The following is a 54532-nucleotide window of genomic DNA, read 5'->3' on the forward strand; positions in this document are numbered from 1 at the left end:
GGCGAACTCGCGGATCGCCTCCCGGCCGACGCTGTAGGTCTCGGTCGGCGGATAGGTCCGCCCGACCAGATCGGGGTTCAGGGGCATGGCAGCTCCTCGCTGGACGGCGCCGCGGTGGGGCGGCAGGAACCCGCCCAGTCTACGGCGGGGCCGCACGGCGCCGTGGTCCGCCGTCCGGCGGGGTGCGGGGCGGTGGACTCCCCGCCCGGAGCTCACCGGGCCCGTGCCGCCGGTCCGGTGCGGGGTCGCGGAACGACAAAAGCCCGCGACCGGCAAGGGTCACGGGCTTTTCGCCGTAGCGGTGGACGGGCTCGATCCGTCGACCTCACGATTATGAGTCGTGCGCTCTAACCAGCTGAGCTACACCGCCAGGTCGATGGGAAACCGTGGTGCGCGGCACGGTGGCCGTGCACCACGGGATCTCATCACGAGAGCCCCGACCGGGAATCGATCCCGGGACCTCCATCTTACCAAGATGGCGCTCTACCACTGAGCTATCGGGGCAACGACGAAGACTCTACCAGCAGGTTTCGGCAAAACAAAAATCGTCGGGGGCACCCGGCCCCGCCCTCCCGACGGCGCCGTCCGCCCAGGTCGGACGCGGTGTCCGGGGCCGCCGGCGCCGTGGCGGCCGGCCCCGCTCAGTCGTCGTCCCCGTCGACGTCGCCCCCGTCGTCGTCCAGGTCGCCGGCCGTGTCGTCGTCCAGGTCGTCGTCCGTGCCATCGTCCGTGCCGTCACCCGGCAGGGCGGGATGGACGGGCGGAGCGGGCTGGACTGGCAGGGGCACCTGGGCCGGAGGACCGGGGACGGGCGCGGCGGGCGGGACCGGCGCCTGCTCGGTGGGCGGGACCGGCACGGCGGGCGCCGGGGGCTCCCCGGCCCCGGCCTCCGGCGCGTCCTCCCGGGCGGCGGAGGCGCCGGGAGTGCCGGTGGGAGCCGGCGGCGCCGGCGAGGAGGCCTCGGCGGTCCGTGCCGGGCCGGGCGTCGGAGCGGGACCGGGCGTGCCGCTCACGGAGACGCCGCCGCGCACGACCTCCACGCGGTCCGTGCCGCTCGCCACCCCCCACAGCAGGACGGACAGGGCCGCGACGGCCAGGAGCGAGACTGCCGACCAGAGGATCCTCATGGTCCTCAGTGTCCCGGAACGGCTTGAGGCGGGCATGAGAACATGAGAGGCCTCTCAGGAAAGCAGCGCGTCGAGCAGCTCCTGCGCCAGGGCCCGCCACCGCGGGCGGAACGCGTAGACGCAGGCGAGCCGCAGCCGGGTCGCGTCGGCGTGGACGGCGAGGCGCCCCGGCTCGGCGCCCAGCCGGCCGGCCACCACGGCCACGGCCTCCTGTCCCGCCGCCCGCAGCGGGGCGTCGAGCAGTCCCTGGGCCGCCCGCAGCTCCAGGTGGACGGAGAGGTTGGCGAGGTCGAGCTCCGGCTCGCCGAGAGCCGCCGTGTCGAAGTCCAGCAGCCCGAGCCGGGCGCCGTCGAACAGCAGCTGCTTGTCGTGCAGGTCCCGGTGCAGCACGGCCCGGCCGCGCCGGCCCGCGGGCGCGGCGGTGAGCTCCTCGCCGAGCCGGTGGGCCAGCGCGGCGACCGCTCCCCGTGGTGCCTCGAGCAGACCCGGGAACGCATCGAGGTGGCCCGCCCACCGGGCCAGGGTGCGGGCCTCGTCCTCGGCGGTGTGCCGGGGCAGGGACCCCGCCCCGGGCCCGGCGGCGGCCAGGTCCGGCCAGCGCTGCGCCCACTGCGCCCACGCGGCACGGTACGCGTCCGCCGCACCGGCGGCGCCCAGCTCGTGCAGGCTCCGCCCGGGCAGCACGGAGAAGTCGACCCGGTGCCCGGTCCGGTCCAGGACCTCGGGCACGGCGAGGCCCGCCGCGGTGCCCAGCCCGTGCAGCCGCCCGGACAGCTCGGCCACCTGCCCGGCCCGTCCCCGGGCGAGGACCTTCACGAAGCGGTCCGGGGCCGCGACCACGGCCCGTCGGCCGTGCCGGTGCACGACCACCCGCCCGCCCGCCGCGGCCGCGGCCGCGAGCCCCGGCAGGCGCGGGTCCTCGGCGTGGGGCAGGACCCGGACGGCCGCCGGGGCCCCCGCCCCGGGTCCGGCCGCCCCGGCCCGGACGCGCCCGTGCTCGTCCTCGAGCTCCAGCACGAGCCCGCCGCGGTCCGTGGGCCAGGCGCGGCGCACCCACAGGGGGCGCCCGTCGGCGTCCGGGACGGTCTCCGGCACGCGCACCGGAGCGGCGCCGGGGCGCGTGCGGACGGTGCGCCCCGGCACGGCCGGCGGTGTCCTCCGGGCCCGCGCCACCAGCCGCTCCGCCAGCAGGAGCCGCCGACCGGTGCGCTCCCGCCAGTCCGGCGCGGTGGAGCGGAAGGGCTCCATCGACCGCGCCAGGACGTGGAACGCGGCCCAGGCCAGGATCTCGGGCCACGGCGGGAGCGCCGCCACGGACCCGTAGCCGTCCGTCAGGGCGCCGGTCAGCGGGAGCTCCCCCGGGCCGGCCGGGGCCTCCACGGCCCCGGCCTCGAGCAGCTCGACGGCGAGGAAGCCGCCGAGGTCGTCCGCCGCCGCACCGGTGCGCACCCGGTCGAGGTCGGCGAGCCGCAGCCCCGGCGCCCCGCGGAGCGCGCCGCCGTGCACGAGCACCTGGTCCGCGGAGAAGTCCCCGTGGAGCAGGCGCACCGGGGCCCCGGGGCCCGCTGCGACCGCCGCGGCGACGGCCTGCCCCACGCGGGCGCCGCGCGCGGCCGCCCGCGGGTCGAGGGCCGAGAGGTCGGCGGCCAGGCGGCGCAGCTTCCGGCCGGCGTCCAGGGGGGCGCCGACCCGGGCGGCGCCGAGCAGCGACGGGCCCCGCACGTGCAGCGCGGCCAGGGCGGCGCCCGCGGCGGCGGCGGCCCCGAGCACCGGCCCGCCGGGTGCGGGCGGGCCGGCGGCGGCGTGGGCGGCGAGGTCCCCGTCCCCGAACCAGGGGTAGTGCAGCACGTGCGGTGAGACCGGGAGCCCGGGGACGGCCACCGGGGCGAGGACCGGCAGCCCGGCGGCGGCGAGCCGGGCCAGCAGGGCCGGGTCCGCTCCGGACGGGCCGGCCGTGATCTTCGTGACCAGGCGGGGGCCGGGTCCCGCGGGGGTCGTGAGCACCGTGCGGCGGCGGGGGTTGTAGCGCAGCAGCCGCGCGGAGTCCCCCGGCTGCCCGAGCCGCTCGGCCCGCCCCGGCCCGAGCGCGGCGAGCGGTCGCCGCAGGTCCGGGTCCGCGTGGACCCGCCCCACGGCCAGCCGGTGCCCGGGCAGCTCCGGCAGGTCCGCGACCAGCACGGGCGCGCCGCGCCCGGGCCGTCCGGGCCCGGTGCGCGCCAGGATCTTCTCCAGCCTGTCCCGCCCGGGCGCGGAGGGCGCGAAGGTCGCCGCCCAGTGCACCGCGCCGGTCGCGCCGACGTCCGCGCGGGCCACGGCCGAGACCCCCGGTTTGTACCGCAGCCGGCTCGTCCGCAGCCGTCCGCCCAGCGCGGGGCCGAAGAGCTCGGTGAGCCGGCCGGCGTCGAGAAGCACGGCCAGGGCGGGCAGGCTTTCCCAGGAGTCGGGCAGGTGCGAGCTCACGAGCGGACCTCCCGGCGGTCCTGCGCCCGCTGCTGCTCGACCCACGCGGCGAACACACCGTCCGGGCGGGCGTGCAGCTCCTCGGGCGTGCCGTCGAGCAGGATGCGGCCGTCCTGGACCCACAGCACCCGGTCGGCCGCGAGCGCCAGGGCGGCGTCGTGGGTCACGGCCAGGGAGGTGCGGCCGCGCACGAGGCGCCCGACGGCGTCCAGCACGTCCCGGGCCGCCCGGGGGTCCAGCCCGGTGGTGGCCTCGTCGAGCACCACGACCGGGGCGTCCCGCAGCAGGGCCCGCGCGATGGCCAGCCGCTGGCGCTGCCCGCCCGAGAGCGTCGCCCCGCGCTCCCCCACCGGGGTGTCGTAGCCCTGCGGGAACGCCGTGATGAACCCGTGGGCCTGGGCGGCCGAGGCCGCGGCCTCGACCTCCGCGTCGGTGGCCTGCGGGCGGCCGAGCCGGATGTTCTCCCGGACGGTGCCGTGGAACAGGACGGGCTCCTGCAGCAGCAGGGCGGTGCTGCCGCGCACGGTCCCGAGGCTGAGCCGGCGCAGGTCGTGGCCGTCGAGGGTGACCGCGCCGGCGACCGGGTCCATCATCCGCACGAGCAGGGAGACCAGGGTGGACTTCCCGGAGCCGGACGGGCCCACCACGGCCACGTGCTGACCCGCCGGGATCACGAGGTCGACGTCGCGCAGCACGGCACGGCCGTGGCCCCGCGGGCCGCCGTAGGCCGCGTCCACGCGGCGGAGGGCGATCTCGCCGCGCACCCGCGGCAGGACCAGGGCGTCCGGGGCCTCCCGCACGTCCACGGCCTCGTCCAGGAGGTCGGCCACCCGCTCCCCCGACGCCGCGGCGCGGGCGATCCGCCCGGTGTACTTGGCCAGGTCCCGCAGGGGCTTCATGCAGGTCTTCAGGTACGTCGTGAACAGGACCAGGTCGCCCAGGCTCATCGCGCCCTCGAGCACCCGCAGGCCGCCGCCGAAGAGCACCGCGGCGGTGGCCACGCCCACGATCACGTCGGTGACCCGCTCGAGCGAGGCGGCCAGCCGGCGGGACTGCACGCCCTGGACGAGGGCCTGCCGGTTGGAGCGGCCGAAGGAGTCCGCCATGTGCTCCTCCAGCCCGTAGGCCTGGACCGTGCGGATCGCGCCGAGGGACTCGTGGGCGGTGTTCGCCAGGGCGCCCTCCCCCTGCCGGGTCCGGCGCGAGGCCTCCGTGATCCTGGCGGAGGAGCCGCGCCCCACCAGCAGGAACGCCAGGATCGCCGCCACCACCACGAGGGCCAGCAGCCAGTCGAGGAAGAGCATCACCGTGCACATGACCACGAGGGTGATGACGTTGGCCAGCAGCGGCAGGCCCGCGGTGACGGCGACCTCCTGGAGCTTGCCGATGTCGGAGACGAGGCGCTGGACCGTGTCCCCCGCCCGGGAGACCGAGTGGTAGCGGTCCGAGAGCGCCTGGACGTGCGCGAAGACCCGTGCGCGCAGGGCGGTGGAGACCCGGGAGCCGACGAGCGCGAACGCGACCGTGGCGAGGTAGTTGGCGAGGGCGCGGAAGCCGACCACCGCGACCGTGGCCAGCCCGGCGGCCAGGAGCAGCTGCCAGGAGGCCTCCGGGATCCACGGGTCGACGCCGCCGGCGCCGAGGGACAGGGAGATCGCGTCGACGACGATCTTGAGCGGCCAGGGCTCGAGCACGCGCAGCGCCACCTCGGCCAGCAGCACCACGATCCCGCCGGCGGCGAGCAGCCGGTGCTCCCGCAGGTGGGGGCCGAGCAGCCCGAGGGTGCGCCGGAGGGACCGGCGGGCCGGCCGCCCGCCCCCGCTCACCGCGGCGCTCCGGCGGTGGCCGGGCGCGTGGCGGCGCTCCCGCCCGGCGGCGCTCCGCCGGAGCCCGGGCCGACGGGACGCGGGCCGGTCGCGGGCGGGCCGGCCAGGCGCGTGCCGGTGAGGATGTCGTCGAGCACCGCGGTCCAGGAGCGCCGGGCCACCGCGTCCCGCCGGCCGGCCCGCCCCATCGCCCGCCGCCGGTCGGGATCGGCCACGAGCGCGTCGACGGCCGCGGCCAGCGCGGCGGGGTCCGAGGGCGCCACGAGCAGACCGGTGACCCCGTCCCGGACGGCGGACGGCACCTGCCCCACGCGGGACGCGACGACCGGGAGGGCGGCGGCGGCGTACTCGTGGATCTTCAGCGGTGAGAAGTACTGGTCCTCGGCGTCCGCCGTGGCGGGGTAGGGCGCCACGGCCACGGCGCAGCCGGCCAGCAGCGCGGGCACCGCGGCCGGGGGCACGGCGCCGGTGAACTCGGCCTCGACGCCCAGCGCGGCGGCCAGCTCCTGGAGGGACGCCCGCTGCGGCCCGTTGCCCACCACGCGCAGGCGCCAGTCGGTGGCCGCGCCCGCCCGGGCGCGGAGCAGGTGCTCCACGCCGTGCCACGGCTTGAGCGTGCCGACGAAGACGACGACCGGCGGCTCGGGGTCCGGTCCGCGGGCGGCCGAGTCGCGGCTGGGGAGGATGCGCGCCACGTTCACGCCGTTGGGGGCGACCAGGACCCGCCCGGCCGTGCCGCCGGCGGCGGCCGCGGTGCGCTCCACCCAGCGGGCCACCGGCGCGGAGACGCAGGCCGTGCGCTCGGCCGCGGCGACCTGCGCGGCGAGCGCGGCCCGGGCGGCGTCCTCGTCCACGAGGTCGCGGTGGGTCCGCTGCTCGTCGACGAGGGGCGCGTTGACCTCCAGGACGCCCGGGACGCCGAGCGCGCCGGTGATCTCGGCCAGGGCGGTGGAGAACAGGGAGTACCGCTCGTGGACCGCGTCCGCGCCGTCGGCGACGACCCGCGCGGCGATCCGGCGGGCGGCGTCGGCCTGGGCGCGCTCCCGGGCCGCGACCCGCTGCGCCCGCCCGGGGCCGGTCCCGGCGGGGGCCGGCGGCACCGGGACGTGGACGACCGGGACGTCGGCGAGGTCGGCGGGCACCTGCTCCCCGAGGCGGGTGGCGTAGAGACGGACCTCGGCGCCGCGGGCGCGCCAGGCGCGCAGGATCTCCTGCACGTGGACGGAGGCGCCCTTCGTGCCGAACACGGGGACGCCGGGGTCGGCGCAGACGTAGGCGAGGCGCATCAGCGGTCGGCTCCTTCGGTGGCCGGGACGGGTCCGTGGGTGCGTCCCGGGCCGGGGGCCCGGACGGCGCCCGGGCGGGACGGGTCCGGCGGCAGCAGCGCCCGCAGGGCGGCGGCCTGACCGGCGGCGTCGTGGTGCCGGGCGACGACCGCGCGGGCGGCGCGGGCCGCGCCCACCCGGTCGAAGCCGGGGTCGGCGACCGCGGCGAGCGCCCCGAGGAGCGCGTCGTCGTCGTCGGCGGGCACGAGGATCCCGGTGCGCGGGGCCTCGTTGCGGACCACCTCGGGGATGCCGGTGACGTCGCTGGCGATCACGGGCACGCCCATGGCCATCGCCTCGAGCAGCACCGTGGGCAGCCCGTCGGCGTTGCCGTCGGCGCCGATCGTGCACGGGGCCGCGAAGACGTCCGCGGTGCGCAGCAGCCGCCCGACCTCGGCCTGGGTGCGGGGCCCGACCAGCTCGACGACGTCATCGGCCCCGAGCTCCGCGACCAGGGCGCGCAGCGGGGCCTCCAGCTCGCCCCCGCCGGCCACGGTGACGGCCGGGCGCCCGCCCAGATCCCGGTACCGGGCGGCCGCCCGCACGAGGCGGTCGAAGCCCTTCTTCTCCACGAGCCGTCCCACGGCGACGACCCGCAGGGTCCCGCCCACCGGCCCCGGGTCCCGGTAGGGGAAGCGGTCGAGCTCCAGGCCGTTGCGCACGAGCCGCAGCCGGTGGGCGTGCGCGGGGAACGCGGCGGCCAGGTGCCGCCGGTTGTACTCGGAGATCGTCACCACGTGCTCCGCCCGCTCGAGGGTGCGGCGCAGCCGGGCCGGGTCCACGGACTCGTGGAAGATGTCCTTCGCGTGGGTCGTCACCGAGAACGGCACCCCCGTGAGCCGGGAGGCGATCTCGGCCACGTGCGCGGCGAGGGTCGCGAAGTGCGCGTGCAGGTGGGTGATGCCCTGCTCCACGACCCGGACGGCCAGCGCCACCCCCTGGTGGACCTCCGAGGCCTCCGTGCCGGCCAGCTCGGGGAGCAGCGCGGCGAAGCGGGGCCCGAAGCCGGGGACCGTCCGCGCCGCGCGGGCCAGCACGGCCCAGCCGTCGGCGGCCCGCTCGGGGCGGTCCACGTGGTGCACCGGCGCCTGCACGCGGGCCAGCTCGGGGTGGAACCGGGGGTCGGTGCTGTGCCGGAGGGCGAAGATCGTCAGGTCCTCGCCCTGGGCCTCCCGGGCCAGGACCTCGGTGACGACGAAGGTCTCCGAGAAGCGGGGGTAGACCTTCAGCACGTAGCCGATCCGGTGGCCGCTCACCGGAGCCCCCCGGCACGGGCGGGGACGGCGGCGGCCGGCACCGGCGGCGGGGCCGCGGGCAGGAGCCGGGCGGCGAGCACGGGCACCGTGCGCAGCCCGTCGAGCTGCAAGTGCCGGCGCAGCCGCACGGTGCCGACCACCCGGTGCAGCCAGCCGCTGAGCGCGGCGCCGGTGAGGTCGTCGGCGCCGAGCACGTCCACGGCGCCGTGCGCCTGGAGGGCGCGGGCCCGGATCAGCTGCTCCTGCCGGGGCCGGTCGCGCGGCACCAGCAGCGCGGGGGTGTTCGTGGTGAGGATCTCGGCCACGGAGTTGTAGCCGCCCATGGACACGACCGCGCTCGCCTCCACCACCTCCGCGAGCGCGTCCGGGACGGAGGGCAGGACGAGGGTCCCCGGGCGGGCGGCGGCCCGCACCTGCTCGGCCTGCTCCGCGGGCATCTGCGGGCCCGTGATCACCACGTGCCGGTAGCCGTGCGGCACCGGGGCGCATGCGGCGGCGAGGGTCAGGCGGTGGCCGTCGCAGCCTCCGCCGGCCATGGTCAGGACGTAGGGGCGGTCCACGCCGCTCGTCCGCGGCCCGGCCGCCCGGCCGGCCGCGAGGTAGCCGGTGTGGCGGACCAGGTCGGCGAGCGCGGCGGGGATCTCGCCGGAGGCGACCGGGTCGTGCACCGCGCGGTCGCCGTAGACCCAGATCTGGTCGTAGACGTCCCGCACGGCGTCCAGGTCACCGAGCGCGGCCCACTCGCGGGCGGCGGCGGCGGGCTCGTCGAGGACCTCGCGCAGGCCGAGGACCACGACCGTCTCCGGGCTCTGCGCCCGCAGCCGCCGCAGCGGTGCGAGCAGCTCCCGGTCCACGCCCCAGGCGTGGCGGTCGACGACGACGAGGTGCGGGCGGAAGCCCGTGAGGGCGGCGTCCACCATGCCCGAGCGCAGGGCGGTCAGGTGGGCCATGTCCACGGAGAGGTTGCGGGGGGTGTAGCCGCGGTCGCCCTTGCGGATGCCGGGCAGCACCACCCAGTCGAAGCCGTCGGGGCGCCCGTAGGAGGTGGCGGCGTCGATGCCGGTCAGCAGCATGCCCGTCACGGGGCGCCCGGTCAGCGCCGGCAGGTGCTGGGCGAGGGACCGGGCGAGCGCCAGGTTCCGGCGGGTGTGGCCCAGGCCCTGGGAGTCGTGCGAGTACAGCACCACCCGCAGCTCGTCGTCGCTCATCGTGTCCTCCTCGGGGGTGGCGCCGGCGGTTCCGGCGCCGGTGCGGCTGCCGCCCACTGTGCGGGAGGGACATGATGAGAACATGAGCCGTCGATGAAAAGGTTCTCATCTGCGCCGTACCGGGCCCGCTCCCCTCACAGCTTGGCGAGCCGGTACCCCGCGCCGCGGACGGTGACGATGCGCTCCGCGCCGAGCTTGTTGCGCAGGTAGCGGACGTAGACGTCCACCACGTTGGACGAGCCGTCGAAGTCGTAGCCCCAGACCTTGTTGAGCAGCTGGTCTCGGGTGAGCACCTGGCCGGGGCTCTCGAGGAAGGCCCGGGCCATCGCGAACTCCCGGGCCGAGAGCTCGATCTGCCGGCCCTCGAGCACCGCGCACCGGGTCCCGGTGTCGAGGGCGAGCCCGCCGTAGCGCAGCTCGTCGGCGCCCTGGTCCCCGGCCGCCCGGTCCCGGAGCCGGGCCCGCACGCGGGCCAGCAGCTCCTGGAAGCGGAACGGCTTGGCGAGGTAGTCGTCGGCGCCCTGCTCCAGCCCGGCGACGGTGTCCTCGACGGAGTCGCGGGCGGTGCACATGACCACCGGGATCGAGAAGCCGAGGGAGCGCAGCGTCGAGAGCACCTGGAAGCCGTCCATGCCGGGCAGGCCCACGTCGAGGACGAGCAGGTCGAACTCCCCGGTGCTGGCGTAGTCGAGGGCGCTCGCGCCGTCCTCGACCACCGTGGTCGTGTAGCCCGCGGCGCGAAGGCCCTTCTGGATGAAGCGCGCGATGCGCTCCTCGTCCTCGGCGATGAGGATGCTGGCCATGGGGTTCCTCTACTTCCCGGGGGATGCGGTGGTGGCGTGGGGGCCCGGCGCCGCCGGCGCGGGCCCGGCGGGGTCGTGCCCGGTGGGGTCCTGCCCGGTGGGGTCGTGCCAGGCGGGGTCCTGCCCGGCGGTGCCGGAGGCGGCCGCGAGGACGGGCGGGGGGCCGGGCAGGCGGAGGGTGAACGTGGATCCGTTCCCGGGGCTCGAGCGCAGTCCCACGGACCCGCCGTGGCCGTGGGCGATGGCGGCCACGATGGCGAGCCCGAGCCCGGAGCCCTCCACGGTGCGCCCGGTCTCGGCCCGGGCGAAGCGCTCGAAGATCCGCTGCTGGTCCTCCGGCGCCACGCCCACGCCCGTGTCCCGGACCCACACCTCGAGCCGGCGCACGGGCACGTCCGTGCCGGGCGCCGCCGGTTCGGTGGCCCACGCGGCGCCCAGCGCCACGAGGTCCCCGGGGGCGGAGAACTTCACCGCGTTGGCCGCGAGCTGCAGGACGGCCTGGGTGAGCCGCTGCGCATCGGCCAGGACCCGCCCCTCCGCCCGGGCCTCGAGCTCCCAGCGCCGGTCCCCCAGCGCCCGCAGTCGGTCCATGGTGTCGTCGAGCCACGGGGACACCTCGACGGTGCCGGGGCGGACGAAGTCGGGGCGCTGGGACTTCGCGAGCAGCAGCAGGTCCTCCACGAGCCGGTTCATCCGCTCGATCTCGTCGAGGAGCATCGCCCGGACCTCCTCGACGTCCTCCGGGTCCCGCTCGTCCATCAGCTCGAGGTTGCCGTGCAGGATCGTCAGGGGGGTGCGCAGCTCGTGGGCGGCGTCGTCGAGGAACTGGCGCTGCTGGACGAAGGCCGTCTCGATCCGGCTCAGCATCGCGTTGAAGTTCGAGGCGAGCTGGCCCACGTCGGAGTCGTCCTGGGCCACGGGCACGCGCCGGCCGAGGTCGTCCGGGCTGATCTGCTCGGTGGCCCGGCGCAGGCGGGTGATCGGGGCGGTGACCCGGCCGACGAGCACGTAGGCGGCGAGCCCGGCCACGACCATCGTGAGGGTGCTGATGCCCAGATAGCGCCACAGCGAGTCCAGGACGATCCCGCGCTGGGCGCTCATGTCGAAGCCGACCACCAGGTAGCCCTGCCGGGGGTCCTCGTCCAGGACCACGGAGATGACACCGAGGCGCAGCGCCCGCCCGTCCTGGTCGTGCTCGAAGACCACGGTCTGCCCCGGCCGCGCCCGGTCCCGGACCGCGGCCAGCGTGGCGGGGTCGTCGAGCTGGAACCGGGACCGGTCGGCGTGCTGGAACGCGGGCTCGCCCCCGACCAGGGCGAGGATGCTCTCGTGCTCGCCGGGGACCGTGGTGGTCATGAAGGTGTAGAAGAGCTGGGACAGGTCGGTGAACGGCTCGTCGGCGGGGGTGTCCAGGTCCTCGGAGGGCGAGGCGTCGGGGCCCAGCGGGCCCCGCTGGGCCAGCCGCTGCAGCTCCCCCGCCTCCTGGACGATGTCCTGGCGCGCGGACTCGTCGAGGTCGACCAGGCGCAGGTAGTGGGTCAGCCCGCCCACCGTGAGCAGCGCGACCGCCAGGAACACCAGGGTGGTGGCGAGCACCCTGCTGCGGACGGACTTCAGCTCCGCCCGCAGCCTCTCCCACCGCGGGCCCGCCGACATGAGCCCAGACTATCGGCGGCACATGAGAGGGGGATGAGCCGTGCGGCCCATCCCCCTCGAAAGCCCCGCTCCGGGCTCAGTAGTTCTTGTGGCGCGGCTTGCGGTGCGGCCGGTCGCCGTCGCGCTCCCCGGCCGCGTACCCGGGCTTGCGGCCCTGGTAGCCGCCGCGGGACTCCCCGCCCCGGGGCCCTCCGCGGCGGGGGCGGTCCGGGGAGGAGGAGGTGCTGCGCGGCCGGGCCCGGCCGCCGGCGCCCGGACCGCGGTCGGCCTCGAGCTGGATGAGCTCGCCGTTGATGCGGGTGCGGGAAAGCCGGTCCAGGGTGGAGGCGGGCAGGTTCTCGGGCAGGCCCACGAGGGTGTGCGTGGAGCGGATGTCGATCGCCCCGATCTGCTCGCCGCTCAGGCCGCCCTCGTTGGTGAGGGCGCCCACCACGGAGCCCGGGGACACGCGGTGGCGGTGGCCCACGGCCATCCGGTACGTGGCCATGCCCTTCTCGGCGCGCGGCTCGCGCCGCGGCCGGTCGTCCCCGTCCCGGCCCGGGCGCTCGCGGTCCCGGCTGCGCTGCGGCGGCTCGGGCAGCTCCTCCACGAAGAAGGGCCGCCCGTCCTGGGCCATCACGGCGATCGCGGCGGCGATCTCCACGGCGTCGACGTCGTGCTCGGCCTGGTACTGCTCGACGAGCTCGCGGAACTGGGCGAGGTCCTCGGACTCCCGGGTGTCCGTGATCTGCTGGGCGAACTTGTCCTTGCGGGTCCGGTTGACGTCCTCGGTGGAGGGCATGCGCATGAGCTCCACCGGCTGGCGGGTGGCCTTCTCGATGGCCCGCAGCAGGTACTTCTCGCGCGGGGTCATGAACAGGATCGCCTCGCCGGAGCGCCCGGCGCGGCCGGTGCGCCCGATCCGGTGCACGTAGGACTCGGTGTCGTGGGGGATGTCGTAGTTGACCACGAGGGAGATGCGCTCGACGTCGAGGCCGCGGGCGGCGACGTCCGTGGCCACGAGGATGTCGACCTTGCCCTCGCGCAGGGCCTCCACGGTGCGCTCGCGCATGTTCTGCGGGATGTCGCCGTTGATGGCGGCCGCGGCGTAGCCGCGGGCCTTGAGCCGGTCGGCGACCTCCTCGGTGGCGGCCTTGGTGCGCACGAAGACGATGACGCCGTCGTAGTCCCCGACCTCGAGGATGCGGGTCATGGCCTCCATCTTGTGCGAGCCCATGACCTGCAGGTAGCGCTGCCGGGTGTTGGTGCCCGTGGTGGTCTTGCCCTTGACCGCGATCTCCTGCGGGTCGCGCAGGTACTGCTTGGCGATCTTGCGGATGGCCGGGGGCATGGTGGCGGAGAACAGCGCGACCTGCTTCTCCACCGGCGTCTGGGCGAGGATCTCCTCGACGTCCTCGGCGAAGCCCATCCGCAGCATCTCGTCGGCCTCGTCGAGGACCACGTACTGCAGGTGGGACAGGTCCAGGGAGCCCTTCTTGAGGTGGTCGATCACGCGCCCGGGCGTGCCGACGACCACCTGGGCGCCGCGGCGCAGCCCGGCCAGCTGCGGGCCGTAGGGGGAGCCGCCGTAGACCGGCAGGACGGTGAAGTCCTCGAGGTGGCCGGCGTAGGAGGAGAAGGCCTCGCCGACCTGCAGGGCGAGCTCGCGGGTCGGGGCGAGCACCAGCACCTGGGTGTCGCGGGAGACGCCGTTGACGTCGGAGAGCTCGGCGAGCCGGGAGAGGGCGGGCACCGCGAAGGCCGCGGTCTTGCCGGTGCCGGTCTGGGCGAGGCCCACGACGTCCTTGCCCGCCAGCAGCGCCGGGATGGTCGCGGCCTGGATGGGGGTGGGGTTCTCGTAGCCGACCTCGTCGAGGGTCGCGAGCACCCGGGGGTCGACGCCCAGCTCGGCGAAGGTGGTGGTGTGCTCCTCGGCGGAGCCGGGCGCGGTGGAGGTGTCGGTGGTCATGGAGCGGTGCCTCGTTCTGTGCGGGTGGCGGCCCGGGAGCGTTCCCAGGGGCGTCGGCCACGGTCGTGGTGTCCGGACGTCCCTGCCAACCACTTGGAGCCCCGCGCGGGGCGGGAGCGTCGGACACGGCGCGGACGGGCCGCGGCCGAACACGATGCGCGGCACGGCATCGCGTTGCACGAGAAAGTGAGGGAGTGACCGGATTCGGTCCCACCACTCTATCGCACGGGGCGGCTTGTTCAGCCCCGGCGCCGCACGAGCACGAGGTGGTCCTGGTCACGCACCACCGTGTACTCGGCCCCGTAGCGCTGCCCGGCGTAGGAGGCGACGTCCCCGGGCGGGTTCCCGCCCCACGTGGCGCCCAGCCGGTCGACCACCACGTACTCCGGGGCGGGGTCCCCCGCGGAGCCCAGCCAGTGCACCTCGGCGCCGGGGACGAGGTGGTGGATCAGCGTCAGGTCCGTGGCCACGCTCGCCCCCCGGGGGACGGCGGCGAGGACCGCCTCCTTGGCGGGCGCGCGGGGGTCCGGCCGGTACGCGGCCGGGTCGGCGAGGTCGGCCAGCGGCCGGCCCGGGAGCAGCAGCAGCGCCACCGCCAGGGCCAGGGCCGGGGCCGCGCGGGCGAGCCGGTGCAGCCGCCCGTGCCGCAGGCGCAGCACGGCGTCGAGCAGGGCGAGCAGGACGACGGGCATCAGCACCGCGCTGTAGTGCCACCCCGTGCCCCAGTAGCCGTGGTTCGGGGAGAGCATCCGCCAGGCCAGCGTGGGCAGGGCCACCAGCGCCAGGGAGGAGCGCAGCACGAGCACCACCCCGGTGGCCAGCAGCGTCAGCCAGGTCAGCGCCTTCTGCCACGGCAGCACGAGGGAGACCAGCGCCCCCAGGGGGTCGGCCGCCGCGGCCGCGAGGTCGAGCCGGTCGGCGTAGGCGAAGCGGCCGTCCGGGCTGAGCGCGGGCAGCACCACGGCGACGGCCAGGACGGACCAGCAGAGCCCCCACCCGGCGAGGCCGAGACCGAGCAGTACCGGGCCGCGGCCCCCGTCCCCCTCCCGGTGGGCCCGCCGGGCGAGCACGAGGCCGAGCACCGCCACGGTCACGCCGAGGTCCTCCTTGACGAGGACGAGGGGCGCGGCCCACAGCGCGGCCGGCGTCCAGCGCCGCTCCACCAGGCATCCCAGGGCGAGCACCAGCAGCGGGAGGGCGAAGGCGACCTCGTGGAACTGCACCGCCACGGCGGCCTGCAGCCCGAAGCTGAGCCCGTAGGCCAGCCCGAGCGCCGCACCCGGCGCCGGGCCGAGACCCCGGACGGCGAAGCCGGTCAGCGCCGCCGCGGAGACGGCCACGAGCACGTCCTGGAGCACCACCAGCGTCAGCGCGGAGGGGAAGACGGCGTAGAGCGGGCCCAGCAGGACGAGGATCGGGTGGAAGTGGTCGCCCAGCAGGTTGGCGCCGTGCCCCTTCAGGTGCACGACCGGCCCGTGCCCGCCCGCGTAGGACTTGGCCAGCTGGGTGAAGATCCCCAGGTCCCAGGACGGGACCTCCCAGCGGTGCCACTGCAGCAGGGACCACCACACGTACAGGACCAGCACGAGCGCCCCCACGCCCAGGGGCACCAGCCGCGCCCGCCCGGTGAGGGGACCGGGCGGCGGGGCCGGGGCGGCGGGGCGCCGGAGGGCGGTGGCGGGCATGGCCTCCTCGGTGGCTGGGCGGGCCTCCCGGACCGGCGCGGCGCCGTCGGACAGGACTGCCATCATGGTCTCATGACCGCCCCCGCTCCCCCGTCCGCCGGCCCCCGGCCGGCCCGGCCCGCGGACGCCGAGCGGGTGTGGGACCCTGCGGGTGCCCTGCACCTGGGGCAGACCCTCGGGGTGCTCTCCCGCGGGTCCGGGGACCCGCTGGTCCGGGTGACGGCGCCCGACTGCGTGTGGGTGGTCGCCCGCACGGCGGCGGGACCGGTGACGGCCCGGTTCTCCCGGACCGGGGCGGGCCGGCCGCTGCAGCGGCCGGTGCTGGTGCGCGCCTGGGGCCCCGGGGCGCAGGCGTTCCTCGCGGAGGCCCCCCGGTGGGCCGGGGCGGAGGACTCGTGGGCGGAGTTCGAGGCCTCGGACGCCTTCCGCGCGCTGCCGCACCGGCTGGCCGCGGCGCGGCACCACCACCCGGGCCTGCGGCTGCCCTCGACCGGGCGGCTGCTGGACCGGGCGGTGCTGTCGGTGCTGGAGCAGCGCGTCACCGTGCGCGAGGCCGTGGCCGCGCACCGCCGGCTCGTCCGCCGTCACGGTGAGCCCGCACCGGGGCCGGCCCCGGAGGGGATGCGGATCCCCCCGACGGCCGAGGCGTGGCGCGCGGTGCCCTCGTGGGAGTGGCACCGGGCCGGGGTCGACGGCGCACGGGCGGCCACGGTCCGGCGCGTGGCCGAGCGGGCCTCCGCCCTGGAGCGCCTGGGCGGGGGTCCGCTGGACGCCGGTCTGCACCGGGCCCTGCGCTCGATCCCGGGCCTGGGCCCGTGGACGGCCGCGGAGATCCTCCAGTGCACGCACGGGGACCCGGACTCGGTCAGCGTCTTCGACTTCCACCTCGCGGACACCGTGTGCTGGTTCTTCGACCGCCGGCCCGGCGACGACCGGCGGATGCTCGAGCTGCTCGAGCCGTGGCGGGGCGATCGGCAACGGGTCGTGCGCCTGCTGCGGGCCTCGGGCTTCCGCAAGCCCTCCTTCGCCCCGCGGCTGCACCCGGAGGACCACCGGCACCGGTGACGTGCGGTGAGGACTTCCTGTCCTTCCTGGCGGGACGGCGCCGCCGCGCGTTCAATGGAGCCATGACGACCGACCACGTGATCGAGGAACCCCACGGTGCGGGCTACACCGAGCGGATGAACAAGCTGCGCGCCGGGGTCCTGGGCGCCAACGACGGCATCGTCTCGGTGGCCGCGGTGGTGGTGGGCGTGGCCGGCGCCACGACGAGCACCAGCGCGATCGCCCTGGCCGGGGGCGCCGCCCTGGTCGGCGGGGCCCTGTCCATGGCCCAGGGCGAGTACGTGTCCGTGTCCAGCCAGGCGGACTCCCACCGGGCCCTCGTCGAGAAGGAGAAGCAGGAGCTGATCGACATGCCCGAGGCCGAGCTGCGCGAGCTCGCCGAGATCTACCGGGCCAAGGGCCTGTCCGCCGGCACCGCCGGGCAGGTGGCGCGCGAGCTCACCGCGCACGACGCCCTGGCCGCGCACCTGGACGCGGAGCTCAACATCGACCAGGAGGACGTCGTCAGCCCGTGGGGCGCGGCGGTCGCCTCGGCGCTGTCCTTCCTCGTCGGGGCGCTGCTGCCCATGCTGGCGATCCTGCTGCCGCCGCCGGCCTGGCGGATCCCGGTCGCCTTCGTCGCCGTGCTCGCCGCCCTGGCCGTCACCGGTTGGCTGGGCGCCCGGCTCGGCGGCACCCCCCACCGCGGCCGCGCGGTGGTGCGCGTGCTGGCCGGCGGCGGGCTGGCCCTGGTGGCCACCTTCGCGCTCGGCTCGTTGTTCGGCGTCACCGGGGCCGCCTGACCGGGGCCCGTGTCCCGACGACGCCGGGCCCCGCCTCCGAGGAGGCGGGGCCCGGCGTCGTGCGGGCGGACCGGCGCTCAGGCCCCGGGCGCGTCCTGGGCGTGCTTGGCGACCTCCGCGCGGACCTCGTCCATGTCGAGGCCCTTGACGGCGTCGATCACCTGGTCGAGGGCGGAGGACGGCAGCGCGCCGGGCTGGGAGAACACGAGGATGCCCTCGCGGAAGGCCATGAGCGTGGGGATCGAGGAGATCTGCGCCGAGGCGGCGAGCATCTGCTGGTCCTCGGTGTCGACCTTCCCGAAGACGATGTCCTCGTGCTTCTCGGAGGCGGCCTCGTAGGTGGGCGCGAACTGCTTGCACGGCCCGCACCACTCGGCCCACCAGTCGAGCAGGACGATGTCGTTCTCGGCGATGGTCTGGCCCAGGGTGTCCTGGGTGATGTCAACGGTAGCCATGGGACCCAGCGTAGGGGCCGGGCCGGCCGGGGGCGCCGGATTTCACTCGTGGCTCAAGAGGGGCCGGCGCTGCTCCTACACTGAGGGGCACGACCACTGCGAGGCACGACCACTGCGAGGCACGACCACCGAGGGGCACGACCGAGGCGGGCGGAGGCGCACCATGGCATTCGAGATCGGCATCTTCTCCCTCGGGGAGGTGGCCCAGGACCCCGTCACCGGCGCCCGGCCCGGCACCCGGCAGCGGCTGGGGGACATGATCGAGCAGGCCGAGGCCGCCGAGCGCGCCGGCCTGGCGGTGATGGGCGTCGGGGAGAACCACGGCACGGACGTGGTGGCCGCCTCACCGGTGGTGCTGCTGTCCGCGATCGCCGGGCGCACCACCCGGTTGCGCCTCACCACCGCCGTGTCCGTGCTCACCGCCGGGAACCCCGTGCAGCTCTACGAGCAGATCGCGATGCTGGACAACATCTCGGGCGGGCGCGCCGAGCTGGTGGTGGGCCGCGGCGCGTCCGCGCGGGTGCTGCGCGCCCTGGGGCTGGAGGACCGGGACCAGGACGCGCTGTTCGAGCAGAAGCTGCGGCAGCTGCTGGAGCTGCTGGAGACCAGCCCCTCGACCTTCGACGGCCGGCTCGTCGGCCGCGAGGCGGAGCTCGACCTCCAGCCGCGGCCCCTGCAGGCGCGGCTGCCGGTGTGGCTGGGCTCCTCCGGCACCCTGCGCTCGGTGGTCCGCGCCGGGGAGCTGGGCCTGCCTCTCGCGCTGCTGCGCACGCACGGACCCCTCGCCGAGGCCCGTCCGGCCGTGGCGGCCTACCGCCGGGCCCTCGACGGGTCCGGGCGGGACCCGGACACCCCGGTGAGCCTCAACGTGCCCGGCTTCGTCGCCCGCACCCCCGAGCGGGCGCGGGAGCTCAGCTATCCCTACTTCGCGGCGGGGGCCCGCAGCCACGGCCCTGTCCTGGCCCGCGATCCCCGGTGGACCCGCGAGGAGTACGACCGGCAGTGCGCCCCCGCGGGCTCCCTCGTGGTGGGGGACGTGGACGAGGTCGTCGCGAAGATCCTGGCCCAGCGGGAGGCGCTGGGCCACGGGCGGCTGCTGCTGCGGATGGACGCCGGCGGGGTCCCCCACCACCTGGCGCTCGAGGCGATCACGCTGCTCGGCACCGAGGTGGTGCCCCGGGTGCGGGCCGCGCTGGGCTGAGCGCCCCGGCGGCCCTCAGGCCTGACCGGGGGGCACCGGCGAGGCCGTGAGCACGACGTTCTTGCCCCACAGGTCCTCGGTGTAGCAGCTGACGACGACCAGCCGGTCCGGCACGATCCGCCAGATGTCGCTGTCCTTGAGGGTGTTCTTGTCGTGGGTCACCACGGAGTCCACCTGGTACTCGAGGGTCCCGGTCTCGGTCTCCAGCTCGATCCGGCTGCCGACGAGCCCCGGGTCGCTCAGCCGGTTGAACGGGGCGTCACGCCCCTCCCAGCTGTGGCCCGTGATGTACGTGGTGTTCTCCGAGCCCTCCCCCGGCCGGCCGTACGGGGTGAGCCAGTAGCCGTCCAGGGTGTCCGGGGGGACGAGCATCTCGGTGGCCAGCTCCTGCTCGCTGGGGGCCAGGGGCAGCACCGCCACGTCGAGCTGGGCGTCGTCGACCCGCATCCGGACGGGCGCAGCGGCCTGCGGGCGGGAGGCGTCGGGCTCTCGCGCGGCCTCGGCGGCCGGGGCGCTCGGAGCCGTCGGGGCGGGTGCGGCGGTCGCGGACGCGGCGGGCGCCGGCGGGACGGGCTGCGGCGGGGTCGCGCCCAGCGGGTCCGTCAGCAGCACCGTGGACAGGAGCGCCGCGGCGCCGAGGCCGCCGGCCGCGGCCGCCCAGCGCGCCCCGGACCGGCGGCGCGGTGCCTGTTGCTGGGTGGGGTCCATGCGGAAGGCCTCCGTGCTCGGGCGGGCAGACGACTGCGCCCTGGCGCCGCGCGGGGGCGGCGCCAGGGCGTTTCAGCCTAGCGGGATCAGGCGCGGGCGCGGCGCACGCGGAAGGCCACGGCACCGGCCACGGCCGCGACGGAGGCCAGCAGCGCGGCGAGCACGCCGGCACCGGGTCCGTTCTCCTCGGCCGTCTGCATGTTGATGCCCTGGTTCACGCCGGAGGCGGAGTCGCCCTCGGCGCCGGTCCAGTCGCCGGCACCGGTCCAGTCGTCGGTGCCGGTGAGCAGACCGCCGCAGTTGCCCTCGAACAGGGCGAGGAGCGCGGCGCCGTCCTCCATGTAGACCTCGCCCTGGGCGCGGGCGTCCGTGGCGGCGGTCTGGAAGTTCGCGGCGGCGGCGGCGGAGGCCGCGGCGGCCGCGTCGACCGCCGGGTCCTCGGTGGCGTCCGCGTAGCCCTGCTGCAGCCCGAGGATCGTGTTCCAGGCGTCGCGCGCCGGGCCCATGGTGTCGGAGTGCACGATGGCGTTCTCGAGGTCGGCCTGCGCGGTCTCGAGCTGGGCGAGGGTGCCCGCGTCGGCCACGAGGGAGTTGAAGTGCACGCTCGTGTCGTGGAGGTGGTCGGCGGCGGTGACCAGGTTGCTCACGGTGGCGCTCGCCGCGGGGGCGGCGCAGGTGTCGGCGTGGGCCGCCGGAGCACCCAGGAACAGCCCACCCGCCAGCACCGCGGCCGACGAACCGGCGGCCACCCACTTCTTCACAGCAGTCATATCGGTACGTCTCCTCAGATCGTTCAGAACCCCGGGCCTGCCCCTGGGGTACCAGCGCGCGGCACAGTTCTCCTGGCGTCCCGGGTTCACGCACCGGCGGGATCGCGGCAGGGTTCGTCGTGCTGCCGGTTCATCCGGTGTGGGGGGTCCCGGCGCCCAGCTCGGGGAGTGCTGGAGCGCGGCCGGATGATGCTGTCGGTTCAAGCTACAAGGGTTTGCATCTTTTTAGCAATTGTTAATGGCTGGTCGGCGCGGCGGCCCCGCCGTGCCGTCCCCTCTTGCGGGGGCGTCGACCGCGCCACGGCGCGGCCCGTGCGCCCGCGGCACGGCACCGGCGGCGCCGCGGCCGCCGGCCCTCCCCCGGCCGGGCCCGGTCCCGGAGGCGCCCCTCCCGTCCCGGCGGCGAGGGACCGGGGCGGGCGCCCGCGCGGCGGTGCTTCCGGCGGCGGCCGGGTCACCGGGGCCCGGACATGGAAGAACACCCCGGACCGTGGGTCCGGGGTGTTCTCGGTGCCGCCAGGCGGCACTCGTGTGGCAGATGAGGGATTCGAACCCCCGTAGGCAATGCCAGCTGATTTACAGTTAGCCACGGTCGGTATTGGCATGTGCCGCCAAGTACCGCCCTATGGTGTTGCACCTGGTCAGAGCCGGGGGCATGTGCCGCGCTGTTATGTCAGGCACCTGCGCGTAGTGGGGCGCATGTGAGCAGAATGTGAACACCGGAGGACATGAGAGAGCCGGTCTACCGCGACACGGAGCAGCGTCCACCTACGCCCGTACACGAGGAGGGACGATGGGACTCTCTCATCGGAAGGAGTTGCTCATGTCCCCCAATTTCAGTCTCGACAGTTTCCAAGAACCCCGGAGCCCGAACCAGTACCGGGTCAAGACCACCGGGAAGGTGATGGACGCGGTGGCCATGAACAGCCGAGTGGCCAATCCCATCGAGTACCGCAAGGTGGGTGGCAAGTTGAACGTGCACGTAGTCACCCTGGCAGATCAGGAGACCGGAGAGCTCAAGACCTACCTTGCGAGCGCTGTGGAGCCCCTGGAGGTCGACTAGGCCGGCCTGCTACAAAAGGGTTCCTGATGCCAAGAAGCGTCGAGCTCCTTGTCGTAGCTGCGGCGGGGTGGCGACGCCGACCGGGAGCATAGATAGCCGGATCTGCGCCCATGCCTCCTACCCTCCCTCTCCTCACTTCTGTCCGCGGTGACTAGGCAGAGGAACGGACCGAGTGTCGCTGACGCGCCTTTGCGCGCTGCTCCTTGAGGTCGGCAATGGATGCACTAGGAGCGTCGAAGTCTGCGGAGAACATTTGCAGGTACACACCGAACAGCCGACGTGCCACTGCTAGAAAACCAATCGCTAGGTGCCCAAGGATCGCTACGAGAACGCCGGTCCCTACAAGCTGAATCCACTCGTACTGGGAGACGATGGGCAACGTGAGTCCGAGAACCAGTGCCCCCACCACCACGAGCGCCACCAGCATGGAGTACAGGCACGCCACAGCGGCTTCACCGATGTAGCGAGACAGGGTCGACCGGTACTCCCGATCTTCGTAGACCTTGAGGCGAAGGTTGGTCAGAGCAATAAACGCTGCAAGCAGGCCTGAGACAAACAGCCCGGTGGCAGCTAGCAGTGGCGCGACGGCGGTTCGTGGCATGGAGATTTCAAGGGCAATTGTGAGGCCACCAAGTGCAAGGGGCACGACATAGAGAGCGCCAAGGACCCCGAAGACACCAGCCTTGGTCTCGCCCCTCAACATGGCGGTGTAGTGGGTCTTAACGATCGGCCAGACACTGAACTGCTTGGTGCTGTCCCGCATGGTCACCCATCCCCTCTGTAGTTAGTCTTCCAGGCCTCTGGCCCACCAATCCCGCGCCAGATCGATGTCCAGCTCACGCAGTGTGTCCTCTGCCGCCTCCCGGGTTTCGTCTAGGAACTCATTCAGGCTGAGCCTGTCCTCAGTATCCAGCATGTACACGAACCGCGGTAGGGACTCCCCGATCGAGATCTTTCGGCCAGCTCCGTCTTCGACCACCGTCGCTGACACGGTGTCGAAGTCATCATCATTAAAGTCGGCCCGTCCGACAGCCTCTAGAAGACCTACCGATCGGTTACGGCGCGCACTCTCCAGGATCCGCCGGGAGATCCTCTCCTGGGTCCTAGTACCTCGTGCAATGGAGAGCACCAGCTGAAGCTTAGAGGCGGCCTCGTCTCCAGGCAGCCGGTGCCGCCTCTCGGCCGGATTATTGGACGTGAAGATCAGCTCCGACACCTGAGCCTCACCTCTCTCGAAGAGCTTGGCCCACGCAACAGAGTCTGCGACCTCGTGACCTACGCGGAGCACCTTACCCGTCTCATCCCGCATCAGGCGGGACAAGCGGTTCGAGAAGGGAACTAAGTGATGCTTGTTCGACTTCACTTCCGTCACGATCAGACCTTGGGTTCCGTACTCGGGCACCACCATGACCACGCGACCCTCCCGCAGAAGGGCATCCGTTGCTTCAACGCGACCGCGATCGGCACCGGTGGTTGAGTCCACGATCGTGAGATCGTCACCATAGCTACCGCCTCGCACGTCAACTACCAGGCACCATCCGGCTCTCTGCACCCGCCTCACCTTGAGAAAATCACTGCGCCGCTCGTCCGCATCCCCGTTGGCGGCGCACATGTTCGTGAGGAAGTTCTCCAGCCACCCGATGATCCCCTCCCCGCCGAAGTCAGGGCTATCAAACGTGAGTCGATCATCCGGACGGTAGTTCGGAGTGACAGCGAAGGTTGCGATTTTGTAGCCGAAGCTGGACATGGGGGCCCCTGGATCTGTGGTTGTTTCTGCTATCAGTCGTAGCACGCTGAGTGGAGCAAACAGCGGAACTCGCATGCGACGCGGCGCTCGGCACCCCTGCGCGAGCCACAATCACTCAGCTTGAGGTCCAGACAGGCGCGGGAGCGCCCTTGTCCGCGATGCCACAAAAGGGTTCCTAAGGGCAGGATGCGGCAGGCGTGGAATCAGAGCTGCGGTGGGGTGGCCATGCCAATCGGGGGGCGTAGCCGGCTTCGTGCCTCGGCCTCTGCCCGTTGGGCCTCAGTCGGCTCGGGCGCGGTGGTCATGAGCGCCAGGGCCTGGCCGACGTCGAGGGCTTCGGGGTGTGCGTTGAGGAAGGCCGCGAGGTCGGCCGCCCAGATCAGCGGGTTCTCGTCGGTGTCGGTCGGGAAGCCGTTGCGGAAGCGTTCGGGGATGGGGGCGCTGGAGGCGCGGCGGCGGCGTCGTGCGGGCATGGGTCAGGCTCCTGGGGTGTAAACGCCGCGGACCCCGTTGGAAGGCGGCAGGTCCTGGCCCTCGTCGTCGACGCCGAGCACGCCGAGGGTGGCGAGCAGCCGGGCCAGAGCGAGGCGCTGCTGGCGCTGCTCTCCGATGGCCGGGTGCAGGCGCGAGCCCTGGGAGCTGGGGATCATCAGCCCGTCGTTGTTGACGGCCTCCTCGAGGCCGGCGATGCGGTCGCGGACGCGGCAGGCCTCCTCGAGCACGGCGAGATCGTGGGCGGGGAAGTAGAACTCGGTGACGACGGAGCGCCACAGCTTCCGGCCGGCGCCGCCGAGGTGCGGTGGTGCCGGCGGGATGCGCTCGGTGCGGGAGGCCATCTCGGGATCTCCAATCTGGAAGGGCCGATCGGTGCGGGGCAAGGGCCCATCATTTGGGCGCCGGGGGGAAAAATGCGCCTATGCCCGGGGAGGCGCATCGGCCCCGGGGAGGGGGTCTCCCCCCAGGGGGCCGGCGCGCGCCGGGAGACGCCGCGCGCCGGCCGTGGTGGGCGTGGGATCAGCGGAACGTGAGGTTGTGCATGCCGATCTTGTGCATGTTCTCCTGCAGCTGCTTCTCGGTCAGCGGCTGCCGGGTGGCGGCCTTGGCGGACGCGGCGGCCTCGGTGGCCGTGAGCGGACCGACGTCCACTCCCAGGCGCACGGCCGTCCACAGCTGGTTGTCCGCCTTGGCCGCGGCCACCTGCTCGGCCTGCTCCGGATTCTCGAAGCGCATCACGCGGGCGTTGGTGGCGTGGGGCCCGGAGACGCTGGCGTAGTAGCGCAGCACGGTCAGGAACGCGCTGATCTGGTCGAAGCGCGCCGCCAGCCCGATGGCAGCATTCACCTGTCCCCATGCGGCCGCGGCCTCGGGGCCGGCCTGCAGGATGGACTGGGCGTCGGTGAGGTCCTCGGGCAGCGTCTCCCGGTGGGCGGTGAGCGGATCGCTGACACGCTCGGCGTACCAGGCCTGGCAGTTGCTGAGGAACTCCTCGAGGGTGTCCTGGTCACGGGTCAGGCGCCGGCCGATGGTGTCGATGATGGACTGGGACTGCTTGGTCCAGGTGTCGGCGGCGTAGGCCTTGGTCACGCGGGACGGGGCGGTGAGGACCTTCTGCGCTGCGGTGAGGTCGCCGTCGAAGGCCGCGTCGAGCAGGTCGTCGGTGATGTTCTCTGCCTCCTCGCGCAGCTTGCCGGCAGCGTCGTTGAGCTGCTTCACGACGGCTCGGGCCTGGGCGTAGCGCTCCAGGCTGGCGCCACGGGGGATGTCGAGGCGCTTGGACAGGGACAGGATCTGGTCGAGTGCGATGGTTTCCATCGTGGGGTGTGTCCTTTCGGTCAGGCGCTGGGAGCGCCGGGGTTGGTGGTGGCCTCGTCGGGGATGAGGCCAAGGACGCGGGCCGCGGCGGCCTGCTCCTCGTCGTAACCGTGGTTGGTCACGGTGGGCTCAAAGCCCAGTAGCTGGAGGGCTGCTCGCTGGCGGGCAGTCTGCTCCTCGGCGCTGGGCGGGTTCTCCAAATCCGAGATGCCGGAAGCGTTGATCATGGGTGGTTCCTCTCTGTGTGTCCGGCGGCGAGCGCCGCCGGGTTGGGGTGGTGAGCATCTCCTCGGCTTGGGCGCTCATGCTCTGCGGCCTCCCTTGCGGCCCTGATCCTGGCGGGAAGCCCGCGAGCGCTTGTAGGCACGCACGAGGTCCTCGGGCAGGGCCCGATGGGCGCGGGCGCGTTCTAGCTGAGCTACGGCATCCCGTAAGGGTTCGGTGGCCATCAGACGGCCGTAAGCGTTGTAGCGGCCGGCGTCGCCGAGCTCGGCCTCCCACACAGCCGAGAGCTTGCCGAGGGTGCGAATTGCCGCGTCAATCTCGGAGACGGTGAGCATCTGCTCAAGCGGGTCCGGGGCGGTGGCCGGCTGGATTCGGGCGGGTTCCTGATAGGTCATCGGTTGTCCTCAGTGGTCGGGGCTCGGCGGGTGATCGCCCAGCCGTCCGGACGATGGGTCAGATGCGGCCGGCACACCGGGCACGGGGCCGGGTGGTCCTCGTCCCCGATCCAGCCGCGGCGGCAGCGGTGAACGGTCCTGGGCTCGGGAAGGATGCTCAGGCCGAGGTCGGTGCGGTCGCGCTCGGGGCGGGCGGTCATCACGACGGCCGCTGATCGACGTGGCCCGCGAGCGCCCGTGTCCGTTCCTGGGCGCCTTGAGCATGCAGGGTGTCCCAGCGGGCCGGGTCCACCTGGCGGAGATCTCCGGGACGTTCCACCGGCCCGGGAGCACTCACCAGCGCTCGCGGCCCAGTGGTGAGGGGCCGGCCTGCGAGCTCACGGGGACGGTGGCCGGCGAGGACGTCGGCGGCGCAGCACCTGCAGGCGCGTGCGGTTTCCTCGGGGTGGTCTGGGCACATCTCCTCGCGGAAGCGGCCGGAGGCGATCAGGGAGCGTACGGCGGCCGCGATGGTGGCCGGTGCAACCTCCCGGGGGTGGTTGCGCTCAAGGAACCACAAGCAGCCGGCTTTCACTGCACGGCCGTCGAAGTTCCGCAGTGCGTAGGCCCACGTCTCCTCGGCGTCCTCGCCCAGCTCGATCCAGACGCCGTTGGCCTTGAGGAAGCGCAGCAGCGCGGGCATCTCGTCGCGTCTCATCGTTCGGGCTCCCATCCGGCGCCGGGGCGCAGGCCCTTGCGGCGCTCGTAGTCGGCGATCTCCTGTTGGCGGCGGGACAGTCCGGGTCCGCCTCCGGGGTGCAGATGGCCTTCGAGGACCTGAGCGACGGTCTGCTTGGTCACGGCGCGGCCACCGCGCCACAGCGAAGCGATGGCGGCTTCCACGGCATCAGGGGTGGCCGCCTTCTTCTCGATGGCCCACTTCGCGATGCCCTGCATGCCCATGAAGTTCAAGGCCCCGTCGGTGCCGTCGTAGGCAGCCTTGGCGACGACCGCCCATGGCTTGGGATCCAGGTCCACGGCGGGCAGTAAATCGAGGGCGTCGGTCTGCCCGTCGAGTCGGCTCACGCTGACGTCGGTTCGCGCGTCCGCGACAGCGACGCCACTGGGGTTATCTTTTTGGGTTGTTCCCGTAGGGAACTGGGGTTGTGTGACACAGCTGTCACCCCCTGCGACCTGATTTGTCACCCCCTGTTGACCCGTTTTGTCACGGTGACAATCTGTCACCGTGACACCCGTGTCACCCCCTGGTCGTGGCACAGGCCCCCCTGTGGAGACACCCGGCAGACGGTAAATGGTGGTCCCCCCGTACTGACGGGCTACCCCCTCCCGGACGAGTTGGCCGGACTCCTCCAGGACCCGCAGCGAGCGCCGGACGGTGCGCACGGACACTCGCGCCATGTCGGCGATAGTGGCGGCAGACTGGCACGAGCGCTCGCCAGCCGCATTCGCGGCGTCTGCCACGGCGAGCAGCACAAGCAGGTCGTTCCCAGCGGCAGTGGAGTGTTCCCATGCCCACGTCGTGGCTTGAACGCTCACCCCTCCCCCTTCCCCATGCACCTCGCGCAAATCCGCATGACCACGCGGAGTGCAGTTCCCACAAGGCCTAGGTACACCGGTGTCAACGGGCCAGTGATGGCCCCGCAGCTGTCGCACTCCATGGCCGCGTTCTCAATGAGTTCGTGACCCGTAGATGCGCTCATTCGTTGATCTCCTCTCGGCGCCGGGGCCGCCCCGTGTGCTGTGGCGCGTGGATGTCCTCTCCGCGGTGCCATGCGGCCACGGTGTCGTCCATCCGTCGCTTGGCCTTCGCGTTCTCGCGCAGCACCCGCTCGAGGGCGCCCTGCAGGGTGCGAGCGCTGGCCGGTTCGAGGTACAGGCTGTGGTCGATGCTGTAGTTGAAGCCGTCCTCGGGGTGCCAGGTGGTGCTGACGGGCCCGTAGGCGGGGAACTCGAAGTCGAGCAGCGTGCCGTCCACGTCGCGGTCCGGGATGGTGAGGTCGGTCGGGGCGATGCGCTCGCGGCGGCCGTGTAGCTCGGCCACGATGCCCGCGGCGATGCGGTGGCCGGCGGCGCGGGCGGCGGCCAGGGCCGCGGCGAGCTGGCCCAGCAGCTCCTGGGCCGCTTCGGGGGTGAGCTCGCAGGGGCCGCCCTCGATTTCATAGCGGAAGCCCTCGTCGTAGGCCCATGTCGAGGACACGGGGCCGGCGTGCTCGGCGTCGGCGTAGAGCAGTACGCCTTCGTCGTAGTGGGGGGCCCAGTTGGCCGGGATGAAGATCGGGCATCGGCCGCCTTGGTCCTTGTTGCAGACGTCGGCGGAGCGGGGCGTAGGGGTGGGGGTGGCAGTATCGTTGCTCATGGCTGGGTATGCCTTTCGAACGTGCAGCGTGCGGGGGGTGTGCTGAGTCGAGAGAGCGGTTCCGCGCAGTTTGGAGACAGGGCGGGGCCGCTTTTCTCGTGCCTGAGGGGATGGGCACGAGGTGGCGTAGTGGTGAATGAGCTCAGGCAGCGGGGGCCTCATCTGCGTCGACTCCTCGCAGGTAGGCATCAAGGTCATGGCGGCTGATCCGAATGGCCTTGCCGAGGCGGAGGACACGCACGGGGAACTGTCCCTCCTCGATCAGGCGGTAGCCCAGCGACCTGCCGATGCCGAGAGCTGTGAACGCCTCAGCTGCGCTAAGCGTCTGTGGCGTGAGCTGTGTACTCATCGTTGCTCCTATCGCGTTTCCGTATCTCAATGTTGCATGTGTGAGGAAAGCGTAGCACCAAACGACAAACAGCGATATGGCACATGTACAGTTGGCATATGACGCCAGAGACCCAAGATTCCTGGGCGGATACCGCCATCGGTCACACAATCCGCCGTGCCCGCGAAGCCCGTGGATTGGAGCAATCGCAGCTCTCGGATCTGCTCCGCGATGAGGGAGTGAACTGGTCACAAGGGACGATCTCTCGCGTCGAGCAGGGCAAGCGTCCCGTTCGGCTTACAGAAGCGGGCGCCGTGGCGGGAGTTCTCGGGCTACTAGTCGATGAGCTAGTGCCATACCGTGGTGTTTCCATCGGCCGTGAGCTTCAAGCGCTATTGCGCCACGGGGAGAGGCTTCAGCGCCGGTGGGAGGAGTGGCATGCAGAGCTGGCCGAGAAGTCAGAGCAAGTCGCCATATACACGCTGTTCAACTACCTGCAGAAGAACCCCGAGTTGCGTGCGATCGTCAACGGCACATGCTTGGACTTGGCTACGTCCACGAAAAACCGCGTTCAGGACATGCCAGCTGCTATGGCCTTCCTGGCGATCCTCGAGGAACTCCTGCCGGACTTTCAGGAGCGTGACGACCTCCCAGACCTGTTGCCTTCCGATGAGCACACCGCGGTGTTCGTCTCCCCTGCTGCGGCACAGGCTTGGGAAGCGCTCTGCGGTGTGTTCTCCCGGTCGTTCCCCAACGTGGAGTTCGGCAAAGAGCCTCTGCGGCGTGGCGAGCGCATCACGGTGAGCTATCCGGACGGTGAGCCGGCGTGAGCGGGCGGGTGTTCAAGCGGTGCTCGTGCGCGGCCGCGGAGCTAGTGAACCCTGAGACGGGGCGCCGGCGGGCGTGCAAGCGCCGGCATGGGTCCTGGGCATTCACTTTGGACGTCGGGCCGGACCCATCGACAGGGAAGCGCCGGCAGCTGTCCCGGTCCGGGTTCGCGACGGCCCGTCAGGCGGAGGAAGCCCTGGGCGCTGAGGCGCGGCGCGTGGCCGAGGGCTCGTGGACGGATGACCAGAGCATGACGGTGGGCACGTGGCTGGACCGGTGGCTTGAGCGGAAGCAGGCGAACGGGTTGCGGCCGGCCACGGTGCGCATCTACCGGCAGCACGTCGAGGACTACTTGAAGCCCCATCTGGGGCACCGGAAGCTGCGGGACCTGCGCCCGGGGCACGTGTCGGACCTGTTGCAGACGTTGCTCACGGCGCCGGGCGCGAACGGGCGCACTCTCTCCCCCACCACGGTCACGCGCGTGCACGCGTGCCTGCGCTCGGCCCTCGCCACGGCGGTGAAGATGCGCCTGGTGTCCTACAACGCGGCCCGCGACGTGGAGCTACCGAAGGTGCAGCGAGCACGGGTGAAGCCGTGGCAGCCATATGAGCTCGGCGCCTTCCTGGACGGCTTGCAGGGGCATCGGCTGGCGGCGCTATTCGAGGTGATCGCCGGGACTGGTCTGCGGCGCGGCGAGGCGCTGGGCCTGCGCTGGGAGGACGTGGACCTGGCCCGGGGTGTGCTGACGGTGCGGCAGCAGCTCACGGAGCGCTCAGGGGTGGTGGAGGTCTGCCGGTCGTGCGGGGCAGTGCACAAGGGGCTGCGGTTCGCGGTGCCGAAGACGGACAGCGGCGAGCACCGGCGCGTCGAGCTGGACCAGCTGACGGCGGGCGTGTTGCTGGGGCATCAGCTGGCGCAGGCCGGCGAGCGCGAGCAGTGGGGCCAGGCGTATGCCGAGCACGGCCTGGTGTTCGCTCAGGAGGACGGGAATCCCTTGCGGCCGCACGGCGTGGATAGGCTCTTTCACCGGCTGACGGATCAGGTGCAGGTGCCGGCGGATCCGGAGAGGCCGGACGGGCCGAAGGTGCGGCTACGCCGCGTGCGCCTGCATGACTTGCGGCATGGGCAGGCGTCGTTGATGCTCGCGGCCGGTGTGGACATGCACGTGATCTCTAAGCGCCTGGGGCACTCCCGGTCCTCGTTCACGGCCGATACTTACGCTCACATGCTCGACGGGGTGGGCCGGGAGGCGGCCGAGCGGGCGGCCGCGATGATCCCCCGGCGGGCCCGCGCTGAGGCGGCCTCGTGAGCAGATCGGGAACCGATGTGAGCAGATTGTGAGCAGATCGGCGCTCACAGAAGGCGGCTCCGGACACGAGAAAACCCCGCCTGCCCTGTTTTCGCAGGTCAGGCGGGGTTTTTACTTGCTGTGGCAGATGAGGGATTCGAACCCCCGTAGGCAATGCCAGCTGATTTACAGTCAGCCCCCTTTGGCCGCTCGGGTAATCTGCCGGGGTGCTGCCCCCGCGTGCGGGAGCAGTTCAACAGTACAGAAGATCGGGCGGGATGCGAAATTGCCCGGCGCCCGTCCCGGCGGGCTCAGAGCGCGATCCGGTGGTGGACCTGCTGGAGGAAGCGTTCGGCCTGCTGGGTGGTGATCTCCCCGTGGGTGACGGCCTCCGCGAGGTCCTCGGCGATCCCGGTCAGCCGCTCCGCCGCCTCGGGGCCGAGCGCCGCGGGGGCCGCGGTGACCGTGCTCCCCGGGGCGGTGTCCGGGTCGGCCGCCGCCGGGCCGAGCCCGACGCCCATCAGCAGCGCGGCCGCCAGCACGGTCGCCGCCACGGCGGTCCCGCGCAGGCTCCGAGCCGGACCGGGCACCACGTCGTCGGGGTCCTGGGGTGTGCTCATGCCGCCATCCTGCGAGGCCGACCTGGACGGATCCTTGGGCGCAGGTCACGAAACGGTGACGGGAACCGCCCGTTAGACTGGCGCCCAGTCCGGCGGGACGCACGTCGCCCGCCCCGCAGCTCACAGTCCGGGAGGCACAATGGCCAGCGATTCCTCGTTCGACGTCGTCAGCAAGGTGGACAAGCAGGAGGTGTCCAACGCCCTGAACCAGGCGCAGAAGGAGATCGCCCAGCGCTACGACTTCAAGGGCGTGGGGGCGGAGATCGACTTCTCCGGCGAGAAGATCCTCATGAAGGCGAACTCCGAGGAACGGGTCGCCGCGGTGCTCGACGTCTTCCAGTCGAAGCTCGTCAAGCGCGGCATCTCCCTGAAGTCCCTCGACGCCGGAGAGCCCTTCGCCTCCGGCAAGGAGTACCGGATCGAGGCCTCCGTGAAGGAGGGCATCGCCCAGGACCAGGCGAAGAAGATCACCAAGCTCATCCGCGACGAGGGCCCCAAGGGCGTGAAGGCCACCATCCAGGGCGACGAGCTGAGGGTGTCCTCCAAGTCCCGCGACGACCTGCAGGACGTGATCGCCCTGCTCAAGGGCTCCGACCTCGAGGTCGACCTGCAGTTCATCAACTACCGCTGAAGTACCGGCGCCGCCCGGCGCCCGCGGAGGGGCCGCACGACGTCGGACGGCGACGTCGCCGCGTCTGGTCGGCGGCTCCGGTACGCGGTTATCGTCGGTGCATGATGACCGCGCACCGGCTCGAGGAGATCCGCAGCTTCCACGCCGCGCTGTCGACGAGGTACCGGGCGGATCCCGCCGCGATCAACGCCCTGGAGCGCCACGCCGTGCTCAGCATGATGGCCGAGCTGCTCGAGCACGCCGAGCAGACGCTGGAGCGGTGACGAGGACGCCCCGCCTGCAGCACGGCAGGCGGGGCGTTCTCGTGCCCGGCGTGGGCCCCGGGCGCCCGTCCGGGAGCGCGGGCCGCACGACCGCGCCGGCCCCGGATGGAACGCGCGGCTCAGCGGCGGCCCAGCCCGGCCATGCCCTCGAGCCGGGCCACCCGGTCGGCCGTCGGCGGGTGAGTGCGGAACAGGCTGGACGCCCCGCCGCCCCGGAACGGGTTGGCGATCATCAGGTGCGAGGTGTTGACGAGCTTCTGGTCCGCCGCGCTGAGCGGCCGCGCGCTCGTGCCCGCCTCGATCTTGCGCAGGGCGGAGGCCAGGGCCAGCGGGTCGCCCGTGAGCCGGGCGCCGTCCTGGTCCGCGTCGTACTCGCGGGTCCGGGAGACGGCGAGCTGGATGATCGTGGCGGCCAGGGGGGCGAGGAAGGCCAGCAGCAGCCCGACCAGCGGGTTGCCGCGCTCGCCGTCCCGGCCGCCGCCGAAGATGGCCGTGAACTGCAGGAACTGGGCCGCGGAGGTGATGATGCCGGCGACCGCCGCGGCGATCGAGGACGTGAGGATGTCGCGGTTGTAGACGTGCATCAGCTCGTGGCCCAGCACGCCGCGCAGCTCCCGCTCGTCGAGCAGCTGCAGGATGCCCTCGGTCACGCACACGGCCGCGTTCTCGGGGTTGCGTCCCGTCGCGAAGGCGTTGGGGCTCATCGTGGGGGCGATGTAGAGCCGCGGCATCGGCTGGTTCGCCCGCCGGGACAGCTCCCGCACCATCCGGTGGTACCCCGGGGCCTGCTGCTCCGTGACGGGAATGGCGCGCATGGACCGCAGCGCGAGCTTGTCGCTGTTCCAGTAGCTGTAGGCGGTCGAGGCCAGGCCGATGAGGGCGAAGAGCCAGATGAAGGCGCTGCTGCCCGTGCCGCCGGCCACCACCCATCCGATCGCGAGCAGCACCCCCCACAGGCCGCCGAGCAGCAGGACGGTCTTCAGTCCGTTGTGGTGCTGGTGCATCGTGGGCGCGACTCCTTCTGGCGGGGCGTGGACTACTGCTCATGACAACGGCCTCCGGGGCCGCCCTCTTCCCTCCCCGCCGTGCGCACGGCGAGTTCCCAGCCGATTCCGAGCATCGCCCGGTCGGTCCTGCCTCGTCCGCGGGCCCCGGGGCCGAGGACTCCCGGGACCGGCGGCGCGGGAGCGCCCCGGCTCAGGCGCTCGGCACCGGGCCGGGCGTGCCGTCGCCGGGCGCAGGGTCCGTGGCGGGTGCGGTGGTCGACCCGTCCGGGACCGGCGGACCCGGCTCGGCCGCCGGCGGCGTGCCGGGATCGCCGGCGGCCGGGAGGCTCGGCGACGGGGCGCCGGGCGGTGGCGTCGGATCGGGGCTCGGCGGCTCCGGCGATGAGCCGTCCGCAGGCGTCGTCGGCGACCCGTCCGGAGGCGTCGTCGGCGGGACACCGGGCGACTGCACCGGAGCGGGGTTCGGCGACTCGGCCGGGCCGCCGCCGGGCCGGTCCCGGACCGGCGGTCCGTCCGAGCCGCCCGGAGCCGGGGCGGGATCGCCCGGGGGCGCGGAGGTCCCGCCGCTCCCTCCGCCCGTCACGGCACCGTCCGAGCCGCTCCGTCCGTCCGAAACGGCACCGTCCGAGCCGCTCCGCCCGCCGGCGGTACTGCCGTTGTCCGACGTGCCGCGGTTCTCCGGGGCGCTGCCGTCGTCCGACGTGCCGCGGCTGCCTGCGGCGCTGCGGCTGTCCGGTGCACCTCCCCCCGCCGGCACGTCCGGATCGACGCGCTCCGTCGCCGCGCCGCCCGCGCTCCCGGGAGTCACGGTCCGGTCGCCCTCGCCGGCCGGTGCCGCCGGCCCGGCGTCCGCGGCCGCCCCGCGCGCCGTCCCGTTCGAGCCGCGGGCCGTGCTCCGGGCGGCCGCGGCGGCCTCCGTCAACGGGCCCGGCGAGGGATCGACGACGGGCAGGGACGGCACGCCGGCCCCGGAGGCGCCGGATCCGCCCGCGGGCGCCCGGCCGTCCCCGTCCTCGGCGGCGGACGTCGGCGCGGCGCCGCTCGGGGCGCCCGCACCCGCGCCCCCGCTGTCGGCGGCCCGGGTCGTCCCGTCGCCGGGTCCGCCCGGTCCCGTCACCGCGAGACCGGCGAGCGTGGCGGCCGCCGCGAGCGCGCCCGCGCCCAGCAGAACCTTCCGGCCCCTCCGTGCGGTGCCGACGGCGGCCAGGGACCCTCCGGCGAGGTCCGCCCCGGGCGCTGCGGCCGGGCGCTCCGCCCCGGTCCGGCCGGCCGTGCGCACGATCTCGCCGAGCTCCGCCACGGCGTCCCCCCACAGGGGCACCCCGGCGAGGACCGGCAGCACCCAGCCGCGCAGGCTGGCCTCGGTGTCCTGCAGGTACAGGAGGTCGGCGGTGCAGCGCGGGCACTCGTCCAGGTGCGTCTGCAGCTCGCGCCGCCGCGGTCCGGGCAGGGCTCCGTCGACCAGGGCCCCGAGCCGGCCGGCGCACTCGTCGCAGGCGGACGTGCGGGGCTGCTCCAGTCGGAGCCGCCGGTAGGCGGCCCGGAGCCCGGCCCGCGCCTCGAGGTGCAGCGCGGTCGTGGCGGCGGAGCTGAGACCGAGGACCGCGGCGGTCCGCTCCAGCGACAGCCCCTCCACCTCGGTGTGCCACAGCACGGCCTGCCAGGACGGGGGCAGCCCCAGGTAGACGCGGGACACGGCCTCCGCGGAGCGCGGCGGCTCCGCCCCGGCCCGGCCCACGACGCCGACCAGCCGGGCGCGGAGGAAGGCCTCCGGCGCCGCGCCGTCGGGCAGGTCCGCGACGACCTGGTCCACCGCGGTGCCGGCCAGCTGCTCCGCGTCGGGGCGGCTGGGGGTGTGGAGGCGGGCCAGGGCCACGGCCGTGGGCCAGTGCCGGTCCCTGAGGTCCTGGAACGCGTGGGGCTCTCCGGCCCGCACGGCGGCGAGCAGCTCCTCGTCGGTGGTGCGCGTCATGGGTCTCCGTCGCTCTCGGGAGGGGGCGGCTGCAGGCGGTGCGGGCGAGCCGGACGTCCTCCCGTGACGCCCGGCCCCCTGCCCGGACGGTGACGGCGCGCGGCCGAGACGTGCGCCTGCCGCTGCGGATCCCCCGATCCCCCGCCCCCATGCTAGGCGCGCGGCCGGACGGGGGCACGGCGCCCGCGTCACGCCGCCTTTTCGTTCGTCACACGGGCCGGGGGCCGGCGGGCCCGGACGCCGTCCGCACTATTGTGAGTTCATCGTGATAACGCTACGGTGGGGGCATGCAGACAACGGAACGCCCCGCCCCGGACGCCGGCCGCTCCGCCGCGTGGTCGGACCGGCTGCGCTCCCACGGCCGCCGCGTCACCAAGCAGCGGCTGGCCGTCCTCGACGCGGTGGAGCGCCGCCCGCACTCCACCGCGGAGGACGTCGTCGCCGAGGTCCGCACGGTGCTGCCCGCCATCACCGTGCAGTCCGTCTACGTGGTGCTCTCGGACCTCACCGCGGTCGGCATGCTGCGCAAGTTCGAGCCGCCGGCCTCACCGGCCCTCTACGAGACCCGCACCGGGGACAACCACCACCACGCCTACTGCGTGCGCTGCGGGGCGGTCGTCGACGTCGACTGCGCCGTCGGGCACGCTCCCTGTCTCACGCCCTCGGAGCACCACGGCATGCGCCTGCTGGCCGCCGACGTGGTCTACCAGGGCATCTGCGCCGACTGCCTGGCCGCCGCACCGGCACCGCTGTCCGACGCCGACCGGACAGCGCCGACCAGATAGCGCCGGCCGGACGGCGCCGGCTGAACGACGGCCCCCGGGCTCAGCCCTCCTCCGTGCCCGCCGTCTCCGCGTCCTGCGTCTCCACGAGAGCCAGCAGCTCCCGGAGCTGCTCGGCGGTCAAGGTCGCCACGGGCGGGTGCGCGTTGATGCACACCTTCGCCGCCCCGGAGTCCAGGGCGAAGCGCAGCGCCTGGCGCGACGGCGCCGAGCGCACCTCCAGGGCCGGGTCCAGGGCGGCGACCTCCGCCGCGGAGGTGAACAGAAGCAGGGTGTCGGGGACCGCGCCCTCCTCCTGCGGCTTGGCGTAGACCGGGACGGCCCGCTCCCCCTGCACGCGGGCGCCGAGCAGCAGCACCCCGTCCGGGGCCAGCAGCCCCGCGAGCAGCTGGGACATGTTGTTCTCGAGCATCGCCGCCTTGACCACGTCGTTGTGCGGCGCGCGCACGGCCCACTGGATCTGCGGCCGGCTGATCCGGCAGCCCCGGTGGGCGGGGTCGATGACCAGGTGGTCGTGCTGGGGGTCGTCCACCAGCATCCCCAGGACCTTCAGGGCCGACTCGCGCAGGAGCACGGGCCGGCCCCCGTCCGGGTGGTGCCGGTCGAACATGGCCTGCGCCTCGGCGGCCGACGTGTAGGCGGCCAGCGACCGGGTGCCGTCCGGCTCCGTGAGGGTCTGGACGCGCAGGGTCGAGCCGGGCCCCACGGCCTGCCCGCCGGGGCCCTCCACCAGCGTGCTCGAGGTGACGTCGAGCAGCAGGGATCCGGCCATGCACTGGCGGATGACCTCGATCATCGCCCTGTTGTCGGGGGCCTCCACGAACCGGTCGATCGCCGCCCGCACCAGCGGGTGGACCACCCCCTCGCGGTCCGGCTCCTGCTCGGCGCCCGGGTCAAGGGCCGGCAGCTCGACGCCCTCCCGCGCGGCGAGCTCGGCCGCCCACCCCGGGATCCGGGCCCGGGTGCGCGGGAAGCCCCGGAGGTGCTCCAGCACGTCCTGCGCCGTCCAGGGCCCCTCGGCGCCCCACGGCCGCGGCTCGCCGTCGAGGTCGTAGGTCCCGCCGATCCGGTGGGTGGGCTCGGGCCAGCCCTCCGCGAGGATCACCACGGTCGCGGTGATCCAGGTCCCGCGGCCCGGCACGTAGGAGCGTTCCCGCAGCTGCTCGACCGCCGGGATGACGGCGCTGTCCTCCTTGATGGGGCCCACCGTGCCGGGCACCACCTCCTGGCCGCGCTGCTCGCGCACGCGCAGGTGGACGCGACCGCCCTGGAACCTGAGGTCCACGAGCATCCGGTCCCATCCCGGCTCCGTGCGCAGCACCGAGAGGACCCAGGTGCCGATGGTGTTCAGCAGCTCCTGCCGGCCCGGTCCGGCGGGCGGGGTGGCGGGGGTCTGGCTCATGCGGTGGCTCGTTCCCGGCCCGCGCGGGGCCTGCTCGGGTCGTGGTGGTCCCACCGGGCGGCCACGGGCAGGACGCGGCGCCGCGGAGCCCGGAGGCTGCGCGCTCCAGCCTACCGAAGGCCCCCGGCCGCACTCCTGCACGGCGGCGCGGGCGGGCGCCCGGGTGCCCGGCGGAGGCCCCGCCGTGACGCTCCCGCGCCCGGGATGGTTGCTAGCCTGGACGCATGACGAAAACGCTGCAGGATCTGATCGACGAGTCGATCTTCATCTCCACCGAGTACCAGGCCAGGCTGGCCGAGCTGACCCAGGGCGCCGAGTGGGACGTCGACTTCTCCGCCCCGGCGTTCACCCTGCAGACCGACCCGCCCGTGAGCCTCACCCCGTACCTGCTGGGCACCGAGTCCGCCTCGCGCGGGACCTGGATCTGGTCGTGGCAGGAGCTGGGCCACTTCCCGGACACCGTGGTCTCCGCCGCGGTCCAGGCGCGGGAGGCCGGCCGGCGCCTGGGCGTGGAGGAGCTGTCCACCGACGAGCTGCCCGCGGCGGACGGGCTCGCCCGCCGGCTGACGCTCGCGGCCAAGGCCGTGACCGGTGTCTACGCCCACTACCCCGCCGGCGCCGGCGGGGGCGTCACCGCGTGGCTGCTGCTGGAGGGTCCCGAGTTCGAGCTGCCCGAGCTCACCGTGGAGCGGATGATGCGGGTCATCGCCGAGGCGCTGACCACCGACACCGCGGTGGACCACAACCTCGCGGTGGACTCCTACGCCAAGCTGCGCGGCGCGCACATCGAGTGGGACACCGAGGCCACATGCGTGGTCACCGTCGCGGACGGCGCCCAGCGCTTCTGGTTCGACGACCACCAGATCTCCGGCGTCGAGCCCGCCGAGCCCACCGTCGGCCCCGACGTGCTCGCGGACCTCGCCGCGGACGCCCGGGCCCGGGCCGTGACCCTGCGCGAGGACCGGGCCGCCGCCGAGAGCGCGGCCGCCCGCGAGGCGAGCCGGCCGCAGGCCGAGGCGGCCCCGGCACCCGCCGACGCCCGGCCGGAGCAGCCCGAGCCGCTGGAGGTCCCCGACTTCGTGGAGACGGAGCACGTGGCCGCGGAGCACGCGGCGCCGGTGCGCGAGACCGGTCGGCCCCGGGAGACCGCGGAGCCCGTCGCGGCCGCCGCGGACGGCGATCTGCCCTTCGACCAGGAGCCCTCGGACCGGGACGTGCGCCCAGGCCGGGTGAGCACCACGGTGGTGCCCGAGCCCGCGCGCCCCGCCGCGGAGGAGATCCCCGAGCCGGTCGTCGAGCCGGCCCCGGAGCCCGCCCCCGAGCGCGAGGTGCGGCGGGAGGTCGTGGCCGGTCCCGGTGTCCCGGGCAGCGCCGAGGCCGAGCCCGTGGTGGAGGGCGAGGAGCCGGCCGAGGAGGAGCAGGGCGAGCGGAAGAAGGGCTTCTTCAGCCGATTCTTCGGCCTCTGAGCCCGGGCGTTACGCTCGAGCGTGACCGCATACAACACCACGCCCGGCCCGGATCCCGACGAGCGGTCGAGGACCCGGGCCGGTCTGCTGGCCGGCTTCGGCGCCTACGGCATCTGGGGGCTGCTGCCCCTCTACTTCGTCGTCCTGGACCCGGCCGCGCCCCTGGAGATCGTGGCGCTGCGCGTGCTCTTCTCCCTGGTGTTCTGCCTGGCGCTGCTCGCGCTGACCCGGCGGCTGGGCGCGCTGGGCCGGGCGCTGCGCACCCCGCGCACCCTGGCCGCGCTCGCCCTCGCGGGCCTGCTCATCGGGGTCAACTGGTTCCTCTACGTGCTCGCGACGACCACGGGGCACACCATCGAGGCCTCCCTGGGGTACTTCATCAACCCGATCGTGGCCATCCTGCTCGGCGTGGTCGTGCTGCAGGAGCGGATGCGGCGGCTGCAGTGGGCGGCCGTCGGGGTGGGGTTCATCGCCGTCGCGGTGATGGCCGTCTTCTACGGCAGCGTGCCGTGGCTGTCCCTCGGCCTGGCCTTCTCCTTCGGCCTCTACGGGCTGGTCAAGAACCGGGTGGGCGCCTCGTTCCCCGCCGTGGTCACCCTCACGGTGGAGACCCTGGCCCTGACCCCCGTGGCCGCGGTCGTCGTGGCGGTGCTGGCGGCGGACGGCGCGCTGACCCTCGGCACGGAGGGCGCGGGGCACGCCGCGCTGCTGCTGGCCGCCGGGGGCATCACGGCCGTGCCCCTGATCCTCTTCGGCGCCGCGGCGAGCCGGCTCCCGCTGTCCACCGTGGGGATGATCCAGTACATGACGCCGATCATGCAGTTCCTGCTGGCGGTGCTCGTGCTCGGCGAGCGGATGCCGCTGGAGCGCTGGGTCGGCTTCTGCTTCGTGTGGCTCGCCGTCCTCCTGCTCGTGCTCGACGCCGTGCGCGCGCCGCGGGCGCGGCGGGCCTGAGCCCGCACCTGCGGGCCGCGCGGACGCGAGAGGGCCCCCGGCGCCGTGCGGCGCCGGGGGCCCTCGTGTTGTCCGGGCCTGGGGCCCGGAAGGACGCTCAGGTGGTGCGGGGGTAATCCTCCGCGCCGAAGCCCTGGTCGTCGTCGGTCTCCTCCGGCACGCTGCGCAGGTGCAGGACCGCCGCGACGAAGCCGCCCCACACGGTGAGCACGGCGACGACGAGCATGACGATGGCGGAAGCGGTCATCGGGGGTCCTCCTGGGATCCGGTCGTGCGGGTCGGGGTGTCGGAGCTCCACGGCGCCTGCCCGGCGGCCGCCGCGGGGGCCGCGCCGGTGCTCTCCCCTACGGTGCGGTAGGAGAAGTCCTGGTCCAGGGCCGGGGTGCGCAGGGCGGTGTCGGACCAGCGCGAGAGGTGGCCGTCCCCCTGGATCCGGTTGCGGTCCGTGAAGGCGTCCAGGATCGCCGGGGAGGGGCTGAGCTCGTTGGCCCGCGAGGCGGCCGGCCACGGCAGCTTCGACAGCACGTACGCGATCACGACGAGGCCGACGGCCATGCCCCAGCCGAAGGTGTTCACGAACCACGTGGGCATCTCGCCGTAGCCCTCCGCCACGGTCGTGGTGAGGGTGTCGATGAGGATGTAGCCCAGCACGATCGGGGTGATCCCGCCGGCCACGACCATCCACGTGCGGCCGAGCTTGAAGGAGGACACCGAGTTGAGGTGGTCCCGCAGCGTCGGCAGCGCGGAGAAGCCGGCGGTGAGGAGCATGACCGACACCAGGGCCGCGGCCACGATGCCGAACTGGTTGACGAAGTTGTCCGTGACGTCCAGCAGGTTCAGCCCCGTGGTGGTGGTGAACAGCCCCAGGGAGATGACCGCCATCGGCACGACCACCGCGACCACGGCGGTGCGGCGGCGCAGGCCGAGCTTGTCCTGCACGGCCGCCACGACCACCTCGGCGATCGAGACGAGGGACGTGAAGCCGGCGAACGTCAGCGAGGCGAAGAAGAGCACCCCGATGAGGGTCCCGAACGGGGCCTGCGAGATGATCGTGGGGAACGCGATGAACGCCAGGCCGATGCCGGAGGTCGCCACCTCGTCCACGGCCGTGCCCGACGCCGAGGCCATGAAGCCGAGGGCCGCGAACACCCCGATGCCGGCGAGGATCTCGAAGCTCGAGTTGCCGAAGCCCACCACGAGCCCGGAGCTGGTGAGGTCGGTCTTGGGCTTGAGGTAGGACGAGTAGGTGATCATGATGCCGAAGCCCACCGACAGCGAGAAGAAGATCTGGCCGTAGGCGGCGACCCACACCGCGCTGTCCCCCAGCGCCGCCCAGTTCGGGGTGAACAGGGCGTTGAGCCCGTCCGTGGCGCCGGGCAGGGTGAGGGAGATGACGACGATCACGAGGAACATCAGCACCAGCAGCGGGATGAGGACCAGGTTGACCTTCCCGATGCCGTTCTGCACGCCCAGGAGCAGCACCACGAGCAGCGCCAGCCACGCGACGCCGGTGGCGAGCAGCACGCTCGGCACGAAGTCGAAGCCGACGGTGACCTCCTCGGAGACCTGCAGGAAGTCGCCGGTGAAGAACGCCCCCGGGTCCGTGCCCCACGCCTTGTCGATCGAGAAGAACGTGTAGAGCATCGCCCAGCCGAGGATCACGGCGTAGTAGACGGCGATGACGAAGCTGATGCCCATCTGCCACCAGCCGATCCACTCGGTCTTGGGGTGCAGCCGGCGGTAGGCCAGCGGTGCCGAGGCGCGGAAGCGGTGGCCCACGCCGTACTCGAGCATCAGCAGCGGGATGCCGGCGGTGAGCAGCGCCACGAGATAGGGGACGATGAACGCGCCGCCGCCGTTCTCGTAGGCGATGTACGGAAACCGCCAGATGTTGCCCAGCCCGACGGCGGAGCCGATCGCGGCGAAGATGAAGACCGTGCGGCTGGAGAACGCCTCGCGGGGCGCGGCGGCACGGCCGGGTGGGGACTGAGGGGTCATGGTCGTCCTCGGATGGGAAGTGGTCTGTGAACGGCTACAGGCTAGTCCGTCCGACCGCCGCGACACACCGGGGGGCGCGGCACGTCCCGGGCTCAGGCCTCGCGGTGCACGACGGCGTGTGCGAACGCCACGAGCGCGCGCTTGGCCACCGAGTCCGGCAGCGGCCCGAGGGAGGCGATGGCCTCGTCGGCCCACCGGCGGGCGATCCGCCAGGCCTCGTCGGTGGCCCGGTGCCCGGAGACCGCGGCCACGGCCTCGGCCAGCGCCTCGTCGGACGCGAGGTCGCCCTCGAGGAGCTCGACGGCGCGCCGGGCCTCGGCGTCGCCCTCCCCCGCCATGCGGCGCAGGAGCAGCACCGGCAGGGTCGGCACGCCCTCCCGCAGGTCGGTGCCGGGGGACTTCCCGGAGACCTCGTCCTCGCCGGTCACGTCGATGACGTCGTCCGCGAGCTGGAAGGCGATGCCGACCTTCTCCCCGTACTCGACCATGACCTCCACGACCTCCTGCGGGGCGCCGGCCAGCACGGTGCCGAAGTGCCCGCAGGCGGCGATGAGGGAGCCGGTCTTGCCCGCGAGCACGTCGAGGTAGTGCTCCAGCGGGTCCTGCCCGTCGCGCGGGCCGACCGTCTCGTGCAGCTGGCCGAGCACGAGGCGCTCGAAGGTGTCCGCCTGGATCCGCAGGGCGCGCTGGCCGAGGTCGGAGACCATGGAGGAGGCGCGGGCGAAGATGAGGTCCCCGGTGAGGATCGCCACCGAGTTGCCCCACACCGTCTGGGCGGTGGCCACACCGCGGCGCAGGGGCGCGGAGTCCATGACGTCGTCGTGGTAGAGGGTGGCGAGGTGGGTGAGCTCGACCACCGCGGCGGCCTCGAGCACGGCGTCGTTGACGCCGCCGCCGATCTCCCCGGCCAGCACGGTGAGCAGCGGGCGCACCCGCTTGCCGCCGGCCTGGAGCAGGTGGCGGGAGGTGACGTCGGCGAGGTGGTCGGCGCTGCGCACCGCCTCGTCGAGGCGCTCCTCGATCCGGGTGAGCGCCTGCAGCACGACCGGACCCAGCCGGTCGTCGGTCGCGATGAGGTCGAAGCCGGCCGGCAGCTTCACCTGATCGGTGCCGAGACCCGTGGAGGGGCCGCCGGCGCTCGAGGAGGAGGATTCAGTCACGGTCCACCACTGTAGCGAGTTTTCGGGGGGCGGGTGTTGTCCGTGGGGGGCGTCAGGGCGTCCAGCAGGGCGATCACGCGGTCCTCCCACGCGGCGGCCGGGCGGTCGGAGAGCTCCGTCATCACCCGCACCACGAAGCGCATCAGGGCGGGCACCGCCATGCCGGTGCGCACGGCCGCCTTCATCACGGCGGGGCTGCCGATCAGCTGGGCGAGGACGCGGCCCTGCGTGAAGTGGGCGCCCCACTCCTGCCGCACCCGGCCGGGGTAGCCGGCGAGCGCGCGCTCGCGCTGGGCCGGGCCGTTGGCGGCCGCCGCCGCCACGACGTGCTCGGCGGCGTAGCGGGCGGACTCCATCGCGTTGGAGATGCCCTCGCCGTTGAACGGGGAGACAAGGCCGGCGGCGTCGCCGAGCAGGAGCATCCCCGGGACGTGGTGCGGGGTGCGGTTGAAGGCCATGGGCAGGGCCGCCCCCAGCACGCGGCCGCGGCGGTGCTCCTCGTCGAAGGTCCACTCGGCGGGCATGGACGCGGTCCAGCCGGCGAGGACCTTCCGGTAGTCGAGGGCGCCGAACGCCGGGGAGGTGTCCAGGATGCCGAGCCCCACGTTGGCCGTGCCGTCCCCGACGCCGAAGACCCAGCCGTAGCCGGGCAGCAGCGCCCGGCGCGGGTCGTGGCCGTCGGTGAGCTCCAACCAGCCCTCCATCCAGTCCAGGTCCGAGCGGGGGGACTCGTAGTAGGCGCGCACCGCCACGCCCATGGGGCGGTCGTCGCGCTTGTGCAGCCCGGCCGACACGGCGGCCCGGGCGGAGTTGCCGTCGGCGGCGAGCACGACGTCGGCGTGGTACTCCTCGGTCTCACCGGTGCGCCGCCCGGCGTCGTCGAGGACGTTGGCCCGGGCGCCGACGACCCGCCCGGTGCCGTCGCGCAGCACCTCGGTGACGGAGCGGCGCTCGAGCACCCGCGCCCCGGCGGCCCGGGCGTGCTCGGCGAGCTGCTGGTCGAAGCCGGTGCGGGTGCGCACGAGCCCGTAGCCGGGGAAGTCGCCGAGCTCCGGCCAGGGCACCTCGACGGTGCGCCGGCGGGCGACCAGGCGCAGGCCCCGGTTGCGGGCGTAGCCCAGCTCCGGCCCGTGCGGCAGGTCCATGAGCTGCATCTCCCGCACGGCCCGCGGGGTCAGCCCGTCGCCGCAGACCTTCTCCCGGGGGTAGGCCGTCTTCTCCAGGACCGTGGCGCGGATCCCGTGCGCCGCGAGCCAGTACCCGGCGGTGGCCCCCGCCGGGCCGCCGCCGAGGACGAGGGCCCTCATCGGGCCGGGGCGGGCTTCACGGCCCGGTGCACGGCCACGATGCCGCCGGTGAGGTTGCGGTACTGCACGCCCTCCCAGCCGGCCTCCAGGATCTGCGCGGCGAGCTCCTCCTGGTCCGGCCACGCCGCGATGGACTCGGCGAGGTACTGGTAGGCCGCGGGGTTGGAGGAGGTGCGCGCGGCGATCCCGGGCAGCGCCTTCATGAGGTACTCGGTGTAGACGGTGCGCAGCGGGGCGAGGGTGGGGGTGGAGAACTCGCAGATCACCAGCCGCCCGCCCGGGCGGGTGACGCGCAGCATCTCGGCCAGCGCTCGGCGGTGGCCCTGGATGTTGCGCAGGCCGAAGGAGATCGTCACGGCGTCGAAGGAGGCGTCCGCGAACGGCAGCTGTGTGGCGTCGGCCTGCACGAACTCGATGTCGGGGCGACGGGCGCGGCCCACCTCCAGCATCCCGAGCGAGAGGTCCGCGGCCACGACGTCCACGCCGGCGTCGGCGTAGGGCTCCGACGAGGTGCCGGTCCCGGCGGCGAGGTCGAGCACCCGCTCCCCCGGCACCGCCGCGACGGCCTCCGCGACGACCCTGCGCCACCCGCGGGCCCGGCCCAGGGAGAGGATGTCGTTGACGAGGTCGTAGCGCGGCGCCACGTCGTCGAACATGGCGGAGACTTCGTGCGGCTGCTTGGACAGGTCTGCTCGGTTCACCCGGTCATTGTCGCACCTCCCTCCGACCCCCCGGCCCGCCCCGGGGGCGCCGCGGAGCGCCCGCGCCCGGCGGTCCGGGCCCCGCGGGAACGGGCCGGGGCTGTCGGCCGCGCGGCTTAGACTGGGGGGCGATGTCCTCCACCGACCCCGCCACCGCTCCCCCGGTCCCCGTGCTGCACGCCCTCACCGTCCCCCTGTCCGCCCTCGGCGCGGACCCCGGGGACGCCCCGGACCTGCGGGAGCTGCTGGACGGGCCCGACCTGCTCGCCTGGACCGTGGACGGGCGCGGCCTCGTGGCCCACGGCCGGGTCGCCGAGCACACCGTGCGCGGGCCGGACCGCTTCACCGCCGCGCGCGTGTGGTGGGACGACGTGGTCGCCGCCGCCGTGGTCGAGGACCGGGTGGGCGTCCCGGGCACCGGGCTCACCGCCTTCGGCGCGTTCGCCTTCGCCCCGGCCTCCGGGGCCGACTCCGGGCTCGTGGTGCCGGAGCTGCTCGTGGGCCGCCGCGACGACCTGGCCTGGGCCAGCCTCGTGGTGGCCGTCGCGCCCGGCACGCCCTTCGCGCTGGGCGCCGACGACGTGGCCGCGGCCTGGCTGCGCCGCTTCGGCGCCGCCTCCGGCCGCCCGCCGGCCGCCGGGGACGGCCCGGCGGCGGTGCCCGCCGACGTCCGGCTCTCCCCCGGCACCCTGGGCGAGCACGAGTGGACCGGGGCCGTGCGCGACGGCGTGGACCTCATCCGCGCGGGCCGGCTGGAGAAGCTGGTGCTGGCGCGCGACGTGGTGGCCCGCACCGACGAGCCGCTCGACCCGGTGGCCGTGGTCCGGGACCTCGCCCACCGCTACGACCAGTGCTGGACGTACTGCGTGGGCCTCGGCGGGGGCGCCGCGGGCCGGCTGATGGGGGCGACCCCCGAGATGCTCGTGCAGGTGCTCGACGGAGCGGCCCACGCCCGCGTGCTCGCGGGCACCCTGGACCGGGACGCGGCCCCGGCGGACGAGGACCCCCACGAGTACGCCGCCCGGGTGCTCGGGGAGTCCGAGAAGCAGCAGCACGAGCACAGCTTCGCGATCGACTCCCTCGTGGCGTCGCTGGCGCCCTACACGGACGCGGTGACCACCTCCCCCGAGCCGTTCATCCTGGAGCTGCCCAACGTGTGGCACCTGGCCTCCGACGTCACCGCGGCGCTGCGCCCGGGCCCGGCCGGGGACCCGCCCTCCGCCCTGGAGCTGGCCGAGGCGCTGCACCCGACCGCCGCGGTCTGCGGGACGCCCACCGCCGTGGCGGCGGCCACCATCCCGGAGCTGGAGCAGATGGACCGGGGTCTGTACGCCGGTCCGGTCGGCTGGCTGGACGCCGCCGGCAACGGGGACTGGGGCATCGCCCTGCGCGGCGCGGTGCAGGAGGACGAGCGCACCGTGCGGCTCTACGCGGGGTGCGGCATCGTGGCCGCCTCCGACCCGGAGGCCGAGCTCGCCGAGACCTGGGCGAAGCTGCGGCCCATGCTCCAGGCCCTCGGGCGGCGCGCCGACGGCGCCCCCGAGCGGCTCGTGCCCGCCCCCGGGCTCTCCGCCCGCTGAGCCCGGCGGGCGCGGGCCGCGGCGTCGGCGCGCCCGGATGCCCGGATCGCACCGTATCCTTGTGTCCCGAACGCAGTCGGGGGTGACCACCCCGTAGAGCCGGCTCCTCGCGCGGCCCGACCGCGCCGTCGACCACCGCTCCCACCGGAGGAACCGCCCATGCCCCGTCCGCCCCGCCGCCGCGCCGCCGGCCTCCTGTCCGTCGCCGCCGCCCTCGCCCTCACGGCCTGCTCCGGAGGCTCCTCCGAGGACACCGCCGCCGAGCCCGCGACCCCGGTGGACGGCGGGTCGGCCGCCGTGGCCCTGGTGGAGCCCGGCTTCCTCACCGTGTGCTCGGAGTCCAACTACCCGCCGTTCGAGATGGAGCAGGGCGGGGAGATGGTCGGCCTCGACATGGACCTGGGCCGGGAGATCGCCGCCGACCTCGGGGTGGAGATGAAGAACGTCACGCTCGCCTTCGAGTCCATCCAGTCCGGCGCCGCCCTCGACACCGACCAGTGCGACGTGGCGATCTCCGCGCTGTCCATCACCGAGGAACGACGGACGGTGATGGACTTCTCCGACCCCTACTACGACAACGAGGTCGGCCTCGTGACCGACGGGGAGGACGGCGTCGACTCGATCGACGCCGCCCGCGAGGAGCAGGTGCGCGTGGGCGTCATGCAGGGCACCGTCGGGGAGACCCAGGCCCGGGAGCTCGGCCTCGACGCCGTCCAGTTCGAGGACGCCACCACGCTGTTCACCGCGCTCAGCACCGGCACCGTGGACGCGGTGCTCGACGACGTCACCGCGATCGCCGAGCACGCCCAGGACGACCCGGACTTCGTGGTCCAGGAGACCGCGGACCTCGACGACCAGCTGGGCGTGGCCGTCCAGAAGGGCGACGCCGCGATGCTGCAGGCCGTCGACGCCACCCTGGACCGCATCGAGGAGGACGGCACGCTCGAGCAGATCGTCGAGCAGTGGATCCCCGTCCAGGAGAAGGACTGACCGAAGGACCGGTGCCCCGCACCCGGGGCGCCGGCTCCGCCACCGCCCGCCCGTACCATCCAGAACGGACCACCCCATGGCCATGACCATGCACCAGAGAGCCCGTCTCTCCCGCGGCATCCAGTACGCCGTCCTGATCCTCGTCGTCGTCGCGCTGCTCGCGATCGCCGACTGGCCGCTGCTGATCGAGAAGGTGTTCAACCCGGAGATCGCGGCCCAGCAGTTCCCCGCCATCATCACCACCGCGCTGAAGAACACCGTCATCTACACGCTGCTGGGCTTCGTGGTCGGCCTCACCGGCGGTGTGGTCCTGGCGCTGATGAAGCTCTCCTCCGTGGCGCCGTACCGGTGGCTGGCCACGCTCTACATCGAGTTCTTCCGCGGCGTGCCCGCCCTGCTGGTCTTCCTCGCCTTCGGCTACGGCATCCCCCTGGCCTTCGGCGTGCGCTTCAACCACTACGTCACGGTCATGGTCGCCCTGGGCCTCGTGGCCGCGGCCTACATCGCGGAGTCGCTGCGCGCGGGCCTGCAGGCCGTGCCGAAGGGCCAGTACGAGGCCGCCCGGTCCCTGGGCATGTCCCACGCGCGGGCGATGGTCACGATCGTCATCCCGCAGGCCCTGCGGATCGTGCTGCCGCCGCTGACGAACGAGGTGATCCTGCTGACGAAGGACTCCTCCCTGGTCTACCTGCTGGGCATGGGCGTGGGCCAGTACGAGCTCACCAAGTACGGCCGCGAGGCGATCTCGGGCGCCGGCGCCGGGCTGACGCCCCTGGTGGTGGCGGGCATCTGCTACCTCATCATCACGGTGCCGCTGGGCGTGCTGACCCGCCGCTTCGAGTCCAAGACCGACCGCATGAAGAAGTCCTAGGAGCCAGACGATGAGCACTGCATCCTCCCCGCAGCCCCGGTCCGCCGACGGCCTCGCCGGCGCCGCCTCCGTCGTGATCGAGGGCCTGCACAAGTCCTACGGGTCCCTCGAGGTGCTCAAGGGCATCTCCCTCGGCGTGGAGGCCGGCCAGGTGGTCTGCCTCATCGGCCCCTCGGGCTCGGGCAAGTCCACCCTCCTGCGCTGCGTGAACCTGCTCGAGAGGCCCCAGCAGGGGCGGATCACGATCGGCGACTTCGACGTCACCGACCCCGAGGCCGACGTGGACCGGATGCGCCGGCACGTGGGCATGGTCTTCCAGCAGTTCAACCTGTTCCCGCACCTGAGCGTCCTCGAGAACTGCACCGTGGCCCAGGTCAAGGTGCTCAAGCGGGACAAGGCCGAGGCCGAGCGGGTCGCCCGGGCCAACCTCGACCGCGTGGGCCTGTCCGAGAAGGCCGGCAGCCACCCCGACCAGCTCTCCGGCGGGCAGCAGCAGCGCGTGGCCATCGCCCGGGCCCTGTCCATGGACCCGTCCCTGATGCTGTTCGACGAGCCCACCTCCGCCCTCGACCCCGAGACGGTGGGCGACGTGCTGGCCATCATGCGCGACCTCGCCGCCGAGGGCATGACGATGCTCGTGGTCACCCACGAGATGGAGTTCGCCCGCGACGTCGCCGACAAGGTCGTCTTCATGGACGGCGGCGTGGTCGTCGAGGAGGGCCCCGCCGCCCAGGTCATCGGCGCCCCGAAGGAGCCCCGCACCCAGTCGTTCCTCTCCCGGGTGCTCAACCCCACCCAGGTGCAGGCCCCGGAGAGCTGACCCGGCGCCCGCTCCGCCCGCAGGGCGCGGAAGGGCCCCGTCCCCGCCCGGGGACGGGGCCCTTCCGCGCCCTGCGCCGCACCGCCCGTCCCCGGGACCGGCCACGGGGACGGGCGCCCCGCCGGCGGCGCGGCGGCGGCGGGCTCAGTCCGCGGGCCCGGCCACCGCGGCCCGGATCCGGGCGTGCAGGCCCCGCAGCTCCCGCCGGTCCACCCGCACCTCCAGCACGGAGCGGCCGCGCACCGGCCCGGCGAGCGCCGCGGCGAGCTCTGGGAGGCCGCCCACCTGCCGGTGCGGAACCCCGTAGCCCGCGCAGAGCGCGTCCAGCTGCGCCTCGTGCGGGGTGCCGAAGAAGCGCTCGACGACGTCGCGGTACTCCTGCTGCTCCCCCAGCGCCCCGTGCTCGAGGGTCGCGAAGATCCCGCCGCCGCCGTCGTTGAGCACCAGCACCTGCAGGTTGGGCTCCCGTTCACCGGCGCCCAGCAGCAGGGAGGAGGCGTCGTGCAGGAAGGTCAGGTCCCCCACCAGGGCCCGGACGGGGCGCCCGGTGCCCAGCGCCACGCCCGCGGCGGTCGCCACCGTCCCGTCGATCCCGGCGAGCCCGCGGTTGGCGACCACCAGCGGGGACGCGGGACCGGGGCGGGCGGCGAGGTCGAGGTCCCGCACGGGGTTGGAGGAGCCGGCGACGAGCACCGCCCCGTCCTGCCGGCAGGCCTCCCACAGCGCGGCGGCCACGGCCGGACCGGTCGGCCGCCCCGGGGGCTCCGCGGCGAGCAGCCGCGCCACGGCCCCGTCGGCGGCCGCTCCCGCCGCGCGCCAGGCGGCGGCCCAGCCCGGGGCCCCGCGGCCGGTGAAGGCGGCCGCCTCCGCCCAGCTGCCCAGCACGCGCTCGCGCCGCCGGCCCGGGTCGTACCAGGCCACGGGGTCGGGCTGGACCGCGGCGGTGGCCACGTCGGCCCGGGCCAGCAGCGCTGCGACCGGGCGGGAGAGCGTCGGCCGCCCGGCCAGCAGGACCCGCTCGATCCGCCGTCCGAGGGGCGCCTCCAGCAGCAGCCGGTAGGCGCCCACGGCCTGCGGGCCGGAACGGGCGTTCGAGGACGGCTCCGCGAACAGCGGCAGCCCGCAGGCCTCGGCGAAGCGGGCGGCGGCGGGGCCCGCGCCGTCCCCGGCGACGACCACGGAGCGGGCCTGTCCCGCGGCCGGGGACGGGGCCGTGACGGGGCCGGCGGCGACGGCGCGCGGCCCCGGGTCCGGGGCGGCCGCGGTGCGGGCCGCCAGCCGGCAGGCGTGCCCGGCGAGGGCGGCGCCGTCCTCCGGTCCGGGGTGCAGCGGTTCGCGCAGGGCCACGTTGAGCTGGACGGGCCCGGCGGGGCGGGGCCCGCGGCCGGCGAGCGCGGCCAGGGGCGCGGCGAGGCGGGCGGGGACGTCGTCGTCCTCGGGCAGGAGGTCGACGGCGGCGCGCACGTGCGCGCCGAAGAGCCCGGGCTGGCGGGTGGTCTGGTTGGCGCCGGTGCCGCGCAGCTCCGGCGGGCGGTCGGCGGAGAGCACGACGAGGGGCACCTCGGCGTGGTCGGCCTCCATGACCGCCGGGAGCAGGTTGCCCACCGCGGTGCCGGAGGTGGTGACCACGCCGGCCGGCCGGCCGGTGGCCCGGGCGATGCCGAGGGCGGTGAAGGCGGCGCCCCGCTCGTCCACGCGCACGTGCACCTCCAGGGCGCCGGCGGCGTGGGCGGCGGCCGCGGCGTAGGCCAGGGGCGCGGAGCGGGAGCCGGGGGCGACGACGAGGTGGCGCATCCCGGCGCCGACGAGCTCCTCGAGGACGGCGCGGGCGGTGTCGAGGGACGGTGTGGTCACAGGAGACCAGCGTAGTCCCGGGAACGGGACGGTCCCCGTCCCGCCGGGCGGCGGGACGGGGACCGTCCGGTGGGCCGTGCGCTCAGTAGGAGCGGGCGGCGGTCCGGGCCGCGCTCTTGGTCTCGGCGGTGGCCTTGCCCTTGTAGCCGCGGTAGCGGGGCCCGCGCTCGCCGTTCTTGCGGCGCCGGCCCGCGTTGCGCTCCCGGCCGGGCCGGTCGGAGATCGCCCCGGGGAACTCGGGTCCCTTGTCGCCGTCCGCGGGGAAGACCTGGGCGACGGACGGGCGCGGCAGCGCCCACTCCCCGCCGCCCTGCCGGGTGGGCAGGACGTAGTCGGGGAAGTAGGAGCGGGGCTCCTCGAACGAGCCGTCCTCCCCCGGGTGCTGCACGGCCACGTAGACCATGCGCTCGCGGTCGTGGATCACGGGGCCGCAGGTCTCGGCGTCCTGCGGGACGGCGAGGAACTGCTCCACGTTGCCGCGCCGGCGCCCGGTCAGACCCACCCGGAACAGCCCGTCGTTGTAGCCGATGGTGCCGGGGGCCCCGTCGGTGGAGATCCAAAGATTGCCGGCGGAGTCGAACGCGAGGTTGTCCGGGCAGGAGATCGGGGAGACCTTGTCCGCCGGGTAGCCGGAGAAGTAGACGGACGCGTTCTTCGCGGGGTCCCCGGCGACCAGCAGGATGTTCCAGTCGAACTCCAGGGCGGCGGCGCGGTTGTTCCGCTCGGTGAGCTCGATGACGTGCCCGTCGCGGTTCTGGGTGCGGGGGTTGGCCTCGTCCGGGCCGGCCTTCCCGGCGGTGCCGCGCTGGGTGTTGTTGGTCAGCGCCACGTAGAGCTTGCCGGTCAGAGGGGACGGCTCGACGTCCTCGGGGCGGTCCATCTTGGTGGCCCCGACCCGGTCCGCGGCGAGGCGGGTGAAGACCAGGACCTCCTCGACGGACATGCCGTCCACGGCCGACTCGCCGTCCACGACCAGCGGCAGCCACCGCCCGGAGCCGTCGAACGCGCCGTCGGAGGGCAGCCGCCCGGAGCCGTCGATCTCGGCGGCGGTGTCCCCGGTGAACTGCGCGACGTAGAGGTCACCCTCGGAGAGCAGGGTCATGTTGTGCGCCCGGTCGCCCTCGACGTACTTCTGGGCGGAGACGAACTTGTAGAGGTAGTCGAAGCGCTCGTCGTCGCCGGAGTAGGCGACCACGGTGCCGTCCTCGGCCACGCGCACGTTGGCGCCCTCGTGCTTGAAGCGGCCCAGGCTCGTGTGCTTGACCGGGGTGGAGGACGGGTCCTGCGGGTCGAGCTCCACGATCCAGCCGAAGCGGTTCGGCTCGTTCTCGTAGCCGGGCAGGGTCGAGTCGAAGCGGGGGTCCACCTCGTGCCAGCGCCGGCTGGGGGCGTCGGTGGAGATGCCGTAGCGCTTCTGCTCGGCGGTGCCGTTGCCCTTGAAGTACTGGTTGAAGTTCTCCTCCCCCGACAGGACGGTGCCCCACGGGGTGGTGCCGCCGGCGCAGTTGTTCTGCGTGCCCAGCACCACGGTGCCGGTGGGGTCGTCCCGGGTCTTCAGCAGGTCGGAGCCCGCGGCCGGGCCGTCCACCGCGAACGGGGTGCTCAGGGTGATGCGCCGGTTGCGGCTGCCGCCGCGCACGTAGGACCAGGGCCGGCCGGGTCCGGTGCGGGCGATCTCGACCACGGACATCCCGTGCGCGGCCATGGCCACCCGGGCCACGCGCTCCAGGTCCCCGAGCTGGTCGGCCGGGAACATGGTGGTCTCGTTGGTGTACTCGTGGTTGTTCACGAGCACGCCCGTGCGCCCGCCGCGGTCCTGCAGGATGTCGAGGTAGTCCGAGTTGTACCCGAACTGGCGCGCCTGCGCCTCGGGGGTCTGCTGCAGCGGGTCGAACTCCGGGGAGTCGGTGAACAGCGGGTCGCCCCAGCGGATGATCGGGGACCAGTCGTAGCCCTCGGGCACGGTGAGGTCGTCGACGGTGTTCGGGACGGGGGCGATCGGGGTGAAGGACAGCCCGGAGCGGCCGCGGCCGTGGGCCTGGGCCGCCTCGGGGGTGGCCCCGACGACACCGACGGTCACGGCCGCCGCGGCGCCCAGCCCGAGCGCGGAGCGGCGGGACAGGGCGGCGCCGGCGATGTCCCGGAAGTAGCCGTTGCCGGAGGTGTTGCACTCCGGGCCGGCGCAGGCGTTGCCGCACTTCAGCTGGCAGGTGAGGGGGCTGCGCTTGCCGCGGGCGTGGCCCAGCATGGGAAGGAGGGGGCGCTTGGCGAGATCGGTCATGGCTCTCCCAGGGGATCGGTCCCGCGGGACGGCCGCGGGCGGGGAACGGGTGCTTCGCCACTGCACCACCGCGGCGTGAGGCGCGGGGGGTGCCGAGGGAAAGCCCACGTTAACGGGCGGTGACGGCACGGGGTCGCGACGCCCCCGCCGGGTCCGGGCCCGCGGGTGCCGGTCTGGTGCGGAGGCCGGGCCGGTGCGGGTCAGCCCGGCGCGGCGCCCGCGGCGCGGGCGTGCACCCGGCGCACCCGCTCCAGCCACCACCGGCGCCGGTCCTCCGGCACCGCCCGGGCCGCCAGCAGCCCGGGGTCCGGGACGGCCTCCCGCAGCTCGAGCGCCCCGTCCACCGGGCGCAGCGGCTCGCGCAGGACGTCCTCGCGCATGAGCGAGACCGTGCCCAGCCCGCACGCGTAGGGCAGCTCGGGCAGCGCGGCGGCGAGGGCCAGCCCGGCCCGGATGCCCACCGAGGAGTCCAGCGCCGAGCTGACCACGGCGGGCAGCCCGGCCTGCGCCACCACGTCCAGGGCCCGGCGCACCCCGCCGAGCGGGGCGGCCTTGACCACGAGCAGGTCCGCCGCCCCGGCCCGGGCCACCGCGAGGGGATCGCTCTCCTTGCGCACGGACTCGTCGGCGGCCACGAGCACCGGCACGCCGCGGTCGGCGAGGCCCTCCCGCACCGCGGCCAGGCCGGCCACGGTCGGCACGGGCTGCTCCGCGTACGCGAGACGGTGCTCCCCCAGCCGCTCCAGCGCCGCGAGCGCCGTGGGCACGTCCCACCCGCCGTTGGCGTCCACCCGCAGCTCCGCGTCCGGGAGCCGGTCCCGCACCGCCGCGACGCGGGCGGCGTCGTCGTCCAGGTCCTGGCCGCGCTCGGCGACCTTGACCTTCACGGCGCGCACACCGGCCCCGAAGCGGGCCAGCACCTCGGCCACCTGCTCCGCCGGCACGGCGGGCACGGTGGCGTTGACCGGGATCCGGGTGCGCCGGGGCGCCGGGAAGCCGTGCCACGCGGCGTCGACCGCGGCGCGCAGCCAGGCGGCGGCCTCGGCGTCCCCGTACTCGGGGAACGGCCCGAACTCGCCCCACCCGGCCGGCCCGCGCAGCAGCATCGTCTCCCGCACGTCCACCCCCCGGAAGCGCACGCGCATGGGCAGGGCGACGACGTGCGCGTCGGCGAGCAGCTCGTCGGGCGGGGGCAGGGGCACGGGCTCGGTCATGGCCACCAGCCTAGGCGCGCTCGCCCAGCCCGCTCCGATCCGCCCGTGGAACAATGAGGGCTCTGCGGGCCCGGGCCCGGCCGCACCGGGACACCCGCCCGCCCGACCACCAGGAGCTCCATGACCACGACCGCCCACCACCGCCCGGCTCCGACCGCCCTCCAGGCGCTCGCCCACGTGCTCGGCGCCGCCCTGCTGTTCGGCGGCGCCGTGGCGGTGGGCGTCGTGGCGCTGACCACCCCGACCGGCCAGTGGCTCGACGAGCTCGCCCTGCGGCAGGCCACGGGCGCGTTCCCCGGTCTCTCGGACCGGGCCCGGGAGCTGCTCGACCTCCTCCCGTGG

Annotated in this window: 53 protein-coding genes, 3 tRNA genes and 1 pseudogene (2 of these 57 running past the window's edge); 17 read left to right on the forward strand and 40 right to left on the reverse strand. The window is 74.3% G+C overall.

The features are described from left to right. From ACWCOM_RS00575 to ACWCOM_RS00635, 13 genes are all read right to left on the reverse strand, one after another. Positions 1 to 87, reverse strand: the beginning of a protein-coding gene (locus ACWCOM_RS00575) for an FAS1-like dehydratase domain-containing protein (RefSeq protein WP_454546789.1). The gene continues 369 nt to the left of window position 1, outside the view; only the first 87 of its 456 coding nucleotides appear in the window; the start codon lies at positions 85 to 87; its stop codon lies beyond the left edge, outside the window. 209 nt (positions 88 to 296) lie between these two features. Then, positions 297 to 370 (reverse strand) — tRNA-Met (locus ACWCOM_RS00580). 62 nt (positions 371 to 432) lie between these two features. Then, a tRNA-Thr gene (locus ACWCOM_RS00585) sits at positions 433 to 504 on the reverse strand. Between the two features lie 137 nt (positions 505 to 641). Further along, the gene (locus ACWCOM_RS00590; protein ID WP_454546790.1) at positions 642 to 1127 is read right to left on the reverse strand and encodes a hypothetical protein; all 486 of its coding nucleotides are present in this window, start codon (positions 1125 to 1127) and stop codon (positions 642 to 644) included. A 54-nt stretch (positions 1128 to 1181) separates the two neighbouring features. Continuing rightward, positions 1182 to 3587, reverse strand: a complete 2406-nt coding sequence (locus ACWCOM_RS00595) for a hypothetical protein (RefSeq protein WP_454546791.1) — start codon at positions 3585 to 3587, stop codon at positions 1182 to 1184. Further along, positions 3584 to 5413, reverse strand: coding sequence for an ABC transporter ATP-binding protein (locus tag ACWCOM_RS00600; RefSeq protein WP_454546792.1), 1830 nt, complete (start codon positions 5411 to 5413; stop codon positions 3584 to 3586). The genes ACWCOM_RS00595 and ACWCOM_RS00600 overlap by 4 nt, the downstream gene beginning before the upstream one ends. Beyond that, positions 5410 to 6699, reverse strand: coding sequence for a glycosyltransferase family 4 protein (locus ACWCOM_RS00605; protein ID WP_454546793.1), 1290 nt, complete (start codon positions 6697 to 6699; stop codon positions 5410 to 5412). Before ACWCOM_RS00605 ends, ACWCOM_RS00600 begins: the two co-directional genes overlap by 4 nt. Further along, positions 6699 to 7994, reverse strand: coding sequence for a glycosyltransferase (locus ACWCOM_RS00610; RefSeq protein ID WP_454546794.1), 1296 nt, complete (start codon positions 7992 to 7994; stop codon positions 6699 to 6701). Before ACWCOM_RS00610 ends, ACWCOM_RS00605 begins: the two co-directional genes overlap by 1 nt. Continuing rightward, positions 7991 to 9202 (reverse strand): glycosyltransferase family protein, encoded by a 1212-nt coding sequence (locus ACWCOM_RS00615; RefSeq protein ID WP_454546795.1) that lies wholly within the window; start codon positions 9200 to 9202, stop codon positions 7991 to 7993. Before ACWCOM_RS00615 ends, ACWCOM_RS00610 begins: the two co-directional genes overlap by 4 nt. A 134-nt stretch (positions 9203 to 9336) precedes the next feature. Beyond that, the gene (locus ACWCOM_RS00620) at positions 9337 to 10005 is read right to left on the reverse strand and encodes a response regulator transcription factor (RefSeq protein ID WP_454546796.1); all 669 of its coding nucleotides are present in this window, start codon (positions 10003 to 10005) and stop codon (positions 9337 to 9339) included. Positions 10006 to 10014: 9 nt separating this feature from the next. Continuing rightward, positions 10015 to 11661: a sensor histidine kinase gene (locus tag ACWCOM_RS00625; RefSeq protein ID WP_454546797.1), complete on the reverse strand. Its 1647-nt coding sequence runs from the start codon at positions 11659 to 11661 to the stop codon at positions 10015 to 10017. A gap of 76 nt (positions 11662 to 11737) precedes the next feature. After that, the gene (locus tag ACWCOM_RS00630) at positions 11738 to 13609 is read right to left on the reverse strand and encodes a DEAD/DEAH box helicase (RefSeq protein ID WP_454546798.1); all 1872 of its coding nucleotides are present in this window, start codon (positions 13607 to 13609) and stop codon (positions 11738 to 11740) included. 239 nt (positions 13610 to 13848) lie between these two features. Next, complete coding sequence (locus ACWCOM_RS00635; RefSeq protein WP_454546799.1) at positions 13849 to 15360, reverse strand: DUF2079 domain-containing protein; 1512 nt, start codon at positions 15358 to 15360, stop codon at positions 13849 to 13851. 6 nt (positions 15361 to 15366) lie between these two features. Here ACWCOM_RS00635 and ACWCOM_RS00640 point away from each other — a divergent pair, with 6 nt between their 5' ends. Next, positions 15367 to 16359, forward strand: a complete 993-nt coding sequence (locus tag ACWCOM_RS00640) for a DNA-3-methyladenine glycosylase family protein (RefSeq protein WP_454546800.1) — start codon at positions 15367 to 15369, stop codon at positions 16357 to 16359. 62 nt (positions 16360 to 16421) lie between these two features. Then, positions 16422 to 17141: a VIT1/CCC1 transporter family protein gene (locus ACWCOM_RS00645; RefSeq protein ID WP_454546801.1), complete on the forward strand. Its 720-nt coding sequence runs from the start codon at positions 16422 to 16424 to the stop codon at positions 17139 to 17141. A gap of 77 nt (positions 17142 to 17218) precedes the next feature. Here ACWCOM_RS00645 and ACWCOM_RS00650 read toward each other — a convergent pair whose 3' ends face one another. Next, entirely contained in the window at positions 17219 to 17596 is a 378-nt protein-coding gene (locus tag ACWCOM_RS00650; protein ID WP_454546802.1) for a thioredoxin family protein, read from the reverse strand. A 163-nt stretch (positions 17597 to 17759) separates the two neighbouring features. On the opposite strand from ACWCOM_RS00650, the gene ACWCOM_RS00655 reads away from it, so the two are divergent. Next, entirely contained in the window at positions 17760 to 18797 is a 1038-nt protein-coding gene (locus ACWCOM_RS00655; protein WP_454546803.1) for an LLM class flavin-dependent oxidoreductase, read from the forward strand. Between the two features lie 15 nt (positions 18798 to 18812). Here the strand turns inward: ACWCOM_RS00655 and ACWCOM_RS00660 are convergent, their stop codons facing one another. Together ACWCOM_RS00660 and ACWCOM_RS00665 are read right to left on the reverse strand one after the other, a co-directional pair. Then, positions 18813 to 19505, reverse strand: a complete 693-nt coding sequence (locus ACWCOM_RS00660; protein ID WP_454546804.1) for a class F sortase — start codon at positions 19503 to 19505, stop codon at positions 18813 to 18815. A gap of 86 nt (positions 19506 to 19591) precedes the next feature. Next, positions 19592 to 20275 (reverse strand): hypothetical protein, encoded by a 684-nt coding sequence (locus tag ACWCOM_RS00665; RefSeq protein WP_454546805.1) that lies wholly within the window; start codon positions 20273 to 20275, stop codon positions 19592 to 19594. Positions 20276 to 21098: 823 nt separating this feature from the next. Here ACWCOM_RS00665 and ACWCOM_RS00670 point away from each other — a divergent pair. Further along, positions 21099 to 21338 (forward strand): hypothetical protein, encoded by a 240-nt coding sequence (locus ACWCOM_RS00670; RefSeq protein WP_454546806.1) that lies wholly within the window; start codon positions 21099 to 21101, stop codon positions 21336 to 21338. Positions 21339 to 21489: 151 nt separating this feature from the next. On the opposite strand, the gene ACWCOM_RS00675 is transcribed toward ACWCOM_RS00670, so the two are convergent. The 11 genes from ACWCOM_RS00675 to ACWCOM_RS00725 form a co-directional block, all read right to left on the reverse strand. After that, positions 21490 to 22107 carry a hypothetical protein gene (locus ACWCOM_RS00675; RefSeq protein WP_454546807.1) on the reverse strand — a complete coding sequence of 206 codons (618 nt, stop codon included), beginning with the start codon at positions 22105 to 22107 and terminating at the stop codon, positions 21490 to 21492. A gap of 15 nt (positions 22108 to 22122) precedes the next feature. Beyond that, positions 22123 to 23085, reverse strand: a complete 963-nt coding sequence (locus ACWCOM_RS00680; protein WP_454546808.1) for a hypothetical protein — start codon at positions 23083 to 23085, stop codon at positions 22123 to 22125. A 203-nt stretch (positions 23086 to 23288) separates the two neighbouring features. After that, positions 23289 to 23558 carry a hypothetical protein gene (locus ACWCOM_RS00685; protein WP_454546809.1) on the reverse strand — a complete coding sequence of 90 codons (270 nt, stop codon included), beginning with the start codon at positions 23556 to 23558 and terminating at the stop codon, positions 23289 to 23291. Between the two features lie 3 nt (positions 23559 to 23561). Next, the gene (locus ACWCOM_RS00690; RefSeq protein ID WP_454546810.1) at positions 23562 to 23963 is read right to left on the reverse strand and encodes a hypothetical protein; all 402 of its coding nucleotides are present in this window, start codon (positions 23961 to 23963) and stop codon (positions 23562 to 23564) included. A 136-nt stretch (positions 23964 to 24099) separates the two neighbouring features. Beyond that, on the reverse strand, positions 24100 to 24897 hold the full coding sequence (locus tag ACWCOM_RS00695) for a hypothetical protein (protein WP_454546811.1): 798 nt from the start codon (positions 24895 to 24897) through the stop codon (positions 24100 to 24102). A gap of 20 nt (positions 24898 to 24917) precedes the next feature. Beyond that, on the reverse strand, positions 24918 to 25124 hold the full coding sequence (locus ACWCOM_RS00700; RefSeq protein WP_454546812.1) for a hypothetical protein: 207 nt from the start codon (positions 25122 to 25124) through the stop codon (positions 24918 to 24920). A gap of 75 nt (positions 25125 to 25199) precedes the next feature. Continuing rightward, positions 25200 to 25517: a hypothetical protein gene (locus ACWCOM_RS00705; RefSeq protein WP_454546813.1), complete on the reverse strand. Its 318-nt coding sequence runs from the start codon at positions 25515 to 25517 to the stop codon at positions 25200 to 25202. Between the two features lie 199 nt (positions 25518 to 25716). Continuing rightward, positions 25717 to 26214: a hypothetical protein gene (locus ACWCOM_RS00710; RefSeq protein WP_454546814.1), complete on the reverse strand. Its 498-nt coding sequence runs from the start codon at positions 26212 to 26214 to the stop codon at positions 25717 to 25719. Beyond that, positions 26211 to 26582, reverse strand: a complete 372-nt coding sequence (locus ACWCOM_RS00715; RefSeq protein WP_454546815.1) for a hypothetical protein — start codon at positions 26580 to 26582, stop codon at positions 26211 to 26213. Before ACWCOM_RS00715 ends, ACWCOM_RS00710 begins: the two co-directional genes overlap by 4 nt. Positions 26583 to 27213: 631 nt before the next feature. Next, complete coding sequence (locus tag ACWCOM_RS00720; protein ID WP_454546816.1) at positions 27214 to 27873, reverse strand: hypothetical protein; 660 nt, start codon at positions 27871 to 27873, stop codon at positions 27214 to 27216. Between the two features lie 142 nt (positions 27874 to 28015). Then, positions 28016 to 28222, reverse strand: a complete 207-nt coding sequence (locus ACWCOM_RS00725) for a helix-turn-helix transcriptional regulator (protein ID WP_454546817.1) — start codon at positions 28220 to 28222, stop codon at positions 28016 to 28018. A gap of 98 nt (positions 28223 to 28320) precedes the next feature. Between ACWCOM_RS00725 and ACWCOM_RS00730 the strand changes: the two genes are divergently transcribed. The 3 genes and pseudogenes from ACWCOM_RS00730 to ACWCOM_RS00740 all read left to right on the forward strand — a co-directional run bounded on the left by ACWCOM_RS00730 (position 28321) and on the right by ACWCOM_RS00740 (position 30338). Continuing rightward, positions 28321 to 29031: a helix-turn-helix domain-containing protein gene (locus ACWCOM_RS00730; RefSeq protein WP_454546818.1), complete on the forward strand. Its 711-nt coding sequence runs from the start codon at positions 28321 to 28323 to the stop codon at positions 29029 to 29031. 44 nt (positions 29032 to 29075) lie between these two features. Beyond that, a pseudogene (locus ACWCOM_RS00735) lies at positions 29076 to 29216 on the forward strand (Arm DNA-binding domain-containing protein); the annotation flags it as partial. 30 nt (positions 29217 to 29246) lie between these two features. Continuing rightward, positions 29247 to 30338 carry a tyrosine-type recombinase/integrase gene (locus ACWCOM_RS00740; protein ID WP_454547079.1) on the forward strand — a complete coding sequence of 364 codons (1092 nt, stop codon included), beginning with the start codon at positions 29247 to 29249 and terminating at the stop codon, positions 30336 to 30338. A gap of 121 nt (positions 30339 to 30459) precedes the next feature. Here the strand turns inward: ACWCOM_RS00740 and ACWCOM_RS00745 are convergent. Next, positions 30460 to 30541 (reverse strand) — tRNA-Tyr (locus tag ACWCOM_RS00745). An 87-nt stretch (positions 30542 to 30628) separates the two neighbouring features. Next, positions 30629 to 30937, reverse strand: a complete 309-nt coding sequence (locus ACWCOM_RS00750; protein ID WP_454546819.1) for a hypothetical protein — start codon at positions 30935 to 30937, stop codon at positions 30629 to 30631. Between the two features lie 139 nt (positions 30938 to 31076). On the opposite strand from ACWCOM_RS00750, the gene ACWCOM_RS00755 reads away from it, so the two are divergent. Continuing rightward, the gene (locus ACWCOM_RS00755) at positions 31077 to 31568 is read left to right on the forward strand and encodes a YajQ family cyclic di-GMP-binding protein (RefSeq protein ID WP_454546820.1); all 492 of its coding nucleotides are present in this window, start codon (positions 31077 to 31079) and stop codon (positions 31566 to 31568) included. Positions 31569 to 31669: 101 nt separating this feature from the next. Further along, the gene (locus tag ACWCOM_RS00760; protein WP_454546821.1) at positions 31670 to 31831 is read left to right on the forward strand and encodes a hypothetical protein; all 162 of its coding nucleotides are present in this window, start codon (positions 31670 to 31672) and stop codon (positions 31829 to 31831) included. A 119-nt stretch (positions 31832 to 31950) separates the two neighbouring features. Here ACWCOM_RS00760 and htpX read toward each other — a convergent pair whose 3' ends face one another. Further along, positions 31951 to 32835, reverse strand: coding sequence for a zinc metalloprotease HtpX (gene htpX, locus ACWCOM_RS00765; RefSeq protein ID WP_454546822.1), 885 nt, complete (start codon positions 32833 to 32835; stop codon positions 31951 to 31953). Positions 32836 to 33028: 193 nt separating this feature from the next. Next, positions 33029 to 34810 carry a zf-HC2 domain-containing protein gene (locus tag ACWCOM_RS00770; RefSeq protein ID WP_454546823.1) on the reverse strand — a complete coding sequence of 594 codons (1782 nt, stop codon included), beginning with the start codon at positions 34808 to 34810 and terminating at the stop codon, positions 33029 to 33031. A gap of 287 nt (positions 34811 to 35097) precedes the next feature. Here ACWCOM_RS00770 and ACWCOM_RS00775 point away from each other — a divergent pair, with 287 nt between their 5' ends. After that, complete coding sequence (locus tag ACWCOM_RS00775) at positions 35098 to 35595, forward strand: Fur family transcriptional regulator (protein ID WP_454546824.1); 498 nt, start codon at positions 35098 to 35100, stop codon at positions 35593 to 35595. Between the two features lie 40 nt (positions 35596 to 35635). On the opposite strand, the gene ACWCOM_RS00780 is transcribed toward ACWCOM_RS00775, so the two are convergent. Further along, entirely contained in the window at positions 35636 to 36994 is a 1359-nt protein-coding gene (locus ACWCOM_RS00780; protein WP_454546825.1) for an SseB family protein, read from the reverse strand. A gap of 224 nt (positions 36995 to 37218) precedes the next feature. Here ACWCOM_RS00780 and ACWCOM_RS00785 point away from each other — a divergent pair, with 224 nt between their 5' ends. Then, positions 37219 to 38460: a DUF6882 domain-containing protein gene (locus tag ACWCOM_RS00785; RefSeq protein WP_454546826.1), complete on the forward strand. Its 1242-nt coding sequence runs from the start codon at positions 37219 to 37221 to the stop codon at positions 38458 to 38460. Positions 38461 to 38481: 21 nt separating this feature from the next. Then, positions 38482 to 39414: an EamA family transporter RarD gene (gene rarD / locus ACWCOM_RS00790; RefSeq protein ID WP_454546827.1), complete on the forward strand. Its 933-nt coding sequence runs from the start codon at positions 38482 to 38484 to the stop codon at positions 39412 to 39414. Positions 39415 to 39511: 97 nt separating this feature from the next. Here rarD and ACWCOM_RS00795 read toward each other — a convergent pair whose 3' ends face one another. The 5 genes from ACWCOM_RS00795 to ACWCOM_RS00815 all read right to left on the reverse strand — a co-directional run bounded on the left by ACWCOM_RS00795 (position 39512) and on the right by ACWCOM_RS00815 (position 44580). Then, on the reverse strand, positions 39512 to 39661 hold the full coding sequence (locus ACWCOM_RS00795; RefSeq protein WP_454546828.1) for a methionine/alanine import family NSS transporter small subunit: 150 nt from the start codon (positions 39659 to 39661) through the stop codon (positions 39512 to 39514). After that, positions 39658 to 41412, reverse strand: coding sequence for a sodium-dependent transporter (locus tag ACWCOM_RS00800; protein ID WP_454546829.1), 1755 nt, complete (start codon positions 41410 to 41412; stop codon positions 39658 to 39660). Before ACWCOM_RS00800 ends, ACWCOM_RS00795 begins: the two co-directional genes overlap by 4 nt. 92 nt (positions 41413 to 41504) lie before the next feature. Continuing rightward, a complete protein-coding gene (locus ACWCOM_RS00805) occupies positions 41505 to 42572 on the reverse strand; it encodes a polyprenyl synthetase family protein (protein WP_454546830.1) in 1068 nt (355 codons plus the stop codon). Further along, positions 42569 to 43879, reverse strand: a complete 1311-nt coding sequence (locus tag ACWCOM_RS00810; protein ID WP_454546831.1) for a geranylgeranyl reductase family protein — start codon at positions 43877 to 43879, stop codon at positions 42569 to 42571. Before ACWCOM_RS00810 ends, ACWCOM_RS00805 begins: the two co-directional genes overlap by 4 nt. Beyond that, entirely contained in the window at positions 43876 to 44580 is a 705-nt protein-coding gene (locus tag ACWCOM_RS00815) for a demethylmenaquinone methyltransferase (protein ID WP_454546832.1), read from the reverse strand. The genes ACWCOM_RS00810 and ACWCOM_RS00815 overlap by 4 nt, the downstream gene beginning before the upstream one ends. 131 nt (positions 44581 to 44711) lie before the next feature. On the opposite strand from ACWCOM_RS00815, the gene ACWCOM_RS00820 reads away from it, so the two are divergent. The 4 genes from ACWCOM_RS00820 (at position 44712) to ACWCOM_RS00835 (ending at position 48841) form a co-directional block, all read left to right on the forward strand. Next, positions 44712 to 46160 (forward strand): isochorismate synthase, encoded by a 1449-nt coding sequence (locus ACWCOM_RS00820; RefSeq protein ID WP_454546833.1) that lies wholly within the window; start codon positions 44712 to 44714, stop codon positions 46158 to 46160. A 159-nt stretch (positions 46161 to 46319) separates the two neighbouring features. Next, positions 46320 to 47150: an ABC transporter substrate-binding protein gene (locus tag ACWCOM_RS00825; RefSeq protein WP_454546834.1), complete on the forward strand. Its 831-nt coding sequence runs from the start codon at positions 46320 to 46322 to the stop codon at positions 47148 to 47150. A gap of 76 nt (positions 47151 to 47226) precedes the next feature. Continuing rightward, positions 47227 to 48021: an amino acid ABC transporter permease gene (locus ACWCOM_RS00830; RefSeq protein WP_454546835.1), complete on the forward strand. Its 795-nt coding sequence runs from the start codon at positions 47227 to 47229 to the stop codon at positions 48019 to 48021. Positions 48022 to 48031: 10 nt separating this feature from the next. Further along, positions 48032 to 48841, forward strand: coding sequence for an amino acid ABC transporter ATP-binding protein (locus ACWCOM_RS00835; RefSeq protein ID WP_454546836.1), 810 nt, complete (start codon positions 48032 to 48034; stop codon positions 48839 to 48841). A 144-nt stretch (positions 48842 to 48985) separates the two neighbouring features. Here the strand turns inward: ACWCOM_RS00835 and menD are convergent, their stop codons facing one another. The 3 genes from menD to ACWCOM_RS00850 form a co-directional block, all read right to left on the reverse strand. After that, on the reverse strand, positions 48986 to 50695 hold the full coding sequence (menD, locus tag ACWCOM_RS00840) for a 2-succinyl-5-enolpyruvyl-6-hydroxy-3-cyclohexene-1-carboxylic-acid synthase (RefSeq protein WP_454546837.1): 1710 nt from the start codon (positions 50693 to 50695) through the stop codon (positions 48986 to 48988). Between the two features lie 82 nt (positions 50696 to 50777). Further along, positions 50778 to 52976 (reverse strand): PhoX family protein, encoded by a 2199-nt coding sequence (locus tag ACWCOM_RS00845; RefSeq protein WP_454546838.1) that lies wholly within the window; start codon positions 52974 to 52976, stop codon positions 50778 to 50780. A gap of 200 nt (positions 52977 to 53176) precedes the next feature. After that, the gene (locus tag ACWCOM_RS00850; protein ID WP_454546839.1) at positions 53177 to 54190 is read right to left on the reverse strand and encodes an o-succinylbenzoate synthase; all 1014 of its coding nucleotides are present in this window, start codon (positions 54188 to 54190) and stop codon (positions 53177 to 53179) included. Positions 54191 to 54310: 120 nt separating this feature from the next. Between ACWCOM_RS00850 and ACWCOM_RS00855 the strand changes: the two genes are divergently transcribed. Next, a protein-coding gene (locus ACWCOM_RS00855) for a phosphatase PAP2 family protein (RefSeq protein ID WP_454546840.1) crosses the window boundary here: on the forward strand, positions 54311 to 54532 show its start. It continues 630 nt past the right edge of the window; 222 of the gene's 852 nt are visible here — the first part of the coding sequence; the start codon lies at positions 54311 to 54313; its stop codon lies off the right edge, out of view.

This window comes from Kocuria sp. KH4, from assembly GCF_053711175.1.

What these genes read in the sequence shown, in the direction of transcription:
- ACWCOM_RS00710 (WP_454546814.1), bottom strand. Translation starts at nt 26,214, where the DNA reads ATGAGACGCGACGAGATGCCCGCGCTGCTGCGCTTCCTCAAGGCCAAC.
- ACWCOM_RS00680 (WP_454546808.1), bottom strand. Translation starts at nt 23,085, where the DNA reads ATGTCCAGCTTCGGCTACAAAATCGCAACCTTCGCTGTCACTCCGAAC.
- ACWCOM_RS00830 (WP_454546835.1), top strand. Translation starts at nt 47,227, where the DNA reads ATGGCCATGACCATGCACCAGAGAGCCCGTCTCTCCCGCGGCATCCAG.
- ACWCOM_RS00750 (WP_454546819.1), bottom strand. Translation starts at nt 30,937, where the DNA reads ATGAGCACACCCCAGGACCCCGACGACGTGGTGCCCGGTCCGGCTCGG.
- ACWCOM_RS00780 (WP_454546825.1), bottom strand. Translation starts at nt 36,994, where the DNA reads ATGAGCCAGACCCCCGCCACCCCGCCCGCCGGACCGGGCCGGCAGGAG.
- ACWCOM_RS00725 (WP_454546817.1), bottom strand. Translation starts at nt 28,222, where the DNA reads ATGAGTACACAGCTCACGCCACAGACGCTTAGCGCAGCTGAGGCGTTC.
- ACWCOM_RS00645 (WP_454546801.1), top strand. Translation starts at nt 16,422, where the DNA reads ATGACGACCGACCACGTGATCGAGGAACCCCACGGTGCGGGCTACACC.
- ACWCOM_RS00635 (WP_454546799.1), bottom strand. Translation starts at nt 15,360, where the DNA reads ATGATGGCAGTCCTGTCCGACGGCGCCGCGCCGGTCCGGGAGGCCCGC.
- ACWCOM_RS00770 (WP_454546823.1), bottom strand. Translation starts at nt 34,810, where the DNA reads ATGACGCGCACCACCGACGAGGAGCTGCTCGCCGCCGTGCGGGCCGGA.
- ACWCOM_RS00625 (WP_454546797.1), bottom strand. Translation starts at nt 11,661, where the DNA reads ATGTCGGCGGGCCCGCGGTGGGAGAGGCTGCGGGCGGAGCTGAAGTCC.
- ACWCOM_RS00705 (WP_454546813.1), bottom strand. Translation starts at nt 25,517, where the DNA reads ATGACCTATCAGGAACCCGCCCGAATCCAGCCGGCCACCGCCCCGGAC.
- ACWCOM_RS00835 (WP_454546836.1), top strand. Translation starts at nt 48,032, where the DNA reads ATGAGCACTGCATCCTCCCCGCAGCCCCGGTCCGCCGACGGCCTCGCC.
- ACWCOM_RS00665 (WP_454546805.1), bottom strand. Translation starts at nt 20,275, where the DNA reads ATGACTGCTGTGAAGAAGTGGGTGGCCGCCGGTTCGTCGGCCGCGGTG.
- ACWCOM_RS00605 (WP_454546793.1), bottom strand. Translation starts at nt 6,699, where the DNA reads ATGCGCCTCGCCTACGTCTGCGCCGACCCCGGCGTCCCCGTGTTCGGC.
- ACWCOM_RS00730 (WP_454546818.1), top strand. Translation starts at nt 28,321, where the DNA reads ATGACGCCAGAGACCCAAGATTCCTGGGCGGATACCGCCATCGGTCAC.
- ACWCOM_RS00785 (WP_454546826.1), top strand. Translation starts at nt 37,219, where the DNA reads ATGACGAAAACGCTGCAGGATCTGATCGACGAGTCGATCTTCATCTCC.
- ACWCOM_RS00775 (WP_454546824.1), top strand. Translation starts at nt 35,098, where the DNA reads ATGCAGACAACGGAACGCCCCGCCCCGGACGCCGGCCGCTCCGCCGCG.
- ACWCOM_RS00630 (WP_454546798.1), bottom strand. Translation starts at nt 13,609, where the DNA reads ATGACCACCGACACCTCCACCGCGCCCGGCTCCGCCGAGGAGCACACC.
- ACWCOM_RS00755 (WP_454546820.1), top strand. Translation starts at nt 31,077, where the DNA reads ATGGCCAGCGATTCCTCGTTCGACGTCGTCAGCAAGGTGGACAAGCAG.
- ACWCOM_RS00620 (WP_454546796.1), bottom strand. Translation starts at nt 10,005, where the DNA reads ATGGCCAGCATCCTCATCGCCGAGGACGAGGAGCGCATCGCGCGCTTC.
- ACWCOM_RS00670 (WP_454546806.1), top strand. Translation starts at nt 21,099, where the DNA reads ATGTCCCCCAATTTCAGTCTCGACAGTTTCCAAGAACCCCGGAGCCCG.
- ACWCOM_RS00695 (WP_454546811.1), bottom strand. Translation starts at nt 24,897, where the DNA reads ATGGAAACCATCGCACTCGACCAGATCCTGTCCCTGTCCAAGCGCCTC.
- ACWCOM_RS00760 (WP_454546821.1), top strand. Translation starts at nt 31,670, where the DNA reads ATGATGACCGCGCACCGGCTCGAGGAGATCCGCAGCTTCCACGCCGCG.
- ACWCOM_RS00825 (WP_454546834.1), top strand. Translation starts at nt 46,320, where the DNA reads ATGCCCCGTCCGCCCCGCCGCCGCGCCGCCGGCCTCCTGTCCGTCGCC.
- ACWCOM_RS00590 (WP_454546790.1), bottom strand. Translation starts at nt 1,127, where the DNA reads ATGAGGATCCTCTGGTCGGCAGTCTCGCTCCTGGCCGTCGCGGCCCTG.
- ACWCOM_RS00700 (WP_454546812.1), bottom strand. Translation starts at nt 25,124, where the DNA reads ATGATCAACGCTTCCGGCATCTCGGATTTGGAGAACCCGCCCAGCGCC.
- ACWCOM_RS00850 (WP_454546839.1), bottom strand. Translation starts at nt 54,190, where the DNA reads ATGACCGAGCCCGTGCCCCTGCCCCCGCCCGACGAGCTGCTCGCCGAC.
- ACWCOM_RS00845 (WP_454546838.1), bottom strand. Translation starts at nt 52,976, where the DNA reads ATGACCGATCTCGCCAAGCGCCCCCTCCTTCCCATGCTGGGCCACGCC.
- ACWCOM_RS00720 (WP_454546816.1), bottom strand. Translation starts at nt 27,873, where the DNA reads ATGAGCAACGATACTGCCACCCCCACCCCTACGCCCCGCTCCGCCGAC.
- ACWCOM_RS00640 (WP_454546800.1), top strand. Translation starts at nt 15,367, where the DNA reads ATGACCGCCCCCGCTCCCCCGTCCGCCGGCCCCCGGCCGGCCCGGCCC.
- ACWCOM_RS00655 (WP_454546803.1), top strand. Translation starts at nt 17,760, where the DNA reads ATGGCATTCGAGATCGGCATCTTCTCCCTCGGGGAGGTGGCCCAGGAC.
- ACWCOM_RS00685 (WP_454546809.1), bottom strand. Translation starts at nt 23,558, where the DNA reads ATGCCCGCACGACGCCGCCGCCGCGCCTCCAGCGCCCCCATCCCCGAA.
- ACWCOM_RS00800 (WP_454546829.1), bottom strand. Translation starts at nt 41,412, where the DNA reads ATGACCCCTCAGTCCCCACCCGGCCGTGCCGCCGCGCCCCGCGAGGCG.
- ACWCOM_RS00660 (WP_454546804.1), bottom strand. Translation starts at nt 19,505, where the DNA reads ATGGACCCCACCCAGCAACAGGCACCGCGCCGCCGGTCCGGGGCGCGC.
- ACWCOM_RS00615 (WP_454546795.1), bottom strand. Translation starts at nt 9,202, where the DNA reads ATGAGCGACGACGAGCTGCGGGTGGTGCTGTACTCGCACGACTCCCAG.
- ACWCOM_RS00810 (WP_454546831.1), bottom strand. Translation starts at nt 43,879, where the DNA reads ATGAGGGCCCTCGTCCTCGGCGGCGGCCCGGCGGGGGCCACCGCCGGG.
- ACWCOM_RS00795 (WP_454546828.1), bottom strand. Translation starts at nt 39,661, where the DNA reads ATGACCGCTTCCGCCATCGTCATGCTCGTCGTCGCCGTGCTCACCGTG.
- htpX (WP_454546822.1), bottom strand. Translation starts at nt 32,835, where the DNA reads ATGCACCAGCACCACAACGGACTGAAGACCGTCCTGCTGCTCGGCGGC.
- ACWCOM_RS00650 (WP_454546802.1), bottom strand. Translation starts at nt 17,596, where the DNA reads ATGGCTACCGTTGACATCACCCAGGACACCCTGGGCCAGACCATCGCC.
- ACWCOM_RS00820 (WP_454546833.1), top strand. Translation starts at nt 44,712, where the DNA reads ATGTCCTCCACCGACCCCGCCACCGCTCCCCCGGTCCCCGTGCTGCAC.